This is a genomic window from Mesorhizobium sp. P2_E10 (assembly GCF_056404235.1).
Window position 1 is genome coordinate 167,488 of the sequence record NZ_JBFUEK010000005.1, and the last position, 55,096, is coordinate 222,583.

Here is a 55,096-nt window from a genome sequence, read left to right on the forward strand (position 1 = left end):
AAAAATGCACGATGATGACGAGATCGACCTGCGCTGCCCGCAGATCGTTGCCGACAACGCTGCCAAGGGTTTGCGGCTGCGCGAAAAATTCGGCCGCGGCGGCACCGAGATCGGCGTGGCGCGGGCCACCGAACTGATGAACCGCGAAAAGCTCGCCCCCTCCACCATCCGCCGCATGGTCAGTTATTTCGCCCGCCACGAGGTCGACAAGCGCGGCAAGAATTACGGCAATGAGGCGAACCCGTCGGCAGGCCACATCGCCTGGCTGCTATGGGGCGGCGACGAAGGCCGCGCCTGGGCGCTCGAGCTCAAACGAAAGATCGGCAACGCACCTGACATCTGAGCGGGCGTCAGACACACCGATACCGAGCTGAAGAAGCAAGCTTGCGAGCGAACCGCCAAGAACAGGCGGGTCCCAAACCCCCGCCTGAGACCCGCCCGGGAGGGACCGACACATGCCGGCGCAGCCCACTCCGATATCTTGCCTCTCGCAGATCCCTGATCGGCCGAGCGGCGTGGATATGTGGTTAACATTTGCCTGCAGCGGCCTATGTGAAGCAGTTCACAAACCCAACGCATTCCTCGGGCGCGTGGCTTCGCGGCAGCAGAAACCGCCCTACCCTTCCCAGGCGACAGGCGTCATACCCAGCCGCTCGTAGAGCCGGACAGCCGCAGCGTTCTCGACGGTGTTGGTCTTCAGGTCGACATAAGCGGCGCCGCGCGCATGAAAGACGGCGAAGGCGTGCCACATCAGCGCCTCGGCAATACCCCTGCCGCGCGCCTCGGGGTGGACGGCAAGGTCCTTGACGAAGGCCCGCGTCCAGCAGAGCGCCGCCCCCGCCAGCCGGCCCTTGTCGTCGATGACCAGGAAGCACAAGGCCGGATCGAATTCGGCGTCACCTGCAATGCGTGGCCACCATTCGTCGAACGGACCGTCGCTGCCGTCGTCGAACACTTCTGTCAGCAGCGCATGCAAGGCGAGCGCATCAGAAGTCGCAAAGCCGCGCATGACAAAGCCTTCGGGCCAGCGCGGCATAACGAGCGTGTCGTCGAGGATCTTGCGCAGCCGGATGTCGTTGAGCGCCGGCGGACGCGGCTCAGGCATCGGGCTGCAGGCGCCGCCGTGAACGGTCGCGGCCAAGGCCGGTTTCTTCCAGCAGGCCCTTGCGCTTGGCGTCGTAGTAATAGCCGGTCTGGTAGAGCCGGTCGGCGCGCTTGGCATTGCCGTCGGAGACCAGCCAGGCGCCGCGCAGATACTTCACCGCATATTTGAGATTGGTCTCGGCATCGAACAGGCCGCTTGCCGGTCCGAGATACCCCATGCCGCGCGCCGTCGCGTGCTTGATCTGCATCAGCCCCCAATGGCCGTGATTGTAGGCCTTCGGGTTGAAGGTGCTCTCGCGGTTGACGACATGGCGCACCAGATCCACCGGCACCTGATAGAGCGCGGCATATTTCTCGATCAGCCGCTCGATTTCGCCGCGCGGTCCGGCTGCATGCTCCTCGGGCTGGCCGGGAGGCGCGAGCAGCGCCGGATTCTCAGGCACCACATAGGCGACTTGTTGAACGCCAGGCATCGGTGCTGCCTTCATCGTCTGCCCGGTGATCGGCATGGCGACGGCCGCGGTGGCATAGACGGCCTTGATGGAGCCGGGGCTTGTCGGCGATGTGCCGGCCATCACGGCCGGCGGTGGCGGAAACTGTCCGGCGATGGGTGTCGAGCCGGCAAAGGCGGCCGGCTGGGCCAGCGCCGCGCCAGGCTGCGCGGGCGGCGGCAGCGCCGCGCCAGGTGTCGCCGGCGCGCCTAGCGTCGCCGCGGCGACCGTCTCGCCGCCGGCTAGCGCCGCCGTCTGAACCTGGGCAAGACCGGACGGTTCCGGCAGCACGGCCACGGTTTCAGGCAGCGCAACCGTCGGCGTGTCGTCCACGACGGCAGGCGTGGCGGCCGCGGCAAGCGCCGGCATAGGCTTGGTCTGCGATGTCGAGGTGCAGCCGCTGAGGCCGGCCGCGGCAGCGAGCACGCCGATTGCGGTGATGATGATTTTCGCTGGCAAGCCGCGGGGGTCCAGTTTGTCGGGTTGTTAAGAAGTCCTTACACCAGCGCTTTTCCTGCGGCAATCAGGGCCATCAGGTGGTTTTCGGTTGGCGAGGTCGGGTGCAAGCTGCGATATTGTTCCCTATCTGTACCAGACATCTACCCGTTTCTTGGCCTTTTGCGAAAAGGAGCCACCATGGAAAACGCACCCGCGATCACAGCCGGCCACGCAGTGTTAGAAACAGTGATCGGCTTCATGGGCATCGCCTGGAGCGAGACAGGCCTGATCCGGCTTTGCCTGCCCGAGCGCAGTCGCGAGGCGGTTGAGCGCCGGCTGTTTCGCCATGCCGGTGTTTCCACCTCCACCGACCAGCCGCAATGGGTGGTCGAACTGATCGCCTCGATCAAGGCCTATGCGGCTGGCGAGGATATCGATTTCTCCGGCGTGCCGGTCGATCTCGCCGGCGTCGACGATTTCCGCCTTGCCATCTACGACGCGGCGCGAAAACTGAGCTATGGCGAAACCACCACCTATGGCGAACTGGCCAAGCGCGCCGGCCATGGCGGGCTCGCGCGGGAAACGGGATCTGCCCTCGGCGCCAACCCGGTGCCGCTGGTCATCCCGTGCCATCGCATTCTTGCCGCAGGCGGCAAGATCGGCGGATTTTCGGCACCGGGCGGCTCGGCCACCAAGGAAAAGATGCTGGCGATGGAAGGCGTGCGCGTCGGCCCGCCGCCGCCGGCACAGGTATCGTTCGGATTCTAAGGCCGGCACGTGAGCCCGACCCTGTTTCGGGATAACGCCTGGAAAACTCTAGTCCGGGAGAAGTCGCCGGCGGAAACGCCTCTCCGAATCCACCCGCTTGCAGATGTAGACCGGGCAGGATTTCGTGTCGGCGCTTGGCACATAGACGCGCTTCCTGACCTCGCCAATGTTGCAGAATTGTTCGCTCTGCACATAGCGATCGTAGAGCGGCAGCCCAGGCACGCGCGTCGACTGGTAGCGCAGGATGACCGCGCCTTGCCTGGCGATCGTCGCCTGCACCTCGCCGCAGCTCATATGGGTGGGGTCATAGCGCGAGATCGCCTGCGCCTCGGCGGCAACCAGCGTCAGGCATGCGGCAAGCAGAATGGTTTTCATGGTCTTCTCCCAAAACCGGACGAACGCCAGAAGGCGCTACGATCTTCCCGCCGCGCAGACCTCGAAACGCACAATCGGTTTTTCAGCAAGGAACATGCACACAATCAAGGCCATAGCGTACAATGAGTGCCAAAAAAGAGCGCGCGCCGTGGCCTTATTTTGCAACGCTTTCACGCGATTGGGGCGGTCGTTGGGCAGCGCCGCGGTGGCGCCTTTTTCCGCACCATCTTGTTTTTGGTGCAAAACCAGACTATATGCGTCCCATTGATATTTCGGCCGATCGATCCGGGCCTCGCGATCTTCGCGTTTGCTGACGTCTATCTCCAAAATCTCGATGCACACCGGCTGGACTTCGGTTCGGTCAAACTAAAGCAAATGTTGAAGGACTATCTAAATGGCAACTGGTACGGTCAAGTGGTTTAACTCCACCAAGGGCTTCGGCTTCATCCAGCCTGACAATGGCGGCGCGGACGTTTTCGTTCACATCTCCGCTGTCGAGCGCGCTGGGCTGTCGACCCTGGTCGAAGGCCAGAAGATCAACTTCGAGATCGAGCAGGACCGCCGCACTGGCAAGTCGTCCGCTGGTTCTCTGAGCAAGGCGGCCTGATTTGCGAATGGCGCGCGCCGGGCGGTAGCTCGGGGCGCGCGGCAAGTCACGGATGTACTGACGGTCGCGCGAGAAGCGCACCGGAGCGAAAAGACCCGACAAGCTGGATCAGCAGATAGCTGCCAGCCCGGACCAAACGCTCCCGATCAGGCTACCGGAAATGGGAAGGCGGGATTTATCCCGCCTTTTTATTTGCCTGGAGTTCAGCCTCCTTCTCCCCGTTTACGGGGAGTTGAGGAGTGGTCCGCGAAGCGGACGAAAAGCCAATTGCTTGGCTTTTCGAATGACGAACGCCCGGCAGGGCGATGAGGGGCAGCGCCCACACATCAGAACTTCCCATCACCAGACCAATCTTTGAGAAGCTGGCGCCGCCCCTCATCTGGCTGCCGCCACCTTCTCCCCGTGAACGGGGAGAAGGACGCTCTCATCGCCGACATCGCTTATCCCAACCATTCCATCGGCACATGCCCTGGATCCGCCTCGACCCGCTTCAGCCAGGCCGCCACCGCCGGATAGGCGTCGAGCTGGAAGCCGCCCTGCTCTGCCGTGTGCGTATAGGCATAGAGCGCGATGTCGGCGACGCTGAGGGCAGCGCCGGCGAAGAACGCGCTGCTTTCCAGATGCCTGTTCATCACGCCGAGCGCCTTGTTGCCGCGCTCCAGCGTCACCGCCAGCCGCTCCGGCGTCGCATCCCTGGCCCTTTCCGGAAAGGTCAGCAGCGCCTTGCGCACCGCGATATAGGGCTCGTGGCTGTACTGCTCGAAGAACAGCCACTGATAGGCCAGCCCCCGCTCGTACCGGTCGGTCGGCAGGAAGCGCGTGCCTTCGGCGAGATAGAGCAGGATGGCATTGGATTCGGCCAACCGCCGACCATCGTCGAATTCCAGCAGCGGCACCATGGCATTGGGGTTCTTGGCGACATAGTCGGCCTTGCGCGTCTCGCCGGTGTGCGAACTCACCTCGATGTTGGTGAAGGCGATGCCGAGCTTGGCCATCAACAGGCGCGGCTTGTAGCAATTGCCGCTGTCGATCATCCCGTAAAGTATGGTCATTGCCGCTCCCTTGGGGCTGCGCTCCCCGGCTGAGGCAATTATCGCGACGGGAACAGCGTCAACCAGTGATTTGTTTTGGCGCGTCCATCAGCGGCGTTGATGCAACGGGATGACCTTGTTGTCGGTGCCGAGCAGCGTGTCGATGCGCAGCGGTTCTTCATTGAAGATCGTGCCGGCGAGCGCCGGCCGCGCCAAGAGAAAGCCCTGCAGCAGGTCGACACCTCCCTCCAGTGCAACGCGAAGGTGCACGGACTGCTCGATCCCCTCGACCAGCACCTTGGCGCCGCGGTCATGCAGCATGGAGACGAGCGGCCGAAAAAACCGCTCGGCGGCGGCATGGCGGCAGAATTCCGCAAACCAGGCGCCGTCGATCTTGACGATGTCGGGATGCAGAAGGCTTATCCGCTCTTCCGTCGAGTGGCCGGTGCCAAAATCGTCGATGGCGATGCGGAAGCCGCTACGCCGCATCTCGCGCACCAGGCTGATGAGCACCTTGTCATCGGCCGCCTGCTCGGTGATCTCGCAGACCAGCATCGCCGGATGCAGGCCGAGATCGCCGAGATGCCTGGCCATCAGCCGGATTTCGGCCAGCGCCCGTCCGGGATGATCGTTGATCAGCGGGTTGTAGTTGAAGAACAGGTTAAGCCCATCGACACCGATATTGCGGAAATTCCTGAGATGCAGCATCCGGCACATGGTTTCGACAAACAGGCGATCCTCTACTGGCACGCCGCCGAAAAACACCGATGGCGCAACCGGCATGCCTGCGCGGTGCGGCTCGACCAGCGCTTCGACCGCGACCGCCGTCAGTGACCGGCCGCGCGGCATGAAGATCGGCTGATAGGCGCTCTTCAGCCGGAACTCGCCATAGATGCCATATTCGATCCCGATCTCGTCGGCAAAGATCGCCTCGCTGGCGTTGCGCCGCCTGTCGCCGGGGCGGATCATGGCGTCTTCCTGCGCCCGAATGCTTTCACCGGGCGTGCCGACGGCGCCGCGGTTGGCTTGGAAGTCCCAGCATCGGCTGCCGCGGCCGATGGCTGCGTGTCCTTGCCGAAGGCACGAAAACTGGTCGGTGCCAGTTCCGGTCGCCCCACCGCGAAACCCTGCACCATGGAGGCTCCCGATTTTTCGGCCAGCTCAAGCTGCCAGCCTTCCTCGATGCCCTCGAACACGGTGCGGATGCCTTGCTGTTCGAAGCTCGTCACCATGGCGGTCAACAAGGCAAAGCCGGCGCCGGACTCCATCAGCTGTGTGATCCAGTGCGCATCGAACTTGACGATGTCCGGCTTGAGGTCCTTGACGCGGTTGATGTCGGACTCGTCGGCGCCGTAATCGTCGACGGCGATGCGAAAACCATTGGCCTTGAGCGCCGCGACGAAACTGTACAGCGTTTCCTGCGATGCCGATTTCTGCTCGGTCACCTCGCAGACGACACGGCGCGGATCGATGCCGGCCTCCTGCAGAACAAGCCGCATGTCGCGCAGCGCATGGTCGGAGATGGCGCGATCGGTGAACACCGAGGGGTCGAAATTGATGAAGATGGACGCCTCTTCCGGCAGGCATGCGCCGGCATTCAAAAGGTGAAGTGTCCGTGTCAGCGCCTCGATATGCAGGCGGTCGCCAGCCGGACAGCTCCTGAAAAAACTCATCGGCGATTGCGGCTCGCCGTCGCGAAACGGCCGGATAAGCCCCTCGAACGCGACAACCGACAGCTTGCCATTCCTGAAGGCGAAGATCGGCTGGAAGGCGCTCTGCAGCGTATAGATGCCCCAGACACCGGTGGAGGTGCCGTCATTCTGGCGGACGATGTGGTGGGCAAGCCCGATGCTCGACACGGTTCCTCGCTCCGCAAGACGGGCGGAATTGGACCGCGATCCTGCCATGCAAAGGGTCTACCCCTCGTTAATGAATTTAGTGTTGCCGAGGATTTGAGCCCTGGCTCACCCGACAGTGCTTGCGCTTGGCTAAATGATGCGACATGAGAAGCGCCGCGGCCGCTGGTGGCCGCGCCGATCCTCTCTGGAGACATTTGGTCATGGCCTTTCTTGCCGACGCCCTTTCCCGCGTAAAGCCTTCCGCGACCATCGCGGTGACGCAGAAAGCGCGCGAGCTGAAAAACGCCGGCCGTGACATTATCGGCCTGGGTGCCGGCGAGCCGGATTTCGACACGCCTGACAACATCAAGAATGCGGCGATCGAGGCCATTCGCCGCGGCGAGACCAAGTACCCGCCGGTTTCAGGCATCGCGCCGCTGCGCGAAGCGATCGCGAAAAAGTTCAAGCGCGAGAACAATCTCGACTACCGACCGGAGCAGACCATTGTCGGCACCGGCGGCAAGCAGATCCTGTTCAACGCCTTCATGGCGACGCTTAACCCCGGTGACGAGGTCATCATCCCGCGTCCCTACTGGGTGAGCTATCCCGAAATGGTGGCGATCTGCGGCGGCACCTCGACCTTTGCCGACACCTCCATCGACAATGGCTTCAAGCTGACGGCGCAGGTGCTGGAAAAGGCAATCACGCCGAAGACCAAATGGCTGCTGATGAACTCGCCGTCGAACCCGTCGGGCGCTGCCTACACGGAAGCCGAATTGCGCGCGCTGGCCGATGTGCTGTTGAAGCATCCGCATGTCTGGGTGCTGACCGACGACATGTACGAGCATCTGACCTATGGCGACTTCGTCTTCAAGACCATCGCCGAGGTCGAGCCGAAGCTTTATGAGCGCACGCTGACCATGAACGGCGTGTCGAAGGCCTATGCCATGACCGGCTGGCGCATCGGCTATGCGGCGGGTCCGGTGGCGCTGATCAAGGCGATGGACATGATCCAGGGCCAGCAGACCTCCGGCGCCTGCGCCATCGCGCAATGGGCCTCGGTCGAGGCGCTGAACGGCCCGCAGGATTTCATCGCCAGGAACAAGGCGATCTTTCAAGGCAGGCGCGACCTCGTCGTCTCGATGCTCAACCAGGCGCGTGGCATCACCTGTCCGTCGCCAGAAGGCGCCTTCTACGTCTATCCGTCCTGCGCCCAGCTGATCGGCAAGAAGACCAAAGCCGGCAAGGTGATCGACACCGACGAGACTTTCTGCTCGGAACTGCTCGAGGCCGAAGGCGTCGCGGTCGTGTTCGGTTCGGCCTTTGGCCTTGGGCCCAACTTCCGCATCTCCTACGCCACGTCGGAGACGCTGCTCGAGGAAGCCTGCACGCGCATCCAGCGCTTTACCGCATCGCTGACCTGATCGGCACATCGACGAGAACCATGAAAAACCCGGCCGCGCGGCCGGGTTTTTTTACACCGGTTCCAACAGAGTCTTTGTGGCCTCAGCCGCCATACTGCTCGTCGGTCACCTGCTCCATCCAGTCGGCATGGGAGCCGTCCAGCGCCTCCTGCATGGCCATGTGCGTCATCGCCGATTTCGGACCGGCGCCATGCCAGTGCTTTTCGCCCGGTTCAAACGAAATGACGTCGCCGGCCTTGATGTCCTGGATCGGCCCACCCCAGCTCTGCGCCCGACCGGCGCCCGCGGTGACATACAGCGTCTGGCCAAGCGGATGGGTGTGCCAGTGGGTGCGTGCGCCGGGTTCGAAGCTGACCATGGTGGCGCGTAGCCGCGCCGGCGCTTCCTTCTCGATGACCGGCGTCTGCAACACACGGCCGGTAAAGTACTTTTCCGGCGCGATGATGGTCGCGACGCTGCCGCAGGCAATGATCTTCATGACAGGCAATCCTCAATCTGGTGGCGTGGCCATGGCGGTGCCGCCCGCTCTTCCGCCGATGGCAGTGTCGTCCGATCTCGCGGGCGGTGCAACCACCTGGGCGAGCCAACAGTGCCGGCTTCCTATTTTCCTTGCCCCGCCGGCAAACCCGTGGGACGATGGTCTTGGGCAGGTGGCGAACGAAAAGAACCCCGCCCGCGACGGTCGACAGGCCGGCCGCCGCTCCCAGGGAAACGCCTGAGTGGAGGTCAGTCATGGGTACTCGCGCCGGAGGACGACGCACGGGACCGAAATGCATTGCCATAGTCGGTCCCTTCGCAAGCGGTAAGACGACACTTCTCGAAGCCATACTCGCCCGTACGGGCGCCATTCCCCGCCAGAACCCCGTTTCATCAGGAAACACCGTTTCCGATCATTCGCCCGAGGCGCGCGCCCACGCCATGAGCGTCGAGGCGACCGTCGCCACCACCGAATTCATGGGCGAGCAGATCACCTTCGTCGACTGCCCCGGCTCGATCGAATTCTCCTTCGAGGCCGAGCCGGTGCTGGCCGCTTGCGACCTCGCCGTGGTCGTCGCCGAAGCCGACGAGAAGAAGATCCCCGCCTTGCAGCTGATCATGCGCAAGCTCGACGATCTCGGCGTGCCGCGCATCCTGTTCCTGAACAAGGTCGACAAGGCAATCGCCGGCGTGCGCGACACGCTGAAGATGCTGCAGCCGGCAAGCTCGGTGCCGCTGCTGCTGCGCCAGATTCCGCTGCGCAAGGATGGCGTCGTCGTCGGCTCGATCGATCTCGCGCTGGAGCGCGCCTACATCTATCGCGAATATGCCGAAAGCGAGGTTGCCCAGATTCCCGGCGACGATAAGGCGCGCGAACTCGAGGCGCGTTTCTCCATGCTGGAGACGCTCGCCGACCACGACGACCAGTTGATGGAGCAGTTGCTGGAGGAGATCGAGCCGCCCAAGGACGAGATCTTCGATGACCTCGCCGCCGACCTGCGCGCCGGCATCGTGACGCCGGTGCTGATCGGCACCGCCGAAAAGGGCAATGGCGTGCTGCGCCTCTTGAAGGCAATCCGCCACGATGCGCCCGATATCGAGGCGACCCGCAAGCGCCTCGGCGCACCCGACGGCAATGCGACCGTGGTCCAGGTGATGAAGACCATTCACACCGCGCATGGCGGCAAGCTTTCGGTGTCGCGCATCCTGTCCGGCCAGCTTGCCGATGCCTCGGAGCTCTATCTCTCGACGGGCGAGACGGCAAAAGTCTCTGGCATCTACAGAATGCTCGGCAAGGACCAGTCGAAACTGACCTCCGCCAAGGCCGGCGATACGGTGGCGCTGGGCAAGCTCGACGACGTCAAGACCGGCCAGACGCTTGCCACAACCAAGGGCGGCATCAAGCCGCTGGTCACCCTGGCGCCGCCGCAACCGGTCTTCGCCTTCGCGCTGCGGCCGAAGGAACGCAAGGACGAGGTCAAGATGTCGGCCGCCATCCAGCGCCTCGCCGAGGAGGATCCCTCGCTCAGCCTGCGCCACAATCAGGATTCGGCAGAAACCGTTCTGTCGGGACATGGCGAGATGCATCTGCGCGTCGTGCGCGAGCGGCTGGAGGGCAAGAACCAGATTCCGGTCGAGGGCCACGCTCCGGCGGTCCCCTACCGTGAGACGATCCGCAAGTCTGTCCAGCAGCGCGGCCGCCACAAGAAGCAGTCGGGCGGCCACGGCCAGTTCGGCGACGTGGTGATCGAGATCAAGCCGCTGCCGCGCGGCTCCGGTTTCCAGTTCTCAGACACCATCACCGGTGGCGTTGTGCCGAAAACCTATATCCAGTCGGTCGAGACCGGCGTGCGCGACTATCTGAAATCCGGCCCTCTTGGCTTTGCGGTGGTCGATGTCGCCGTCAACCTTTCCGACGGCTCCTACCATGCCGTCGATTCCTCGGACATGGCCTTCCAGATGGCGGCCAAGCTGGCGATGAAGGAAGGCATGGCCGCCTGCTCGCCGGTGCTGCTTGAACCGGTGATGAAGGTCGAGATCGTCACGCCGTCCGACGCCACCTCGAAGATCATTGCCCTGATCCCACAGCGGCGCGGCCAGATCCTCGGCTACGACGCGCGGCCCGATTGGCCGGGATGGGATGTCGTCGAGGCGACCATGCCACAAGCGGAGATCGGCGACCTGATCATCGAATTACGCTCGGCGACCGCAGGCGTCGCCACCTATCGCAGCGTTTTCGATCACATGGCCGAGCTCACCGGGCGTCTCGCCGACGAGGCGATGAACGCCAACGGCAAGGCTGCCTGAAACAGGCGCTGGCGGTGGCGGCTTGCCTTCGCCATCAGCACCGACATGAAAACGGCGCCCGGATAATCCGGGCGCCGTTTTGCGGACCGTCTTTGTGGGAGGTAAAAACGGCAGGCCCGCCGCACGATTTCCGCCGTGTTGGCCGGCAGAGAAAAAGGTTCGGACGCGGTAGCCGCCTGAGCCCGGATCGTTCGAGTGATGCCCCCATCTCCCGAACGAACCACACCGCGTCCTATGGTCTGCTTAATCCATAGAGTGCATCCGCGACATGTTACCTGGGGTTACATGTCACTGTTACGCGGCAATGCTGGTCAATTTTCCGCTGGCCCTAACAGGGTTCGGGCAACAAAAAAGCCGGATCAATAAAGATCCGGCTGAGTTTGATTGGAAGTGCCTGTTAAGGCTAACCTCCAGAGGGGAACACTCGCGGGCGCTAATGGGAGGAGAACGCGCCCAGGAGATGAACTATATATGTGCTCATCATGCCCAAGAAACAAGCATCTATTTTGCAACACACGCATGCAAAAAGACGCAGTCTGTGGTCCAACCCATTCCCGGACCCGATAGGACCAGAAAAAACCACCAAAATGGGCGCGCCCGGCACCAAAGCCATTGCGGAACCGCCAATCCGAACCGATTCTGTTGCCGAAATTCGCAAAACGCCGAATGATGCTGAATCGGGCAGCCGGCGTTTATTTTTACGGCACCAGGCCGTGAACCGGCGGGGAGACCTCGATGCGAACACCTCAGGCAATTGCCGGTAGCGCGCTGTTCTTCATCGCCGCACCATGCGTCGTCGCCGGACTGGTGCCCTGGCTGTTGACGGATCGCTACCATCTGGCGCTGTCGGCCGTGCCGGGCTTTGCCGCGGTCGGCGCGATCCTCATTGTCGCGGCCGCGGCCTTGCTGCTGCATTCCTTCACCCGCTTTGCCCTCGAAGGCCTGGGCACGCCCGCCCCGGTGGCGCCGACTGAAAGACTGGTCGTCGGCGGCATCTACCGCCATGTACGCAACCCGATGTATGTCGCCGTGCTGTCGATCATCCTTGGCCAGGCGCTGCTGTTTTCGAGCTGGGCGGTCGTGGTCTACGCCGTCATCGCCGCCACCACGATGATCTCGTTTGTGAAGCTCTATGAGGAGCCGACGCTGGCCCGCCGCTACGGCGCCGAATACGAAACCTACCGCAGCAACGTTCCCGGCTGGCTGCCACGGCTGACACCGTGGCGCGGATAAATCCGTTGGGAATTGGTCAGGTTTAGAAAGACCAGCTGCGCGCCTTGGCGATAATGAAATCGCGAAACACATGCAGCTTCGCCTGGTTCTTCATCGCGTCCGGATAGGCGAAATAGGTGTCGAAAGACGGCACTTCGGTCTCCGGCAGCAACTGCACCAGACCTGACTCCTTGCTGATCACATAGTCGGGCAGCATGGCGATGCCGGCGCCGCCCTGCACGGCGCGCTTGATCGACAGGATGTCGTTGATCTGCAGCGTCGGCACCCTTTGCCCGCCTTCGAAATCGCCGACTGTTTCCAGCCAGTTCAACTCCGACAGATGCGAGGGCACCGGCACGCCGAAGGTGACGATGCGATGGTTTTTCAGCTCGGCCACCGAAGCCGGCTTGCCGTGTTTGTTGACATAGGCCGGCGAGGCATAGAGGTGGAAATGCACGGTGAACAGGCGGCGCTGGATAAGGTCCGGCTGCTGCGGCTGGCGCAGCCTGATCGCGCAATCCGCCTGGCGCATGGTGAGGTCGAGTTCCTCATTGGCCAGGATCAGCTGCAGGCTGATTTCCGGATAGAGTTCGATGAATTCCTGGACCCGCTCGGTCAGCCAGCCGGCGCCGAGGCCCACCGTCGTCGTCACCCGCAGCACGCCGGAAGGCCGGTCCTTGGCCTCGGTCAGCCGCGACTTGATCGTCTCCAGCTTCATCAGCACGTCATGCGCCGTGCGAAACAGCATCTCGCCTTGCTCGGTCAGCACCAGACCGCGGGCGTGGCGATTGAACAGCGGCACGCCGACGTCGTGCTCAAGCGCGCTGACCTGGCGTGAGATCGCCGACTGCGACAGATGCAGCGTCTCGGCGGCATGGGTGAACGACCCAGCCTCCGCCGCTGCGTGAAACACGCGTAGCTTGTCCCAGTCCAACGCCATGAGTTCCCCTCGTTCTGGTTTGGCGTCTGAATGAAAAATCAGGCTTTTGAACGGCTTGTCCCGCCGCTTTGATTAGATTTATTCCGCCGCTTCGCGGTGCACCTCAATGCCGGCCAGATACTTTTCCGCCTCGAGTGCGGCCATGCAGCCGAGCCCCGCCGCCGTCACCGCCTGGCGGTAGATGTCGTCGGTCACGTCGCCTGCGGCGAACACGCCCGGCACGTCGGTGCGGGTCGAATCCGGCGCCGTCCACAGATAGCCGTTGGGCTTCTGCTTCAGCTTGCCGGCGAACAGCTCGACCGCCGGCGCATGGCCGATCGCCACGAACACGCCGTCGACCTTGAGATGCGTTTCCTCGCCGGTCACCGCGTTGCGCAGCTTCAGCCCTTCCACCGAGGGCGGCAGCGGTGTTTTGCCGGGCCGGCCGGTGATCTCGTCGACGATCGTGTCCCAGATGACGCGGACATTTTCCTTCTTGAACAGCCGCTCGCGCAGGATGCGCTCGGCACGGAAATCGTTGCGCCGGTGAATGACCGTCACGCTCTTGGCGAGGTTGGAGAGGTAGAGCGCCTCCTCGACCGCCGAATTGCCGCCGCCGATCACCGCGACATCCTTGCCGCGATAGAAGAAGCCGTCGCAGGTGGCGCAGGCCGACACGCCAAACCCCATGAAGGTCTGTTCGGTCGGGATGCCCAGCCATTTCGCCTGCGCGCCGGTGGCGATGATCAGCGCGTCGGCAGTGTAGGTGGTGCCGGAATCGCCCTTGGCGCGGAACGGCCGCACATTGAGATCGACCTCGGTGATGATGTCGTTGATGATATCGGTGCCGACATGCTCGGCCTGCTTGAGCATCTGTTCCATCAGCCACGGACCCTGGATCGGATCGGCGAAGCCGGGATAGTTTTCGACATCGGTGGTGATCATCAGCTGGCCGCCCTGCTGCAGGCCGGCGACCAGCATCGGCTTCAGCATGGCGCGGGCAGCGTAGACCGCCGCCGTATAGCCGGCAGGGCCGGAACCGATGATAAGAACAGGCGCGTGCTTGGTGGTCATCTAGAGCCTCTGCGGAGAGCAGCCAGCGATTGTGGCATGGAAATCTCGTTGATATCGCGCGTAATGTAAGTGCTGCCCGCCACGCCAGCAAGGCGAGTTGGCATTCGTCCCCGGAAAGCTTCCGCGCCAAGGGCTGTCGCCGTGTCGACAGCCCGAGAAATCCTTCAAAGGCCCAGGAAATCCTTCAAAGGGAGGGATGGAATGGACAGTGAACTCGTTTAATTACAAAATCACGAAAGATTCTTTCGCGCCGCACGAAAGCCGCCCATGCCGCTCAAAGCCGACCTCGATGCCATCGACTGGAAGATCCTGCGCGAACTCCAGGGTGACGGGCGCATGACCAATGTCGAACTGTCGAGCCGCGTCGGCATTTCGGCGCCGCCTTGCCTGCGCCGCGTTCGGCGGCTGGAGGAAACCGGGATCATCCGTGGCTATCGCGCGCTGCTCAATGCACCGGCGCTCGGCATGGACGTCGTCGCCTTTTGCCTGATCGGCCTGCATCATCAGGCCGATGCAGAGCTCAAAACCTTCGCCGAACGCACGCGCGGCTGGCCGATCGTGCGCGATGCCTGGATGGTGTCGGGCGAATCCGACTTTTTGCTGCATTGCGTGGCGAGCGACCTCGGCACGTTCCAGACCTTCGTCATCGAGCAACTGGCTTCGGCGCCGAATGTCGACACCGTGCGCACCGCGCTCACCATCCGCCGCGTCAAGGACGAAGGGCTGGTGGCGTTCTAAGCCACGCCTAACCCGGCAATTGAGTCGCACAGTCTGCGGTAGTCATTGCCCGTCATCAGCTTGCGCGTCGAAAAACTGCCGTCCGGGGCCTTTTTGTTGAACCGGCCGCCGACCAGCCAGCCTTCCACCAGCCCAGCCCTTCGACCGGCTTCCATGTCGTCAGCCTTGTCGCCGACGATGATCGATCGACCGATGTCCACACCCAACAGATCACGAGCACGCAAAATCATGCCCGGATTGGGCTTGCGCATCGGATGATCACCTATCGCCAGTTCACCCGTGCCGCTCGAATGGTAGGCGCAGGCAAGCACCATATCGATATGGCATTGCTCGGCTTCGAGAAGTGCCAGCAGTCTGGCATTCACGGCGGCGAATTCCGGCCAGCCGAAATAGCCACGGCCTATACCTGACTGATTGGACACTATGACCGTAGGAAGGCCGACGATATTGGCAGCTCGGATTACTGGCAGCATTTCTGGCCGCAGGACGATGTCGGCCGGATCACTGGGATAACCCGTATCGACATTGATGGTGCCATCGCGATCAAGAAACAGCGCCGGTGTCTCCGGGGCGAAAACCCTGGTGCCGATCCGCTCGACCCATAGTCCCGCCTCTTCGAGTGGATATGGGTCCGGCTTCACAGGCAGCGTCCCGTCAGCCATTGCTCAGGCGCGCTTCGACCACCTCGCACAGATGATGGTAGAGGCACAGATGCCCCTGCTGGATGATCGGCGTCGAGGTCGAGGGCACGTTGAGCAGGATGTCCGACAGCGGTTTCAGCTTGCCGCCTGTGTCGCCGGTCAGGCTGATCACTGTCATGCCCATCATGCGCGCCTGTTCGGCGGCGGCGAGGATACTCGGCGAATTGCCGCTGGTCGAGATGGCGAGCAACACGCCGCCGGCCGAACCATGCGCCTCGACCTGGCGCGAGAACACCGTGTCAAAGCCGTAATCATTGCCCCAGGCGGTCAGCACCGCGGCATTGGCCGGCAGCGCGATGACATTGTAGGCCTTGCGCTCCCTAAGGAAGCGGCCGACCAGTTCGCCGGCGATATGGATGGCGTCGCTGGCCGAACCGCCATTGCCGGCGATCAGCAGCGCCTTGCCCGAGGAAAGCGCCGACACGACAGCGCTGACCGCGCGTTCCATCTCGGCCGTGAGGTCGCGCTCGACCATTGCGTTGATCGCGGCCGCCGAGCGGACCAGATAGTCATTCAGTTCGGACATCAAATCCTCAGTTCGTGTTGCCGCCGGCCCGCAATTTTCCGATGGTGCCGGTCGTGCTTTTGCCGGCGACGAGATCGACCAGCACGACGCGCCCGCCCGCCTTCTGCACCACGTCGGCGCCGACCACGGTCTCGACCGTGTAGTCGGCGCCCTTGACCAGTATGTCGGGCAGCAAGGCTTCGATCAGCGCCAGCGGCGTGTCTTCCTCGAAGACAACGACTGCGTCGACCGAGGCAAGCGCTGCCAGCACGCAGGCGCGGTCATGCTGGTCGTTGACCGGGCGCCCCGCGCCCTTCAGCCTGCGCACCGAGGCGTCGCTGTTGAGGCCGAGAACCAGGCGGTCGCACTGGCTGCGCGCGGCGTGCAAGAGGCTGACATGGCCGGCATGCAGGATGTCGAAGCAGCCATTGGTGAAGCCGACGCTCAGGCCCTCGTCCTTCCACGCCGCGACCATGCGCGCGGCTGATGTGGCGTCGAGGATCGCATCCTTGTGGGCGGTTGGCCCGTGCGAGCGAAACAGCGCGCCGGTGAGTTCCTCGACCGTCAGCCGCGCGGTGCCGCGTTTGCCCACCACCACGCCGCCGGCGGCATTGGCGATGGAGGCGGCCATGACGCGGTCGGCGCCGGCGGCAAGAGCCAGCGCAAACGTTGCGATCACCGTGTCGCCGGCGCCTGAGACGTCAAACACTTCGCGCGCCTGGGTGGAAATATGCCGGGCATCGTCCGGGCCGATGACGCTCATGCCTTTCTCGCTGCGCGTCGCAACGACGAAATCGAAGCCATGGGCTGCAATCAACGCGCGCGCGGCCGCCACGATCTCCTCATCGGCAAACACCGCGCGGCCGACGGCCTCGCCGAGTTCCTTGCGGTTGGGCGTGATCGCGGTCGCCCCGGCATAGCGCGCATAGTCGCGCCCCTTCGGGTCGACCAGCACCGGCTTTCCCGCCTCGCGGCAGATCGAGATCAGCTCGCCGGCAACGCCGTCGAGCAAGATGCCCTTGCCGTAGTCGGACAGGATGACGATGTCGGCCTGTTTGAGCGCTGCGCGGAAATGCCGGATCAGCGTCGCCCGCTCCGCTTCGCCTAGCGGCTTGATCTCCTCCTCGTCAAAGCGCAGCACCTGCTGGTTGAGCGCACTGAAGCGGCTTTTCGACGAGGTCATGCGATCGCCGTCTTGCGCCAGACCGCTTGTGTCGACGCCCAGTTCCCCGAGCATGCGCACCAGTGTGTTACCAGCCGTGTCGGCGCCGATTGCCGACACCGGTATGGCGGACGCGCCCAGCGAAACGATGTTGGCGATGACATTGCCGGCGCCGCCCATCGCAGCCGTTTCGCCGCGCCCGTGCAGCACCGGGATCGGCGCTTCCGGCGAAATCCGCTCGATGACGCCATTGACGAAACGGTCGAGGATGAAGTCCCCGACCACCAGCACGGTAGCACTGCCAAAACGCGCAATGGCGCGGTGTAAGGGTTCGGAAGAAGAGGGATTGTGCTTGATCATGTCATCTGCAACGCGCGGGAAAAGGGCTCGGCGAAGCCGATATACCGCAATTCCGCGCAGCGCAACGGCAGGAGACGACCGCAACGGTTCAACCGGTCAAGCCTTCTGCAAGGCGACATGCACGCCCAGCCCGACCAGCACCGTGCCGCCGGCGCGCTGCATCAGCCGCTGCGCGCGGCTCGAGCGCCGCAGCCTGCCGATCACCGCACCTGCCAGGAACACGCACATGATGTCGGCCGAGGAGAACATCAGATTGACGATGGTGCCCAGCACGACGAACTGCAGCCAGACCGGAAACGCCGCCGACGCATCGATGAACTGCGGCAGGAACGCCATGAAGAAGATCGCCGTCTTGGGATTGAGCACCTCGACGGTGATGCTCTCGAAAAACGCACGACGGGCGGATTTCGGCTCGATGCCGGGTAGAACCGCATCGCCTTGCGCCTTTGCGCGAAACAGCGAGACGCCGAGCCAGATCAGATACAGCGCACCGCCCAGCTTGACCGCCATGTACAGCGTCGGCACGGCGTGAAAAAGCACCGACAGCCCCGTTGCGGCGGCAATTACATGCACATAGCCGCCAAGATGAATGCCCAACGACGCCGTCAGGCCGGACCAGCGACCGCGCGCCATGGTCTGCGCCGCCGCATAGAGCATGGCCGGGCCTGGGATATAGGCGAAGATCGCCGTGGTGGCGAAAAAGGCAATCAGCAATTCGGTCGACGGCATGTTGTCCCTCATGATCCAGTTATAGGCGGTTCAATCCGCACGCGGGATGGCTTTGGATTGGCCTGTGCGGACAGCCGCCATGAAGGCGGCCATAACTTTCTTGTGGAATGACGGGCTGAATGCGCCGATGCGCGCACCCGGTTCGAAATAAGCTGAAGATTCCAGCAGATCGTGGTTGTACTCGTCGACTATGACCCAAAGAGGGATAGGGTCAAGGCCAGCGCGATGACGTTCAATTTCCGGAACGACAACGGCGACGCGATCGCGGCCTGGCGGCGTGGACGTGATTGCAAGAATGAAGAGGTTCGTGCCGCCAGCTTTTCCAGGAAGCACAGCCACAAAGGCGACAGGTCGCGTCTTCCGGCCTTCGGTCTCGCCGTCTTCATGTTGCCGATACCACAGATATGGATATCGCCAGACGTCGGCGGCAATAGGTCTAATCACGATCCAGCTCTGCAGAGTACTCCTCAAGCATCTCGACATGTTCGGACGGGGCGTCCTTGGCCGCGTAAGCGCGACGGCTGTTGCTGACGAAGCGGGCCTCGTAAGTCTCGATGCTCATCAGGACGTATCTCGGCTTGTTGTGACGAGTGATGGAGACCGGCTGCTGGCTAGCGGCCGCAAGCACGTCTCCGAGATTCTGTTTCAGATCTGTCGATGGATAGTGTTTCATGGGGCACTCCATTTTGTACATAATAGACAAAACAGACAAAATAGACAAGAATGAAGACGGCGCGATCAGGCGAACGCCTGCTTTATCGACAGGCCAGCCAGCCTCCCCTATAAGGGCCGGAATCGGCAAGGCAAACCAGAGGCTTCCATGATCATCGTCACGGGCGGCGCCGGCATGATCGGCTCCAACATAGTCGCCGCTCTCAACGCCGAAGGTCACAGCGACATCGTCGTCGTCGACGACCTCACCAACGGCCACAAGATCGCCAATCTCGCTGACCTGCAAATCGCCGATTATCTCGACAAGGACGAATTCCTGACACAGCTCGAAGCAGGCGCGCTCGGCCGCGTCGAGGCCGTGTTCCACCAGGGCGCCTGCTCGACCACCACCGAGTGGAACGGCAAGTTCATGATGGAGGTGAATTACGCCTATTCGAAGCGTCTGCTGCATGCCTGCCAGGCGTTGCGCGTGCCCTTCCTCTATGCCTCCTCGGCCTCGGTTTATGGTGGCGGCGCCGAGTTTCGCGAGGAGCCGCAATGCGAGCGGCCGCTCAACGTCTATGCCTATTCCAAGAAACTGTTCGACGACTATATCAGGCGCACCGTCTTCGACACCGATCACTCGCAGGTGGCGGGCCTGCGCTACTTCAACGTCTATGGACCACGCGAGGCGCACAAGGGCGCCATGGCCTCGGTCGCCTTCCATCTGTTCAACCAGGTCGAGCAAGGCCAGAACCCAAAACTGTTCGGCGCTTATGACGGTTTCGGGCCTGGCGAGCAAAGCCGTGACTTCATCCATGTCGGCGATGTCGCCGACGTCAATCTGTGGCTGTGGAAGCGCGGTTCGAGCGGTATCTTCAACTGCGGCACCGGCCGCGCCCAGCCCTTTCGCGCCATAGCCGAAACGGTGATCGACACGCTGGGCAAAGGCGAGATCGAATTCATCGAATTCCCCGACCACCTCAAGGGCAGCTACCAGAGCTTTACGCAAGCTGATATGTCCCGTTTGCGCGCGGCCGGTTACAATGGCCAATTCCGGACAGTGGAAACCGGTGTCAGAGACTATGTCGAATGGCTGAAAGCCCAACGATCCTCGTGATCGGCCCACGCTGGGTGGGCGACATGGTCATGGCGCAGTGCCTGTTCTCGGCGCTGAAAGAGCTGCATCCCAACGCCGCGATCGACGTGCTGGCCCCGGCCTGGGCCGCACCTCTGGTCAAGCGCATGCCCGAGTTGCGCCAGCAGATCGACTTTCCGCTGAAACCCGGCGCGCTCGAATTCACCATTCGCCGCCGCTTCGGACGTCTGCTGCGCGGCCGCTACGACATGGCCTATATCCTGCCGGGCAGCTGGAAATCGGCGTTGATCCCGTTCTTTGCCCGCATTCCGCGCCGCGTCGGCAATTTGCGCGAAATGCGCTATGGCCTGCTGACCGACATTGTGCCGTTGCCCGACGCGGTGAAACGGCGCACCGCGCAAGCCTATTTCGGCCTCGCGCAAGGAGGGGCATTCCGCGCTCCGAAGCTGACCGTCGATGCAGCCAACCAGGCGGCGTTGCTCGGTCGATTTGGGTTGCGAGCGGAAAAATTCGTGGCCCTTATGCCTGGTGCCGAGTTCGGGCCGGCCAAACGCTGGCCGAGCGAGAGCTATGCCGGCCTTGCGCGCGACATGATGGCCAAAGGTTTTCAGGTCGCGCTGTTCGGGTCGAAAAACGATGCCGGCGTGACGGCGGAAATCGCAGCACTTGCGCCTGGCGTCGTCGACCTCGCCGGCAAGACGCGGCTTGAGGATGCTATCGACCTGATATCAGCGGCCAGGCTGGCGGTGTCGAACGACAGCGGGCTGATGCATGTCGCCGCCGCGGTCGGCACGCCGATCGTCGCCGTCTACGGCTCGACATCGCCACGAAACACGCCGCCGCTTGCCGAACACCGCGAGTTGGTCTGGCTCGGCCTGTCATGTTCGCCCTGCCACCAGAAGATCTGTCCGCTCGGCCACCTCAACTGCCTGAAGACGCTGGACGTCGCACGGGTTGCGGCGGCAGCCGACCGGTTGCTGGAAATTCCGGCCGCCGTATGAAGGTGCTGATTGTCAAAACCTCCTCGATGGGCGACGTCATCCACACATTTCCCGCCGTCGAGGACGCGCGCCGCAACCGTCCGGATGTGTCGTTCGACTGGTGCGTTGAAGAAGCTTTTGCCGGCATTGTCGCCTTGCACCCGGCGATCGGCACCATCCACACCGTGGCCATAAGACGCTGGCGCAAGGCGCTGCTCGACCGCCGCACCTGGCACGAGGCCTTGGGATTGCGCCACGCGCTGCGGTCCTGCCGCTACGACCTCGTCATCGATGCGCAAGGGTTGCTGAAGTCGGCCCTGGTGGCAAAACAGGCGAAAGCACCGATCGCCGGCTTCGACCGGTCGAGCGCGCGCGAGCCATCGGCGAGCCTGTTCTACGACCGCCGCTACGCCGTGCCCTGCAATCTCCATGCTATCGAGCGGACGAGACGGCTGTTCGGGCTGGTGCTCGGCTACACCCCTGATTTTTCGACGTTGGTATCAGGCATTCAGCCGCCGCCTGGCGGTCTGACCGGAATTGCAGGAAAAACCGCCTTCCTGCTGCACGGCACCAGCCGCGAGGACAAGAAATGGCCGGTCGGCGACTGGATCGAAACCGCCCGCCTTCTCGTTGAGCGTAAGATGACGCCGGTCACCACCTGGTCCAACGCCAGTGAAAAAACGGTCGCCGAAGCCATCGCAAAGGCCGTTCCACAAACTGTTGTGGTGCCCAAATCGCCGCTTGCCGAAATCGCCGCAATCATCGGCCGCGCGATCCTGATCATCGGCGCCGACACCGGGCTTACCCATCTCGCCAGCGCCTTCGGCCTGCCGACCGTCGCGATATTTCTGGCGACCGAGCCCGGTCTCACCGGCCCGCGCGGGCCGTATTCGTCGACGCTGCTGGCCACGCCGGGCGGCCGCGTTGCGGCGGATGAGGTGATAGCGGAAGCCGAGAGGTTGCTGGCTGCCAGAGCAGAATTATCGAAAGATCCTAGATAAACTGCACCTGGACGATCTCATAGCCCCGCGCGCCGCCGGGGGCGTTGACCTCGATGGCGTCGCCGACTTCCTTGCCGATGAGCGCGCGCGCGATTGGCGAGGAGATGGAGATGCGGCCCGATTTCACGTCCGCTTCCTGGTCGCCGACGATCCGGTAGGTCTTCTTTTCCTCGGTGTCCTCATCGACCAGCACCACGGTGGCGCCGAACTTGACCTTGTCGCCGCTGAGCTTGCTGACGTCGATGACCTCGGCCCGCGCGATGTAGTCTTCAAGCTCGTTGACCCGGCCCTCATTGAGGCTCTGTGCCTCTTTCGCGGCATGGTATTCGGCATTTTCGGACAGGTCGCCGTGCGAGCGCGCTTCGGAGATCGCCTCGATGATGCGCGGCCGCTCTTCCTGCTGACGCCAGCGCAGCTCTTCCTTCAATGACGCGAACCCCTCGCCTGTCATCGGGACCTTGTTCATGATGCCTGACCTTTCCTGCCGCCACCCCCGCGTTTCGGGGAAAGCCTTGTCGATGGGTACAAAAAGAAAACGGTCCGCCAGCCTCGGGCTAACGGAACCGTTTCACCGCAATTTCGCTGAATATAGCAATCTTCGCGGGTTTTTCACGCCAAAAAATCAGATTCTGAAAATTCATCTGCCAGTGGCGCGATTGCCGTGGCGGCAGATGCGGCTTTGCCAACAAAAAACCGGCCGCGATTGCTCGCAGCCGGCCCGAGAAGCGTTGGGGTAAATCAGCTTCTCATGAAATGGTCGATCTGTTCCGACAGCATGCCGTATTCGCGCGAACCCTTGCCCGTGCGCTTTTCGATCTCGCTGAGCTGTTCGCGGGCGCCGGCGAGATCGCCGATCTGCAGATGCGCCTCGCCAAGATATTCGCGCACCAGCGTGTAGTTGGGATCGATGCGCAGTGCTTCCTCGTAGTAACCGAGGCCGACAGTGACGCGGCCGGAATGGCGATGCGAATAGCCGAGATAGTTGAGGATCCGGGGATCCTGCTTGTTGGCGGCAAGGCTGAGCACGGCGATCGCCTCGTCATAGCGACCCGCCATCGCCAGCGAATGACCTGCATCATAGATGTTGTCGTCGTCGAGCATTCCATATTTCGGCGTGACACACTTCTTCAGCTTCTTGTCCCAAACCTCGCCCTTCTTGCACTTGGGGGTCTGGTCATCGCTGCCGCCACTACCGGCTGCAAACACCGGAACCGCAAAGAACTGCAGCGCGACAAGCGCCGCGGCCACCTGGATCAGCACTCTTTTATGCATCGAAGCCTCCTTGAGGATGATAATGCAACAATAACGCAGGGCGAAGTCCGTTTCATCCCGGAAAAAGTGCGTCCGCCAAAAACTATTGGCAACGAGCCACTATTCCTCAGGAGTCGCTCAAGACTGACATCCGGCCAGGTCCGTTTTTGCGGGATTCTGCCAAGGTGAAGACCGTAAGCCGAACGTGACGTGACGAGCGCTCTAAATCCGCTATCATCTGGAGAACGGAGGAGAAGGCCAGTGCAGCGGCGCCTTGAAAAGGAATGGGAGCTTTCGATCGGTCCCGACACCGTGCGCCTGTTCATTCTCAAGGCCAAGGCGCTGAGCGCCGCCGTCAACGAAGACTATGCCGATGGCGCGGAGCACGAGATAGAGCTCGACGGCGAGGCGCACGACAATCACCATCATGACGGCCTGGCCGAGGAGAGTTCTGAAAACCTCACGGAGGAAGAACTGCGCGAACTGATCAACGACCTGAATGTCGATGAAGCGGCCGAACTGATCGCGCTGGCCTGGGTCGGCCGCGGCGACTACGACGCCTCGGAATGGACGGACGCGCTGGCCGCCGCACGAGAGCGTGCCAACAAGCGCACGGCCAAATATCTGCTCGGCATGCCGCTGCTGGCCGACTGGCTGGAGGAAGGGCTGGAAGCGATTGGTGCATGACAGCGCCGTTACCGATCGTGATCGCCTGAGCGGCCGACCAAAGGCAACCTCCAGGCCTTGCCGCCGTTGAGGGCCATGGGGTCGACTAATTTTTCCCGAACAGTCAGGGTTTTGCTAGTCATCGGCCTCACGGCCTTGCTGACAATGCCGGCTGACGCCAGACATCGCCACAAACAGCACAAGCCGACATGGGTGGAGCAACTGCTGACACCGAGGGCCGAGCAACCCCCGAAGCGGCGAGCAGCGAAGCCGATGAAACGGCGCAGCAACCGACAGGTCACACCGGAGCCGACGCATCGGAGAACCCCGGATCCGGTGGCATCGCCCGATATGCCCGTGCCCGAACCGCGGCCGGCGGATGCTGCAAAGGTCGATTCATCAGAGATGGATGAGCAGAAGACGGACGCTCCAAAGGCCGGCGGGGCGTCCGACCGCTTCAATGAAGAAAAGTCCCATGAGAGAAAGCAGGCCCGCCCCGAACCGTCGGCGGATACGGAAAGCGAGCCGGAGCCACCGGCGGAAGTGCCGACACCGACGCCAAAACCCGATACCGCCATGCCGCCGGAACCAGGGCCGCCGGCCGTTGCCCCACAGCCATTTGAAAAACCAGCGGATGCAGGCGACAAGAAGATGCTTCCCGACCCGCGTTCGGCTGACCTGCCGGATGAAAAAATGCCTGCGGCGGAACTTGCGTGCCGGGAGCGGCTGAAGACACTCGGCGTCGAGTTCGAGGAGCACAAGGCGGAAAGCAATCCCGAAATCGGCTGCTCGATCCCCTATCCCCTGGTGCTGAAGACGCTTGGCAAGTCCGTCGCCATCGGCCCCGGCACCGAGCTCAATTGCCAGATGGCCGAGGCCGCCGCGCGTTTTGCCATCGATGTCATCCAGCCGGCCGCGAAAGCCGAATTTGGCGCTGATCTGAAGTCGATCGGCCAGGCATCAGCCTTTGTCTGCCGGCCGCGCCACGGCACCCGAAAACTGTCGGAACACGCTTTTGGCAACGCGCTCGACATCGCCAGCTTCACGCTGTCGGATGGCCGGAAGATCGAAGTCGGCCCGACGCCACCGGAGGAGGACGGCAAATTCCTCAACGCTGTTCGCAAGGCGGCCTGCGGGCCGTTCAAGACCGTGCTCGGACCAGGTTCTGACCCCGATCATTCCCTGCATTTCCATCTCGATTTGGAACCGCGCCGGCATGGCGGCACATTCTGCCAGTAGGCGTAAGGCTGCTTGCCGCAATTCAGCCGCAGGCGTGAACGCAACCGCTGAGTTTTCCTTTACCCTTGATCGTTAAAATGCCGGACATCTAGGGACAGGGATTCCGCCCATGGCCGGAATATTTCGCGCCGCTGCGATGGTCGCACGCCAATCGAAACGTGCAGCGATGGTGGCCACCGGCCTTGCCCTCGCCGCCGTTTCGGCCTGCAACACCGGCAGCGTATTCTCGTTGCAGCCGGCGGTCGACGTCGGCGCGCAAACGTCGGCCGTTCCGCAATACGGCGGCATGCAGAGCCTAGTGCCCTCCAACCCCTACATCACCGCCGCCTATCCGCGCATGGACGAGCCAATGTCTGAGCCCGAGCAGATGCCGGCCAGCGAGATCGACTGCCGCAGCGAACTGAGGCGCCTCGGCGTCGTCTACACTGACGTCCAGCCGATCCACGAAGGCCAGTGCGGCATCGACTATCCGGTCAAGGTCTCGGCCATTGGCAGCATCCAGATGAAGCCTGCCGCCACCCTGACCTGCGACATGGCCGCCACCTTCGCCGGCTGGACGAAGAACGAACTGGTTCCGTCCGCCCGCTGGCGCTATTTCTCCGGCGTCAAGACCATCCATCAGGGTTCGAGCTATTCCTGCCGCAACATTGCCGGCGAAGGTGTCCTGTCGGAGCATGGCAAGGGCAACGCGCTCGACGTCATGAGCATCGAGCTCAACAATGGCGACGACATCGATGTGCGCAAGCCCGGCCTGTTTGCCTTCCGCACCCGTGGCTTCCTCAACACAGTGCGCGCCGATGGCTGCCAGTATTTCACCACCGTGCTTGGCCCCGGCTACAATTACGACCACCGCAACCATTTCCATTTCGACATCAAGAACCGCAAGAGCGGCTATCGCGCCTGCCGCTAGGGTGAAGATCGGGCGTGCTGGGCGCCGCCCGTGGACGCGATGATTTGCCGAGCCACCAGATCCTGGATGCGCCAAAGGTTCCAGTCGCGAATCCCGCTCTCCTCCAGTTTGCTGACGGTTCGGAACAGATACTGCGCCGACGAGCCCCAATGCCCGGCAGCCCGCGCCAGCGTGTCGGCAACCTGCTCCAATGGCAACCGGCCGGCATAGGCCCTGCCGTCCGGCGCGGCGACGAAGGCGAGGGCACGCAGCGGCCCGTCCTTGGTCTTGACCTTGATCCAGCACGGCACGTTGGTTGGTGGGTTGGCATCGATCTCCCGGCGCATCAATTGGCCAAGTTGCCCAATATGGTCTTGCGCAGGCAGCCGATAAACGATGCCGTTGCAGCTGCCGCCTCGATCGAGAGCCAGCATCAAGGCCGGCAAATCGCGGGTTCCGCGCCAGCGGGTCAGCTTCAGGCAGAACGAGCGGTGCCATCCTGGCGCCGTGGCCGGGCGCTGCTCGACATGGTCGAATTCGGGATTCCAGATCAGCGACCCATAGGCAAAGACCCACAGCACTTCGGGCCGGTGCTGTGAAAGCAACCGCTCGACCAGGCCGTCGAACTCCGCGTCGGTATGCTCGGTTGTTCCAGGCTCGGGACCGGGATCCGGTTCGATACGTTCGACCCTCGCGACGAGGTCGGCCGTCAGTGCCATTGAACCGCGACCTACCGGCTTCCGCTTCATCCCTGCCCACCCAGCCAAAAAGCGATGGCCGACGATAGAACAGCTGCGCGCCGCTGGCTATTGATTTCCAGGGTCTGTCAGGCAACAGATACCGCACGGATCGAGCCGCATTCATGAGCCGACGAAGCCTGCGACGACGCGCATTGACCTGGCTGGTGGCGCTTTGCCCAGCCTATCTGGCGCTGGCCTATGTCGCCGCGCCGGAATTCTGGACGTTTCACGATCGCGGCTTTCGTACGCAGCGCTTCGAAATGCTGACGCACACGCCGCAAGGCATTCCCGGCGATCCGATCAATGTCGGCCTTGTCGGCACGCAGAAGGAACTGGTTCACGCCTTCGCTGTGGCAGGATGGGATACGGCCGACGCCGTCACGCTGAAGACCGCCATCGAGATCGGCGAAAGTGTTTTGTTCGGCCGCCCCTATCCCGACGCGCCGGTCAGCCGGCTGCTGTTCGAAGGCCGGTCCCAAGACCTCGCCTTCGAAAAACCGGTCGGCGACAGCGCCGACCAACGTCACCACGTCCGCTTCTGGCAGACCGACGCCACCAGCGACGATGGCCGCCCACTCTGGCTGGGCTCGGCCAGCTTCGATCGCGGCGTCGGCCTCAGCCATGAGACCGGTGCCGTCACCCATCATATCGGCCCCGACATCGACGCCGAGCGCGACGCTCTGATCCGCGACCTGACCGCCGCCGGCACGCTTGTCTCGACGAGCGACATCCCTGGAATCGGCGCCACCAAAGCCGGGCGCAATGGCGGTGGTGATCCCTATTTCACCGACGGCAAGGCCGTGGTCGGGGTGTTGAAGCAGCTGCCATGAGACCACCGAAAGGTCAGCTCGTGGTGATGACAATCTTGCCGAACGGTCCTTTCTCCAGATGCTGCATGGCTTTCGGCACCTCGTCGAAGCCGAAGACCTTGTCGATGACCGGCTTGATCGCCAGCGCCTCGATCGCCTGATTCATCCGCTCGAAGGCGCGCCTGTGGCCAACCGACATGCCCTGCACGGTGATGCGGTTGCGCATGAACGGGATGATCGGAAAGCTGAGCTCTGTACTGCCCAGCAGGCCGATAATCGACAGCCGGCCGTCGGCGGCGAGCGCGTTGAGCGATCGCCGCGCATTGTCGCCACCGACCATTTCCAGCACGTGGTTCACACCCACGCCGTTTGTCAGCTCGCGCGCGGCCTCGTCCCATGCCGGCTGGGTGCGGCAGTTGATCACTTGCCAGGCGCCGAGTTTTCTTGCCCGCTCCAGCTTGTCGTCGTTGCTTGAGGTGACGATGGCGCGCAGACCGAAGGCGGTGGCGAACTGCAGCGCAAACAGCGATACGCCACCTGTGCCCTGGATGAGAATGCTCTGGCCTGGCACCGGCTTGGTCGCCTCTGCCATGGCAAACCAGGCGGTCAGCGCCGCGATCGGCAGGGTCGCCGCCTCGATATCGCTGAGCGACGGCGGCGCCAGCACAGCGGCGTCCTCGCCGAAGATGACATGGTCGGAAAGCATGCCCGACAGCGACGACCCCAGTGTGCGCTTGTGCAGCACCGGCGGCGCATCGCCATCCGGCCAGTCGGCGATCACCTGCCCGAGCACCCGCTGGCCGACCTGGAAGCGGCTGACGGCACTGCCGACAGCCATCACCTCGCCCACCGCATCGGATGTCGGCACGAAGGGAAAGGCAAGGTCGGGGATGAGCACGCCATCGACGATCATCTTGTCCTTGTAGTTCAGCGATACGGCCTTGGTCCGCACCAGCAAATCGTGCGGCCCCGGCTCAGGCAACTTGCCCCTCACCTGGCCCAGCTTCGACAGGCCGAAGCCGCTCATCTGCCAGGATCTGTTGATGTCAGTGCTCATGTCGTTTCGCGCTCCGTGTTTGGTGGCCACGCGAGACATCTATGCGTTCTGACTATAGAAAATAGAGCTTCTATGTGGCATAATTTTCGACTGATTGCGGACTATAAATTGACAATAGGAAATCTTCATGGAACCGGCCGACCTGCAGGGCATCGTCGCATTCGTTCAGACAGTTGAGGCCGGCAGCTTCACCGGCGCCGGCGAACGGCTGCATGTGACGAAATCGGCGATCGGCAAGTCGATCGCCCAATTGGAGCAGCGGCTTGGTGTCCGCTTGCTGAACCGCACCACCCGCCGCCTCGGTCCGACCAGTGAGGGCGTCAGCTACTACGAAGCTTGTGTCAGGGCGCTGGCTGAGATCGAAGCCGCACAGTCGCTGCTCGCCTCACGCCGGCAGGTCCCGTCCGGGCGGCTTCGGATCGATGTGCCGCTCGCCTTCGGCCGCCGATGCGTCGCGCCTGTCCTGTTCGACATTTCCAACCAATTCCCTGATTTGACGATGGAAATTTCCTTCAACGACCGGCGCGTCGACCTGGTCGAGGAAGGCATAGACCTTGCGGTTCGCATGGGCGAGCTCGATGACAGCCTGTCGCTCGCCGCGCGTCGCATATATGCCCAGCGCTCGGCGATCTGTGCCGCGCCTGCCTATCTCGAAAAACACGGCAGGCCACAATCGCTCGAGGATCTCGCCTCTCACAGTGTCATCGGCTATGGCCGCGACGGCGTCGTTCGTCCCTGGGTCATAAGGCAGGCCGACGGCCATCTCGCGACTTTCGTGCCCAAGGCACGGCTCGTCCTTGGTCACGGCGAACCGATGCTCGATGCGGCCCTTGCTGGTTGCGGCATCGCCTTCCTGCCGACCTGGCTGGCAGCCGACAGTTTCAAAAGCGGCGAACTCACGATGGTCCTGTCGGATTGTCTGGTCGAAAACGTCGTCGTCAATGCCATCTGGCCAGTCACGCGCAACCTGACGCCGAAGGTCCGTGTCGTCGTCGACGCGCTGGTCGAGCGCTTTTCGTCGCCGCCCTGGGATGCCACCTGACGGACGGCCCTGAAAAATGGCGGCCGTCTATTTTCGATCGCCCCGCCGCAATGCTATTGACCCCTCATGCTTTATGTTGAAATCGCCATCGTGGTCGTCCTCATCTGCGTGAACGGCCTTCTGTCGATGTCCGAACTTGCCATCGTCTCGTCACGGCCGGCCCGCCTCAAGGCGATGATCGACCGTGGCGTCAAAGGCGCCGGCCGCGCATTGGCGCTCGGCTCCAATCCCGGAAAATTCCTGTCCTCGGTGCAGATCGGCATTACCCTGGTCGGCGTGCTGTCGGGCGCATTTTCGGGTGCTACGCTGGGGCAACGGCTTGCCCAGTTCCTGGCCTCGACCGGCATCCGTGAAACCATCGCCGATCCGCTCGGCGTCGGCATCGTCGTCGCCATCATCACCTATTTCTCGCTGATCGTCGGCGAACTGGTGCCCAAGCAGATCGCGTTGCGCGATCCCGAGCGCGTCGCCGCCCGCGCTGCCCCGGCGATGACCATCCTGGCCACCGTCTCGGCGCCCCTTGTCTTTCTCCTCGACATTTCCGGCCGCGCCATCCTGTGGCTGCTCGGCCAGCGCGGCGAAAGCGAAGAGAAGGTCACCGACGAGGAGATCAAGATGCTGGTCGCCGAGGCCGAGCATCACGGCACCATCGAATCCGACGAGCGGCGGATGATCGCAGGTGTCATGCGCCTCGGCGACCGCGCCGTGCGCGCCGTGATGACGCCGCGCACCGAAGTCGACTGGATCAATCTGCAGTCCGACGAAACGGCGATCCGAAAATTGCTGATGGAGACCCAGCATTCGCGTCTGCCCGCCGGTGACGGCGGCGTCGATGTCATGGTCGGCGTCGTCCAGACCCGCGATGTGCTGGCGGCCATGCTTGCCGGCCGCGCGCTCGATCCGCGCAAGCATGTGCGCGCGGCACCCATCGTCTACGATCAGGCCGACGCACTGGACGTGTTGTCCAAGCTCAAGGAATCGGACGTGCCGATGGCGCTCGTCCATGACGAATACGGCCACTTCGAAGGCATCGTCACCCCCGCCGACATTCTGGAAGCCATCACCGGCGTCTTCCGCGCCGATACCGACGCCGGCGACGAGGAAAACGCCGTCAGGCGCGAGGACGGCTCATGGCTGCTGGCCGGCTATATGCAGGCCGACGAGATGGCCGACGTTCTCGGCATCGACCTGCCGGAAAACCGCGACTACGAGACCGTCGCCGGCTATGTGCTGGCGCATATGCACCATCTGCCGGCGACTGGCGAATGCGTGGACGCGCAAGGCTGGCGCTTCGAGGTGGTCGACCTCGACGGCCGCCGCATCGACAAACTGATCGCCACCCGCCTGCCCGGCGGCCACCGCGAAGTGGTGCGCTGACTCGTCGAATGTAGGCTTTTGACCCTGAGGGGACATCCCTCCACCACGTTCGGCTAGAATCGTTTGCCGATATCTGCTCGTGATGCCGAGCCCGCGATTGCGGCAAGGCGGGCGGCAAGGCAGGCGAGGCCACGTCGTGATCGGCTTGCCGTCGGACCTACCCTGTCGGCTGGCCTTATATTCAAGGCAATGCTAATGTTAATCGGCGAATGCCATTCCAGCTTCGCGCGACCAATGGCGGCAGCTGACGTCGAGGGGACGGATGCGGATCGCAATGATAGGGGCGGGCGGCATCGGCGGCTACCTCGGCGCAAGGCTCGTCGAGGCGGGAGGCGACGTCAGCTTCATTGCTCGCGGTGCCCACTTGCAGGCAATGCGGCGGGACGGCCTGCGAATTCAAAGCGATGTCGGCAACATCTTCCTCCCCACCGTGTCCGCGAGCGACGCGCCGGCCGATATCGGTCCCGTCGATCTCGCGATTTTTGCGGTCAAGCTCTACGACAGTGAGAAGGCCGCCGCGGCCCTTGGACCACTTATCAGCAGGGATACGCGTGTCGTTACGTTGCAAAATGGCATCGACAGTGTCGATACCCTCGGTCGTCATGTTCCTGGCGACCAGGTGATTGGCGGAGTCACCTACCTGTCCGCATTCATCAAACAGCCGGGAGAAGTCGTCCACGCTGGCGGGCTGCCCCACGTCCTCGTCGGCGGGCACCGCGACCCTCTCATCAAGGACCTTCAGGCGCTCTGCGATCGTGCTATCGGGATCGAGCTGAAGCCGGTTGCCGACATCGACAATGTGCTGTGGGAGAAGTTCGTGACGCTCGCGGCCTTTTCCGGAGGGACGTCGCTCATGCGCTCCGGGATCGGCCCGATCCTCGACGACCCCGAGGCACGTATCTTCATCGAGCAACTGCGTGACGAGGGAATGGCGGTCGCGGCGGCGGCCGGCCATCCTATGGCCGAAGGGTTCGAAGGGCGCGTCACGACCAGATGGACCGCATTCCCCCCGCACGTAAAATCGTCGATGGCCAACGACCTCGAAAGGGGCAAACCGATTGAGGTCGCCTGGCTTTCCGGACGCATACACGAGTTGGGCATCAAGTTCGGTGTTGCGACCCCCGGCCACACGGCGGTCTTCCGCGCCCTGCATCTCTACGCAGCGGGTGCCGCCCCGTAGCGGTGTCTGTCCCGTCAATGTTCCTTGGGAGGATATCATAGAAAGTGCTGATCCAGCAGCTTCGCGAAATGGAGGAACACGGTCTCGTCAGCCGTGATCTTTGCCGAAGTGCCTTCGCGCATCGCATATTCGGCGACGCGTCTCGGCCTCAGCCTCGAGCCCATCCTGCTGGCACTTTGTCAGTGTGGACAGCACCATGCCGATGAGTTGAACGACATGGATCGCCTTGCCGGACTGCATCATCCGGCAAAGGCAGGCGCGGCACGAGCACACCGCAGCAATAGAAAGGGCGGCGCAAGCGCCGCCCTATATCCTTGGGAGGATAATCTCTGGCTCGACGGCTCAGGCCGCCTTGGCTTCCTCGGCGACGGCGTCTGCCGCGCGGGCTGCCTTCAGGACCTTTGCCCACCAGGCAACGTCGTTGACGAGCGCGGTTGCTGCCTGGTTCAGGTGCTCGAGCTCATCGAGCTTCTTTTCGCCCTGCTTGACCGCGAGGAAATCGGCCCAGGCGATGTGAACTGCCGACTTGACCGGCGCCATCTGCAACTCGACGGCATGAAGACGGAGCTGCTCGACAGCGCGAGCGCCACCGACGCTGCCATAGCCGACGAAGCCGGCCGGCTTCTTGTTCCATTCATTGGCGGCGTAGTCGATCGCGTTCTTCAGCACGGCGGTCGGGCCATGGTTGTATTCGGCGGCGGTGAAGATGAAGCCGTCGAAGCCGGCGACCTTCTTCTGCCAGCGCTGTGCCACTTCGTTCTGCGACGGCGCCCAGGCGGAGGAGGCAACCTCGTCGAAGAAGGGTAGCGGGAAGTCCCTGAGATCGACGACTTCCACGTCAATGTCGGCGTGCGACTTGGCGATCTTGGCGATCCACTGGGTGGGCACATCGGCGAAGCGTGCGGCGCGCGTCGAACCGACGACGATGGCGATTTTGGGTTTGGACATAAGGGGGCTCTCCTAGTAGGTATTTCTGGTATCATTTAGATACCTGAGCTATATGAGATACTGCCAAGACGACGCGCAAGGAGGCACCTTTTTGTTACCTAGGCACCCGCACCGCACCGAGGACTGTCGCGCCATCTCGGAAATCCTGCAGCGCGTCGGCGACAAATGGACCGTCCTAGTCGTCGGAAAACTGGGCAACGGACCGCTGCGATTCAACGAACTACGGGCCGCCGTCGGCGGCATTTCGCAGAAGATGCTGACCACCACTTTGCGCGGTCTGGAGCGCGACGGTTTCGTCACCCGCACCGTGTTTCCGACCATCCCGCCGCGGGTCGATTACGAGCTGACACAGCTTGGATGTGACTTGCTGGTGCCGGTCGGCGCACTCGGCGAATGGGCTCGCAACAACACCGATCGCGTCAGGGCGGCACGCGCGAAGTTCGATGGGATTCATGCCTGAAACCCTTGCATTGCAAGGGTTTTCGCGCGGAGCATGATTTAGGCCAATCCTACGGCTGCATCTGCAGTCCGGTCCGCAGACGGCTTTCGATCCGCTTCGATTTCGGGTCCCGGCTGACCACCTTCCCGCCGATGATGCAGGTCGCCCCACCAGCGCAATGGCTAGCGGTCGTCGCACCGCTGTCGCATGGCGGCACCACGCAGATTTCGCACCTGGCCGTCTGCCGATCGAGGGTGTGATTTTCGGAGGCGCAACCGGCCTCGACGTCGTCCTGTTTCACTCAGTATAGGCGGTGGCGGCGAGCAGGCAGAACAGAGCTGCAAGCGCGCCGGCCAATGCGCCGTTCAGCAATCGTTGACGCATTGTCTTTCTCCCGGGTCCGCACGGGCACGGTCACGGAAGTTTGCGAACGCAACTATGAAAAGCATCACACAGCATCGCCGTTCGCGTCGCCCGGCGGGACGCTGGCAGCGACCTTGCTGTTTGATCAGGCTGACAGGATCGAGCCGATCAGCTCTCGGCCGGAACCGCCTTCGGCTTGCCCTCACCGTCGAGCGCCACCATGACGAAATCGGCATGGGTCACTTTCTCCATCAGATCGGAGAGATAGCGTTGCGCCCAGGCTTCGACCTTGAGTGTCATCGAGGTGCGACCGACGCGTTCGACATGCGTATAGATGCACAGCGTGTCGCCGATCTTCATCGCCTTGGCGAACGACATTTCCTTCACCGCCGCTGTGACCACGCGGCCCTTGGCGCGCTCGGCGGCGCGGATGCCGCAGGCCAGGTCCATCTGCGCCATCACCCAGCCGCCGAAAATGTCGCCCGCAGCATTGGCGTCTGAAGGCATGGCCAGCGTGCGCAGCGTCAGATCGCCGATCGGCCGTCCCTCAGCGTACTGCACCATGCGGAAATCCCCTTGCGTTCGACAGTTCCAAGTCACGTATCGGCATGCCGTCGACGCGTCAACGCGCTCGAAATGCCGGAAGTACCGGTTAAGGCGAAGAGCGCGTCCCCGAAGCGGTCGCTTTTTTCACAGCCGATGCCGGATGGCACGGCGACTTTCGGAGCCTGCGGCGTCTAGGCTGCAGCCTGAAATTCCGGAGCCGCCCGCAGCCACCATGCAGAGTTTTGATTTCATCGTCGTCGGCTCCGGCTCGGCCGGCTCGGTTCTGGCGGAAAAACTGTCGGCTTCCGGCCGTTTCTCGGTGCTGGTGCTGGAAGCCGGCAGCACCGACCGCCGCTTCTACGTGCAGATGCCGCTCGGCTACGGCAAGACTTTTTTCGATCCAGCGGTCAACTGGAACTACAAGACCGAGCCGGATCCCGGCCTTGGCGGCAATATCGACCACTGGCCGCGCGGCAAATTGCTCGGCGGTTCGAGTTCGATCAACGCCATGGTCTGGATCCGCGGCGCACGCGAGGATTTCGATGCCTGGGCAGCCGCCGGCAATCCCGGCTGGGGTTTTGACGACCTCCTGCCCGCCTTCAAGGCGCTGGAGGACAATCAGGCCGGCGCCGACGCATGGCGCGGTGTCGGCGGGCCACTGCACATCACCGATTGCTCGAAGTCAGTCCATCCGCTGACCAGCCGTTATCTCGCAGCGGGCCAACAGGCCGGGCTGCCGCTCAACCCGGATTTCAACGGCGCAGCGCAGGAGGGTGTCGGCGTCTATCAGATCACCACCAGGAACGGCCGCCGCATGTCGGCGGCGCGGGCTTTTCTGCATCCGGCGATGAAACGAGAAAACGTCCGCGTCGAGATGAATGCGCTGGCGACCAGAATTCTGCTTGAGGGCAAACGCGCCGTCGGCATCGAATATCTGCAGAACGGCGAGACAAAGACCGCCCGCGCCGGTCGTGAAGTGATCCTTTCAGGTGGCTCGATCAATTCACCGCAGCTGCTGCAACTGTCCGGCATTGGCCCCCAGGCGCTGCTTGGCATCCTCGGCATACCCGTCATCCATGCCAACGAGAATGTCGGCGCCAACCTGCAGGACCATGTCGGCATCAACTATACTTTCAAGGGTAGGCTGCCGACGCTCAACCAGATCCTGCGCCCGTGGTGGGGCAAGCTGCTGGTCGGCATGCAATACATCCTGACCCGTTCCGGCCCGCTGTCGCTGTCGATGAACCATGCCGGCGGCTTCTTCCGTACCGATCCGGCGGCGACGCGGCCCAACATGCAGCTCTATTTCCAGGCCTTCTCGACGCTCATTCCGAAAAGCGGCGAGCGCCCGATCCTGACCCCCGATCCGTGGCCGGGCTTTTCCATCGGCCTGTCCAATTGCCGCCCATCGAGCCGCGGCGAGATCATGATCCGCTCCAGCAATCCGCGCGACTATCCCAAGATCGTCGCCAACGCCTATTCCACCAATGCGGATGTCGAAGAGATGCTGGCAGCGGTGAAGTTCGTTCGCAATATCGCTTCGATGCCTGCAATGGCCGAAATCATCGAGGAAGAGGTTCTGCCGGGTCCATCGATCAATTCGGACGCGGACTTGATCACGGATTTTCGGAAGCGCTCGGGCACCGTCTACCACCCGGTGTCGACCTGCCGCATGGGACCTGATCCCGCGCGCGCCGTCGTCGACCCGCGCTTGAAAGTGCACGGTCTCGAAGGCCTGCGCGTCATTGACGCCTCGATTTTTCCCGACAACATCACCGGCAACACCAACGCCGCCTCTATCCTCACCGGATGGAAGGGCGCCGAACTGGTCCTGGAGGATCAAAAATGAAGATCACCGACGTCAAGACCTGGGTTGTCGGCAATCCGCCGCCCGGCATCGGCGGCAAGTATTTCATCTTCGTCAAGCTCACCACCGATGGCGGCGTCGTCGGCTATGGCGAGGCCTACAACGCCACCTTCTCCGCCCATGTCACGGCGAAGATGGTCGAGGACATGGCCGAGCGCTATCTCCTGGGACGCGACCCGCACGACATCGAAAACTTCTTTCGTCGCGCCTATTCCTCCGGCTTCACCCAGCGCCCGGATGTTTCCGGCATGGGCTGTTTTTCCGCACTCGAAATGGCCTGCTGGGACATTATCGGCAAGGAAGCCAACAAACCGGTCTACAAACTGCTTGGCGGCCAGGTGCACGAGACGCTGCGCTCCTACACCTACCTCTATCCGCATACGGGCAGCGTCCATTCCGAGGATGCGCACGGCAAGAACGTCTACAACGACCCCGATCTGGCCGCAGCCTGCGCGCTCGAATATGTCGAACAGGGCTTTACCGCGGTCAAGCTCGATCCGGCCGGCCCCTACACCGCCTTCGACGGCCACCAGCCGCGCCTCGTCGACATCGACCTCTCCACGCGCATGATCAAGGCGATCCGCGAAGCGGTCGGCACAAGAGCCGACATCCTGTTCGGCACGCACGGCCAGTTCACCGCCTCTGGCGCGTTGCGCATGGCACGCGCCATCGAGCCCTATGACCCGCTGTGGTTCGAGGAGCCGGTTCCGCCTGATATGCCCGAAGTGATGGCGCAGGTTGCGCGGGGCACGTCGATACCGATCGCCACCGGCGAAAGGCTGACGACCAAGTTCGAGTTTGCCCGCGTTATCGAGAACCGCGCCGCGACCATCCTGCAGCCCGATCTCGGCCGCTCCGGCGGCATTCTCGAGACCAAGAAGATCGCCGCCATGGCCGAGGCCTACCACATCCAGGTCGCTCCGCATTGCTATTGCGGACCGATCGTCGGCGCGGCCAACATCCAGCTGGCGGTGACGCTGCCCAACTTCCTCATCCTAGAATCGTTGAAGCAGTGGGACGGTTTTCACGCGACGCTGCTGAAGACAAAGATCGAATGGCAGGACGGCAATGTCATTCCGTCGGGGGAACCCGGCCTCGGCGTCGAGCTCAACGAAGCCGTCTGCGACGCGCATCCCTTCACCGGCAAGGAACTGCATTTGCAGATGATGCAGACGCCGTTGATGCCGTGAGCACGCGCGAAAACTACGCCTTCATCGGTCTTGGCCATCTCGGCGGTAACCTTGCCGCCAGCCTGATCCGCAATGGCTTTGCCGTCACCGTCTATGACCGCGACCCCACTGCCGTCGAACGCCTGGTGGCGCTCGGTGCTACGGCTGCCAAAAGTCCGGCCGAAGCCGCCGCCCGTGCCGGTAACGCCATCACGTGCCTGCCCTCGCCCAAGATCAGCGAAGCGGTGCTGGCCGGCCCGGACGGGTTGCTCGAAGGTCTGCCCAAGGGCGGCACCTGGATCGAGATGTCGACCAACGGCCGCGACGAAATCCTGCGGCTGGCAGCCCTCGCCTCGGCCAGCGGCATCGAGACGCTAGAATGCCCGGTCACCGGTGGCGTGCATCTGGCGGCGGTCGGCAAGATCACCGCGCTGGTCGGCGGCGATGCGGCGCTCTATGCGCGCCATCGCCCGGCCATCGAGGCGATGTGCGCAAAATCGTTCCTGATGGGGTCCGTTGGCTCAGCGGCGGTGATCAAGGTCATCACCAACATGCTGGCCTTCATCCATCTCGTCGCCGCCGGCGAAGCGCTGATGCTGGCCAAACAGGGCGGGCTCGACCTCGCCCAGTCCTACCACGCCATTGTTGCTTCCTCCGGCAACAGCTTCGTCCACGAGACCGAAAGCCAACTGGTGCTGAACGGCTCCTACGACATCGGCTTCACCATGGACCTGGCGCTGAAGGACCTCGGCTTTGCGCTCGGCATGGGCAAGGATTTCAGTGTGCCGCTCGACCTGGCATCATGCGTCAACGCGATTTTTGAGCAGGGCAAGGAAGCCTATGGCGGCGGTGCCTGGTCGACCCAGATCGTCAAGCTGCTCGAAGATGCAGTTGGAACCGACCTGCGCGCGCCGGGCTTCCCGGCCAAGCTGGAAATCTGAGGCGGCTAAATTTTACCAGCGATTTCAGCGAATTGGGCAGCCGGGCGGAATCAAGCCCGCAGCTGCCTGAATCAATCTCTCAACGTCTTGAATCAATATCTGAGCGTCAGCGCCCCAGGCAGGATCTCAAAGGTGGCCGGTATCCGCCCTGGCGACTCACCGTCTATGTCGACCAGCGCGCCGTTCTTTTCCACATCGCCCAGCGGTTCGACAACCACTTTCTTGCCGCGCAGGATGGTGATCGCCGGATGGTTGCGGTGTCGGCCGCCATAGAGCAGGCGGATGTCCCAGATCAGCTTCAGCTTGCCCGCCGCGCGCAGGATGACGATGTCGAACTGGCCGTCGTCCAGCTCGGCGTCGGGCGCGATCATCATGCCGCCACCGAAGAATTTTCCGTTGGCCACCGCCACCAGCGCCATGCGCGCTTCGACCGGGACGCCGTCATCGACGGTGATCCTCACATCCTGGAAGCGGTAGCGGGCGAACTCGACCACGGTGCGCCACAGGAACAGCGCCTTGGCCGACATCTTGCCCTTGCGCTTGTCGGCGTTGACCGCGCGATCGGTGGCGCCGGACAGGCCGAGACTGGCGATGTTGATGAAGTGCCGACTGGCCAGCGCGCCATGATCGTCGATGTAGCAGATGCGCCCGGCATCGACCGTGCGAGCCTTGGCCTCGGCGATCCGCTTCAGCGTATCGTCCACCTCTTTCGGCAGGCCGAGCCCGCGGGCAAAGTCGATGCCGGTGCCGCAAGGCAAAAGGCCAAGCTCGGTCGTCCGGCCGCTTTCCTGGGAGGCCTGCAACAGCCCATCGGCCACTTCGCTGGCGGTGCCATCGCCACCCGCCGCGATCACCAGGTCGAAGCCGGTTGCCGCCAGGTCGAGCGCCAGCCGTTCGGCATCGCCCTCGGCTTGCGTCTCGCGCAGTTCGAAATCGCCAAAGTGCTTTTTCAGCGAGGCGGCGACCTCCGGCCAATGCCGTTTCAGCCGGCCGCCGCCGGCAATCGGATTGAGAATGACCCCGACCTTCAAGCACACCCTCCCCAGGGAGATCGAAGACGCTTGCGCCTCGAATCCTTTGCCGGCATTGAAGACCGCGCCGGACTGCAGAGCAAGGTCGAATGTCCCGAGCATACCACAAATGACTGGACCCGCCTGTCGGTCAGGTGCGGCCGAAAAAATCCCTTCGCTGCCGAACGTAGTCCCCGATAATCCCGCTATCCACAGGCTCGCAGCAGTATCGCAAACCACTTCCCCGGCGTACGTTGAACCCATCTCAGGCGGCTACCGATCGCCACGCCGAAAGGCAAAGCGAAAAGGCGGATTTCCTGAGGCCCGTACGGCCCGGAACGAGAGCAGGCTTGCCTGTTGGAGGGATGGATGCCGAGACCTACGGGGCCGCGGAAAGCGTGCGAACGCCAACGGCGGACCGATGCTGCCATGAAGGACGGCAAAAACCTTCGATGGCGCGCTGGGCGAAGCTCGCAAGGGTGGAGATCGGCGTGGTCTGGAACGGGCACTGCCCTCGGGTGGTGACTGGCAGGACCGTCAAAATCAAGGCCGGCAAGGCGCGATGACTTTACGGAAGTTGCTGCCGCGACCGTGTCCTGATCTGACAGGGAGGCGCTGGGAGAAATCCCGGCGCCGACTGTCTTTTGGCCATCCCCCACAACCTGTCGTGGTGCCGCTTCACCCTGCGGCAGAATCGGCTACTATCGTCGCGTCGCTTGAAGGGGGATACTTCATGACGCTGATCCAGAAGCTTGCCGATGACCTGCTGCACGCCTTCTCCGGCGTCTGGGCGGAGGCGGCGGCCTTCATGTCTCATCGCCAGGCGGTGTCCTATTTCAAGCTCGGCTCGGTCTGTCTGTTCGACGGTTTGCTCGGCCTGATCACCGGTTCGGGCTGCCTCGACGCCGGCACCGACCACTTCGCCACGGCCTGACCGGAATGTTCCTGTTCCGCTGGCTGAAGCGCATCATCAAGACGATCCTCTGGCTGATCGTCATTGTCATCCTCATCCCGATCGTCGGGTTGAGCTACGGCTTCCTGACCACGCCGTCGCTGGACACCGCACCTCTGGCGGGCATTGCCGATGGCGCGCCGCCGAAGGCGCTGGCCGACAAGGTCCGGGCCGAGCTTCCCGGCTACCAGCGGCCGGAGGAATCGACCTACCTCACCTACCCCGAATGGTCGATCGTCTACGCCGCCCGCGACTATGCCGGCTTCGTCGACAAGAACCAGCCGAGCGGCTTCCCCTACTTCGCCTATGTCGGCCGCTTCTGGCAGGACTACGCGATGATGATCCGGGCCAGCGCGAGCGACAAATTCAACTTCGACAAACATCAGATGCTGGTCGTCATCGGCACCAGCCACACGATCGAGCATGCCCTGCAATGGGCCTATGAGAACACGGTCGGCCGCATCACCGAGGCAACCGCCGGCAAGCGTACCGCCGCCGACATCTACCAGGCCAAGGTGGCGGGCGAATATGCGAGCTTTCTCGATCAGGTGCCATGGTATCAGTTTCCCTATGCCGACAAGCGTGCCGGACTGTTTGCCGTGCAGCCGGCGCCGGGCGACAGCGGCGTACGCACCAGCGAACGCAAGCTCGCCTTCGGCCTCGCCGACACGATCAAGCAAGCCTGCGCCGACCTGATCACCAAGGCACTCGCCGCCACCTCTGGCCCGGCCCTGCGCGACATCCATGTCTGGGCCAAAGGGCCGGTCGGCGAAGCGACGCACGATGAGGCCGACACCTTGCTCGAGCGCGATTTCGGCGCTGACGGCACGATCTTCGTCACCAAACGCTACCAGGTGTTCACCGAGATGATCCCGCGGCTGATCGACAAGGGCGTTTCCTTCGTCGAAATCGGCGGCAATGACGAGATCATGATCAGCGTTCTATCCGCCAGCGAGGTCGCCCCGCCGGAGGGTGCCCGCATCTTGTTCAGCTACCCGCTTCCGGCCCAACCGGAGATGCACCGCACCGGCCTGACCGTTGCCGTGCGCAAGCTGCATCTGGTGCTGCCGGCGCTGATCAAGGCCGGCGCCAAGCTCGAACACGTCTACGATTACTGAGGTTTTTCGGTCACAGCTGGCACCCTTGGGCGTCATGTCGCGCTTCGCCGCGCTCATTCCTTGATCGTGGCCAAAATCCCGCCTTGTTCCGCAGCGATGGAGAGGCTGCCGTGGGGCAATTCGAAGGGACAAGACCGTGATCAAGACCGCCCTTGTCGCCATGACCATCGTCGGCTGCGACTGCGACGCCAAGCTCTGCGAGTATATCGGCGAAACGCCGGCCAAATGGGCGACCATCGCCGACTGCCAGGCGGCGATGAAAAGCCAGATGTTGCACCAGAAAAATTTCAACTACCCGCTGGTCTCCGGCATCTGCCGCACGAAGGGCTCGTCGTCCTCCTCGCAACTGGCCGCGACCGCGTCCCGCCCGGAGTTGAAGCCTGTCAGCAAGGTCGTCAGGGTTGAAAGCCCGCTGCCGCCGGAACTGAGCCATCGGCCGAGCGTCCCCGTCGGCTCGCCGACGACGGCCATGGACGCGGCCGCTGCCCGGCCCGTCGCCTATGAACAAGTGGTCAATGGCGGAACCGGCGTGCTCTATCGCACGAAAAACGGTTACGCCGTGGTCAAGACCGACCTCGGCCGCGCCGCGTCCGCGACTGTCGGCATCGCCAAGCGGTCGGCGAACTGGCTGACGGGGCTGATGCCGGACGGGCTGTAAGCCCGACTGGACAACAGGCTCTAAAGCTTAATTTCAAGGCTCTGCCAGAATCTGTCGATCAGCGGCCCTTCGGTCTTGGCGTTTTCCTCGCCAAGGCGCGTGACCATGATGACGCCCTGATCCGACGCGCCGAAGCTGAGCACCTCATAGTCGGCGCTTTCGGTTCGCGTTTTGACCGTGGCACGGATGCCGGTCAGTTCCCTGCCATCGGCAAGCTTGCGCGTTGTCGGCTCCTGGGTGAGCGTCGCGCCCGCTTGCACCGATTCCTTAGTCATCTCCTGCAGCATCAGCTGGTTGAGCGCCACCGGGTTCATTGCCGAATATTCTTGCAGGATGACGATCGTTCCGAGCGCCGACGCCATCAGATACTGGCTGGTGTGCTCATCCAGATCGGTCTTGGTGACCTGGACGTCGCTTGGATGGACGAAGGAGAAATGGTCACCAGAAAAGGTGGCGAAGTCGTTGCGCTGGAGCGTCGCCTTGGCCTTCTTCCCATCCGGCAAGGTGACGTCGACGCTCTCGCCGGCATCGATATCGACGGCGACGCCGTCGATCGTCAGCTTGAACGCCTTGAGGTCTTCCGATCCTGCCGGGCCGCAGCAAAGCGCCACAACAGCCAGTGCCATCGCCGCTGATCTCGTTCGCATCGCCGCTCCTGTCGTCTGCTATGCCACGCCGCTCAGCGCTTTGATCGCACGGCAGAAGGTCGAGGAAAACAGCGCCATCGGATCAAATTGCCGTTTGCTGGCGAGGAACGCCGGCAATTCCGGATAGGACGCCAGCAATTCCGTGGCCGCAGAATGCAGCCGGTGGGGTTGATGAGCGTCATCCTGGTCGCCTGGCGCTGACTGGCAACATCGGCATGAAAGCGGCCGGCCCCGGACGGGACCGACCACTCCTGGGACAGGGGGCATTGTTGAAAAAGGTTCCGACAGCAGGCTGCTGCCGGCAATATCTCTACGAAGCTTTTTCGATCGACGTGACCAGCCCGGTCTTGTCGTCGACGGTCACCGCCACCTTGGCGCCGATCTTCAGTTTTTCGATCGCCGCTTCCGGCGGCAGCTGGTAGATCTTGCCGTCGTCCAGCGTGATCGACTTGGTTGTCGGATCGACCGCCTGGATGGTGCCTTGAACGGTCGCGGCATAGGCGGTGCCAACTAAGGCGAGCATGGCGGCGGTGGTCACAAGGATTTTCTTCATCGGTAGGTACTCCGTTTCAGTTTGCCGGGACCGCTGCCTCGTGGAAGCGGCAGCCACCGAACGCCCCGAAGCTGGTACGGAAAGCTACCGGCCGCAAATCACGTTGAATGAATTTTGCAAACAGAATCAGCTACTTAATTCTGACACATTGTCAGACGGTCCCGCTGATCCGGCCAATCGGGCGGTCGCCTGCTACAGCGCTTTTCCCACGAAAAGAGTCGGTTAGTCGCCCGAAACAACCGTCTTGTGACCATCACGCGCCTGCCGCATTTCGCGGCCGGCGGCATCGCGAAATGGTTCTCATAACATCGCCGAGGACACATTTTGTTTCCTGATCCGGCTAGCCCGCGTCGTCTTTCGCGCCGATCTTGCGCACCAGCGCCGCCGTCGCCAGCATAGCGCCCATGTCGGCGATCATCGGCGCGATGTGGCTGGTGTAGTCGAGCGGCACGGAAATAGCGGGCAGTTCGAAAAAATTCTTCGGCTGCGGCAAAAGCAGGAAACCGTCGCTGCCGTTGAGCGCCACCCGTGCCTGGTCCTCGGGCCATGTTTCATGCAGCCATTTCAGCGCCTGCGCCAGCCGGCCGGTCACCAGCGGCTGGGCGGCCGCGATATTGTCGGTGCGAAATTCGTAGGCAGCATCGAGCGCCGCGTCGCCGGATGACAATTCCTGCATCTTTGCTGTGAATATGCTGCGGAAGAAACCGACGACCGCATTGGCCCGCCGCGCCGCCACCAATATGCCGGGGAACGGCGCAATCGTCTCGAAGGCAACGATGACGCCTTTGAATACCGTCGACGAGCTTTTGGCCGTCCCTACGCGCAACTCTGCCTCGTAGAGTTCGAACGGAAAGTCCTCGTAGCGGCCGGACACGATGTCGTCGAAGGCCTGCCGGTTGAAGGAGCCGACCACGGCGCGCGGCAGCCGGTCGAAGGAATTCGGCGTCACGCCATGCTGATAGCGCATATCTCTGATGAAACCGAAGATGATCGGAAGCAGCGTGTCGCGAAACGATTGCTGCAGCCGCGTCGCCGGTGTGATCGCCAGGAAATAGAGCAGCAGCGCTGTGAAGAAGCAGCCGACATAGAGGAACACATGCGGTGTCGAGAACCACTGCTCGTTGGCGTCGGCGACCTTGTTGAACAGCCAGGCCACCAGCACGACAAAGACCAGCAGCGGCCCCAAAAACACCGGCACCCGCCAGCGCACCTGGCGGTAGGCCGACGCCCGTCCGGCCTCATAAGCTTCGATATTTTTCCTGATGCCAGCGATCACCGCTTCGCTCGGCATGAAATCTGCTGTTTCCATCGCCCCCTCGCAAGCCTTTGAGCAATTCCAGGAAAAGTGTGAGCGGTTTTCCGTCCGGAATCGCGTAAAAACAGAGATAGAGCGGATCGCCGTTTCCGCGAAACGGTGAAACGCTCTAGTGGCCCATGATAGCCGCTTTCGCGGGAAAGTCGTCAGCCGCCAAAGATCGTCTTCAACCGACCCTCGACCTTGCCGCGTAGCCGGCCCTGCAGCGCCGCCACCGGCACCAGCCGCTCATGATTGCCGGCGCGCAGCCGCATGAAAGGGTGCAGCCCGTAGGCGGCGATCGCGCCGCGCTTGCCGAGATCGGCACTAACGTCGACGACGAAAATGCAACCGATGCGGCCGGGCCATGGCTGGCGGGCAAAGGCGGTGCCAAGAAAATCGCCGAGCCCATAGGCGACAAGCGCTTTGCCGAGCCGCTCAACCGGCTGCACGACATGGGCGTGGTGGCCGGCGACCAGGCCAACGCCGTGGCCGGCCAGCTGCCTGGCCAGCGCCCGCGTTTCGCTGCGCGGAAAATGCCGGAACTCCCAGTCCCAATGCGGCACCGCGCAGAGCAGATCGACACCCTTTGCAGCATCGCGCTGCCATCGCGCCGGATCGCTCTGCATGGACACGCGGCCGGCAAACAAAGCCGCATCGGCATTGCGCCACAGGGTGAGGGCGGCAAAGCCGATGGTCAGCGGCCCAACCGCAAGCCGCGCGACCGGACCTTTGGCAGTGGTGCCTATGCTGCGGATGCCGAGGCGCTTGAGCGCCGCAACCGTCTCCTCGAAGCCCGCCACGCCCTGGTCGAACACATGGTTGTTGGCCAGCGACAGCACGAGTTTTTCACGCTGTATGCCGACAGCCGCCAGTGCGTCTGCAAGAAACCGCTCGGTCATCGCATGGTGCGTGCCGAGCCGCGTGCCGACTACGTCGCTTGGTCGCTCCACGACCGGACTTTCGCAATTGCCGATCACCAGATCGGCGGTACCAAGCAGCGCCACGATGGCCGGATCGCATTCGGGCACGGCACGATTGGCAACCGCCGAGATGTCGCCAACGAAGGCCAGCCGCACCGTCCGCGCCGGCGGCGGTTCGATCATGGTTGCGGCTGCCGGCGCAAAGCCACTGATATCGCCACTGAGCGAAGGCTTCAGGAAGCGCGGCAGCCACGACAGTTTATAGGAGAGCGGATAGTTCGACACGCAATGCCCAATCGTTTGCCTTGTGTAGACTGTCTGCTGGGATGGTTGAAGTGTCGACTCTTGGCCAATTGAAATACAGGCTCGCACCGCATCAGGACCGACAGGCGCAGCGCAGCAGATGCGTGTATGGTTGCTGCGGAACGGCACATCGGAGGATCAACATGAAGCGACTTTCGAGCCTGCTGGCATCAGCGTTCATTCTGCTGCTGCCGCTGTCTTCCGCCAGCGCCGCGGCGCCCGAAGCAGCGAGCGCGCTGTTCGAAGCGAAAACCGTGGCCGAGCGAAACGCCGCGCTCGCCACGCTCGAAGCCGCGGCCCCAACCGATCCAGCCTCAGCCTATGCCGCCGGCGCCGGCGAATTCTTCACCGCGCTGGAGATCCTCGCCGGTGGCCTGCACCGCCACGGTTTCGAAAGTCCGCAATCCTTCATGCTGCCGCTGATGCGGCTGCCGGTGCCGGACAATCCCAATCCCGAGCCGCTGACCTACGAGCAGTTTCGCGCCATCCTTGTCGCTTTCCGCGACCGGCTTGAAAAATCCACGGCAACGCTGGGCTCAGTGCCGGCCGATGCCGATATAGGCATGGAGATCGATCTCGCCCATGTCGGCGTAGACCTTGACGAGGATGGCAACATCACGCCGCAGGAAAGTCTCGCGGCAATCATGGCGGCACTGTCCAACAAAAGCGGCGATGCGCCCGACGCCACCCCGCTCATCTTCCGCTTCGACCGCGCCGACGGTTTCTGGCTGCAGGGCTATGCCGATTTCCTGATGGCGCAGGCGGATTTTTGGCTGGCGCATGACTTCAGGAACATGTTCGACGGCTCGTTTCACATGCTGTTTCCGCGCGCAAAACTGCCGCTGCAGGACATTCTCGTCCCGCCGGACGGCGGCATGGGCGGCAGCATCTTCTCGTCCGAATGGCGCTTCGCCGATTTCATCTCCCTGGTGCATCTGGTCAACTGGCCGGTTGTCGAGCCCGAACGCCGGCAAGCGGCGCGGCGTCATCTGCTGGAAATGATCCGGCTGTCGCGCGAAGACTGGAAATCGATCCGCGCCGAGACCGACAATGACCGCGAATGGCTGCCCGGCCCGCAGCAGAAAGGCACCAACCGGCTCACCGGCCTCGAAGTCGGCGAGGAGCAGGTCCAGGCCTGGCTCGCCACCTTGACCATGGCCGAGGATCTGCTCGAAGGCCGCACCTTGCTGCCGCATTTCCGCATCACCGGCAAAGGCATCAACATGAAGCGGTTCTTCGACGAACCGAAAACCTTCGATCTGGTGCTGTCGATCACCGGCCCGGCCATCGCCCCCTATCTCGAAAGCGGAAAGATCCTGACCAGCGAGGAATTCAACCAGATCCAGCGCCAGTTCGGCGGCAGCGGGTTTCTGACGTTTGCGCTGTGGTTCAATTGAGCGCACCGAATTCTTTTGCGATCACGAGTTTAGTGTGGCCATCCGCCAGTTGAGCGGTGACAGGATGCGGACAATGATCTTAACTTATTGAATCGATGAAATAAGGTTTTAAAACTCGCTTCTCGATCCAAAAATACGCAGTTTTGCCGCGTGGCAATGCCCTGTTGATATCGGGGATAAACTCACGAAAGTGTTCCGTTTCACAGTATCGGCGCGCCTTTTCGATTAAATGATCGTCCCAGGACGGGGACGATCCATCATGCTGTTGAACTTTGCGTTGCTTTTCGGGAAGCTTTTCCGGATCCGTACCGACAAACGCATCGTTCTGCTCGCAGTTCTGTCCTCGGTCCTGGCCGCCTGCCAGGGACCGAACGGCAGCTATCTGAGCAACGGCATCGGCTCGGAGCTGGCTTATAGCGACGGGGCGGCCGCCACCAAACTGCAGACCCAGTACTTCCGTCTCCTTTGCGAGCAGGCGGGCTACTCCGGCTGTGTCCTGCCGCTATCCGATCGCGCCGTCTGGACGATGATAGTGCGCCAGGGCATGAATGACATCGACCGGCGATGCGATGGCTATCTCGAATGGCTCGATGACAGGAAGCGCTCCAAGGCTCCGTTTCTGTCGGAGGTCAATGATCTAAGGGGCGCGACCGCCAGCGTGCTTGCCATCGTCAGCCCCGGGAGCAAGGCGATAAGCCTCGTCGGCTATGCCTTCGGACTGCTGACCGAAAGCGTCGAGAACTATCATTCCCGGCTGCTGCTCGAGGTCGAATCCTCGACGATCAACTCGATCGTGCTGCGCGCGCGCCATGATTTCAGAGAGAACACCGCCGGCACACGCTATGAAAGCCGCCCCGAAGCCGAATATGCGCTGCGCTCCTATCTGCGCCTTTGCCTGCCTTTCGCGATCGAGACCAACATCAACGACTACTCGACGCTGGGTAGCCGCGGCATCCCGGTGGATGAGGACAACACGATCAACCAGACGCCGGTCGGCTCCAGACAGGTGATCGGCGATTCCGCGGCCGGACCCGAGCGCGGATTCAACTCCGGGTCACGCGAAAAGGGCGGCGACACAACGATCAAGAACCCGATCACTGGAGCCATAACACCTTGGGAAAAGCAGCTCCAGCCCTCTGATCTCACCATGATCCAGGACTATTTGTGCGTCGAGGCCTCGAACGCCTTCGGTCCGAAGACCCGTGCCGGCATCCTGATGCTGGCGTTGAAGAAGGGCCAGCCGAGTGCCGACAATCTGCTGGACCAGAAAGAAGGTGGCAAGCTCCTCTCCGATGCAAGGCAGCAGGGCGCCTGCGCCAAATCGAAGTTCAGCAACGTATTCGAACGGCTCGTCTTCGTGACGCCCGCTGACGAAACCTCCTTTTACAAGGATCTCGTTGCCGCCCTTGGCGAAAACGATGCCGTCACCGGAAATGAAACCTTGGTGGAGGCCCGCCCTCTTCTGGTCAGGTACTATGAGAAGAACAAGAACTACATAATGGAGGGTGTCTCCACATCCGAAGTCACCCCCAGAATGTACAAGCGCATCATCAGCCAAAGGGTAGTCCAGTAACAGATCGCGGGCACGAGGGGGTTGAGGACATGTTTTTTACGACGCGACCGGGCGGCAACACGCTGCTTTTCGTCAACATTCCATCATCGCCGCCGACTGACGCGGAACTGGATACCGCCGCGATCCTGACCTCGGCTAGCCGGATCGAGGCCGAGGATCAGAACGAGCACGTCGACCCGAACGGAACCTGGTTCTTCGTCAAGGCCCGTGTCGACGGTAGCACCGTCCGGGGATGGGTGCCGGCCAAGGACCTAGATTCGGCCAGCCCGCCGACGCCCGAACCTCTGGACCCTTGGTCCTTTGTCAAGAACTGCACGCTCGCAGCCCGCGTCACCAATGCCGGACAGCTGAATACCGGCCTCGGCATCAACCGCGATTTCATGATCGCCTATGCGCTGCAGGAAACGGGAACGGCAACGGCTTCAGTGCCACAGAACATCAGCGCAAACGGGCGTTTCGGCCCCTTCGCGCTGACTGCTGAGCAATGGAAGACTTTTACCGACAGCGCTGCCAACGACAGCGGCTTCCAGGCCGACGATATCGAGACACCCGTATTCCAGTGTTACGGCTTCGCATTCCTGGTTCTGGAAGCGACGCGCGGCATAAGCACGAAATTCAGCGTCAATGACCAGGCGGCCGGCAGCGGACCTTATATACCCTCTTCGATGGAACTCTTTATCCATATCGCCATGGGCGAAGCCGTGGCATTTCAATTCATTGGCAAGATGGCTGCTGCCGCCGGCGGCGAGACCGCCCACTCCCTGCTGACCGGTGTCGCCAACAGGGACGCCATACTGGCGCGATATGGCGCCTTTTTCGGCGCCGAAGCGGACGGCGTGACCATTACCGCCCTGGAGCAGAAACTCGCCGATGCCCTCGACAAGGCCCTGAAGCGGTCCTTCACACTGGTCCGCGAACTGACTCCCGAGGACGTCATCTATTTCGTGTCGGGGACGCTGCCATGGCTGGTGACGGCGCGCGAAGAGAAGACCAAGGGGGTTGCCGAAAAAGGTATCCCGCCCAACCCGGAGGTGATGAAGTATTTCACCGCGACCGCGCTCGCACCGGCCAAGGAGATCCCCTGGTGCGGAGCCTTTGTCGCCTGGTGCCTGCGAAACTGCGGTTCCGAAGCCGCCAAGGATTCGGTTTCCATCGCCACCGCCGGCACGGCCGCCAGTTGGAAGACATGGGGCGACGTCGAAGTGCCGATCGGCGCCCATGAAGCCGATGCGGTCGCTCCGGGTACCATCGTCATCCTGCGTCCGCAGACCAGCGATGCCAGCGGTCACGTCGGCTTCTTTGTCAACCAGACGGCGATCGACATCACCTTGCTCGGCGGCAATCAGCACAACGAAGTGCGAGAAACCTCATACGGCCGCAAGGAGGTTGTGGCCATGCGCATGCTCAAGGGTTTCGATTCGGTGCCCACCTCGAACGCGGGACCCGGCACTCCCGATCCGAACTTCGGCAGCGGCACGCTAGGCCCGTTCACGAACGATGACTGGGTGCTGTATATACAGACGCTCGGCACCCGCGAATCCAACAACAACTATGGCGCCTTCAACCGCTACGGCTATATCGGCCGCTGGCAGTTCGGCGCCGGTGCCTTGATCGATGGCGGTTACGTCAAGACGGGTGCGGTCACCAGGCTGCTCAAGCAGAACCGCTGGTGGACAGGCAAGAACGGCGTCAACGGCCGCGACGACTGGCTGGCAAACAAGGGCAATTGCCAAGACTTGGAAATGATCGCCTATACGCGGCGGAACTACAAAAGCATCCTGAACGTCAAGGCGAGCCGGCCCTTTGTCGAAAACGCGTCAAAAGCGCAGTTGGCCGGTCTTCTGGCGACCACGCATCTGCTGGGTCCGGGCGGAACGCGAAAGTTCGTGCTGGGCCAGAACACCGCCGATGCCAATGGCACGACAGCGGAAAAATACTACCGCATTCTGTCCGACGCATTCGGCGGCGCGCCAAACCCGCCGAAGTCGGCGTGAGGAGCCGCGACACGTTTGCAGAGCGACACCGCTCCTGACACCCTTGTGTCAGCAGCCTGGTTTCGTCCCGAGCGGCTCGCCACTCGGCTCTTTCCATTTTGGCTGACTCTGCCCATATTCGGAACATGGCCAAATCTCCCGATAAAAAGACGCCGCCGCCGGCGGGTGACGATCGCGCTTCGCCACCCAAGCGGCGCAGCCCGCTGACCGATTTCCTCGATGCCTCTGAGCCCCTACACAAGGGCGGCTTTGCCGAGGCGCCGCAAGCCGAATTCAGCGGTGCGCCGCTGACCGGCTCGATCGCCGATTGGGCCGAGCAGATCGAACAGGACGCCGAGAAGGAGGGGCGCGCCTCCAGCAAGTCGCCGAAGGCCGCAAAAAAGATCCCTGAACGCTCCGCCGCGCCCGGCCGCTCGGCGCGCGGCACGTCCATGGGCGGTGCTGCGTCGGCCCGAGAGCGGACCGCGGCTGGCCTCAATCCGGTCGCCGGCCTCGACATTTCGCTGGAAGATGCCGAGACCATGGCCTCCGGCGGCGTCACCGCCACAGTCGCCGCGCTGTCGGCGCTGATCGAATCCGGCAATCCCCTGCACAAGGACGGCGTGCTGTGGACGCCGCATCGCCCTGCCCGTCCGGAAAAATCCGAGGGCGGCATCGCCATCAAGATGGTGTCGGATTTCGAGCCGGCCGGCGACCAGCCGACGGCGATCAAGGACCTTGTCGGGGGCGTCAACGACAACGACCGCACCCAGGTGCTGCTCGGCGTCACCGGCTCGGGCAAAACCTTCACCATGGCCAAGGTGATCGAGGAGACGCAGCGCCCTGCCCTGATCCTGGCGCCCAACAAGACGCTGGCGGCGCAGCTTTATTCCGAGTTCAAGAAATTCTTCCCGGAAAACGCCGTCGAGTATTTCGTCTCCTACTACGACTATTACCAGCCGGAAGCCTACGTCCCGCGCACCGACACCTTCATCGAGAAGGAATCCTCGATCAACGAACAGATCGATCGCATGCGCCATTCCGCGACGCGCTCGCTGCTCGAGCGCGACGACGTCATCATCGTCGCCTCGGTGTCCTGCATCTACGGTATCGGCTCGGTCGAGACCTACACGGCGATGACCTTCCAGATGCAGATCGGCGACCGGCTCGACCAGCGCGCGTTGCTCGCCGATCTCGTCGCCCAGCAATACAAGCGGCAGGACATCAATTTCGTCCGCGGCTCGTTTCGCGTGCGCGGCGACACGATCGAGATCTTTCCGGCCCACCTTGAGGATCGCGCCTGGCGCATCTCGATGTTCGGCGACGAGATCGAGCAGATCACCGAGTTCGATCCGCTGACCGGCCAGAAGACCGGCGAGCTGAAGAGCGTCAAGATCTACGCCAACTCGCACTATGTGACGCCGCGTCCGACCCTGAACCAGGCCATCAAGTCGATCAAGGAAGAGCTCAAGCACCGGCTGGTGGAGCTTGAGCGCGCCGGCCGCCTGCTGGAGGCGCAGCGGCTGGAGCAGCGCACACGCTTCGATCTGGAAATGCTGGAAGCCACCGGCTCCTGCGCCGGCATCGAGAACTATTCGCGCTATCTCACCGGCCGCCAGCCCGGCGATCCGCCGCCGACCTTGTTCGAATACATCCCCGACAATGCGCTGGTCTTCATCGACGAAAGTCACGTCACCGTGCCGCAGATCGGCGGCATGTATCGCGGCGACTTCAGGCGCAAGGCGACGCTGGCCGAATACGGCTTCCGTCTGCCGTCGTGCATGGACAACCGGCCGCTGCGCTTCGAGGAATGGGACGCCATGCGGCCGCTCTCCGTCGCCGTGTCGGCGACGCCCGGCGGCTGGGAAATGGAACAGTCCGGCGGCGTCTTTGCCGAGCAGGTCATCCGTCCCACCGGCCTGATCGACCCGCCGGTCGAGGTGCGTCCGGCCAAGAGCCAGGTCGACGACGTCGTCGGCGAAATCCGCGACACCACCAAGGCAGGCTACCGCACGCTGGTGACGGTGCTGACCAAGCGCATGGCCGAAGACCTGACCGAATATCTGCACGAGCAAGGCATTCGCGTGCGCTACATGCACTCCGACATCGACACGCTGGAGCGCATCGAGATCCTGCGCGATTTGCGCCTCGGCGCCTTCGATGTGCTGGTCGGCATCAACCTGTTGCGCGAAGGCCTCGACATTCCCGAATGCGGCTTCGTCGCCATTCTCGATGCCGACAAGGAAGGTTTCTTGCGCTCGGAGACGTCGCTGATCCAGACCATCGGCCGCGCCGCCCGCAACGTCGACGGCAAGGTCATCCTCTATGCCGACCAGATCACCGGCTCGATGGAGCGGGCGATGGCCGAAACCGGTCGCCGCCGCGAGAAGCAAATGGAATGGAACGAAGCCAACGGCATCACGCCGGAATCGGTCAAATCGCGCATCTCCGACATTTTGGATTCGGTCTACGAGAAGGACCACGTCCGCGCCGATATCTCCCAGTTCACCGACGGCGCCGGCGCCATGATGGGCAACAATCTGAAGGCCCATCTCGACGCCATGGACAAGCAGATGCGCGAGGCCGCCACCAATCTCGATTTCGAGAAGGCCGCCCGCATCCGCGACGAGATCAAGCGGTTGCGCGAGATGGAGCTGTCCATCTCCGAGGACCCGCTCGCCAAATATGCCGACATGGAAAGCCCAGTCTCGGGCCGCGAGAAGGGCAAGCACAACAAGGGCGTGGCCAAGCATCGTACATCAGAGGAGCAGGAGCGTTTCCGCAAGCTCGACGCGGCACGTGCCTCTGAAAACGCAGCCCGGCCCAATCTCTTCCGCAAGCCTGATCTCGACGAGATGGGCGCCGATGGCGCCGTGCCGGTGAAGAAGCCGCTGTTCGCCAAGCCGTCGCTCGACGCCATGGGTCCGGGCACCGACATGCCGACACCGGCCGGTGCGGTGTCGCGCTCGCTGTTCAAGAAACAGTCGGCTGAAGAGGCGCATGGCTCCGACTTCGGCATTCCGGGTGACACCACCAAGCCGCTGTTCAAGAAGAATTCTCTCGACGAGATGACCGTGCGGCGGACCGAAACGCCGATCGAAGGCGACAAGCCGGTCAAGCGCGAACGCGCCGGCATCGGCTCTTATGAAGATCCGGCCGATGCTCACCGCGAAAAGCGCCGGCCGGGCAAGACCGGGCGGCCGGGACGGTAGCGCCTCTTCCCTTCTCCCCTTGTGGGAGAAGGTGGATCGGCGCGCAGCGCCGAGACGGATGAGCAACCGTGTTTCAGATTGAAACTGGGCTCCAGGGTTTGTTGTCTCGGACCATGGCGTTGAGGGTTGTGATGAGCTTTCGCATGACGGCGACGATTGCGACCTTCGACAGCTTGCCGTTTTCGCGCAGGCGGCGGGGGAAAGTGGCAAAGACGGGATTGTGCACTCCAGCGCTGAGCGCGGCCATATAGAGGACGTTGCGGACAGGCTCTCGGCCTCCCCAGATACACCGCCTTCCCTTGAGCTTGCCGCTGTCATGGTCATAGGGAGCAAGCCCGACCAAAGCGGCGATCTGCCGGTTGGACAAGCGGCCCAGTTCGGGCAGCAGCGCAATCAGAGTGGCACTTAAGACCGGGCCGACGCTGGGCGTGGAGCGCAGCAGGCGGTCGCGATGCGCCAGGCCGTGATCGGCTGCGATCGCCTGGGCGATACGTTTGTCGAGCAGCAGGATGTCGGCATGGAGCCGGGTCGTACGCCGCTTGGCCAGGCGCTTGAGAGCAGTATCGCGTACGTGCTCAAGCTGGTTGTTGACGCGGCCGAGTTCAGCGTGGAGCTGGCGCCGTGCCGTGACCAATTCGGTCACCAGTTCCAGGCGAGGGTCGAGATCGGTCGGGTGGACCGGCAGGGTCGCCAGGAAGCGGGCGATCAGACGTGCATCGATGCGATCATTCTTGGCGTTGATGCCGGCTGCCCGTGCGAACTGGCGCAGCCGATGCGGGTTGATGCGACGCACCGGAAGGCCTTCCTGCCATAGCGCCTTGAGCGCGGCCCGTTCATAGCCGCCGCTCGCTTCGAGACCGATCGTGCCGATCGCGCTGCCTGACAGCCGCTTGATCAAGGCCGCATAACCAGCTTCGTCATTGTCGAGCGTGAACAACTCTCCTGTTTCCAGAATGGCTACGTCCAGCC

58 protein-coding genes and 1 pseudogene (1 of these 59 cut by a window edge) are annotated in these 55,096 nt (G+C 62.8%); 31 read left to right on the forward strand and 28 right to left on the reverse strand.

Translation table 11 applies throughout. The features are described from left to right. Positions 1–4: 4 nt before the first annotated feature. Positions 5–343, forward strand: coding sequence for a hypothetical protein (locus AC1D0N_RS15545; RefSeq protein WP_477245319.1), 339 nt, complete (start codon positions 5–7; stop codon positions 341–343). Positions 344–616: 273 nt separating this feature from the next. Here AC1D0N_RS15545 and AC1D0N_RS15550 read toward each other — a convergent pair whose 3' ends face one another. Further along, on the reverse strand, positions 617–1,105 hold the full coding sequence (locus AC1D0N_RS15550; protein ID WP_477245321.1) for a GNAT family N-acetyltransferase: 489 nt from the start codon (positions 1,103–1,105) through the stop codon (positions 617–619). Continuing rightward, positions 1,098–2,054 carry a transglycosylase SLT domain-containing protein gene (locus AC1D0N_RS15555; RefSeq protein WP_477245322.1) on the reverse strand — a complete coding sequence of 319 codons (957 nt, stop codon included), beginning with the start codon at positions 2,052–2,054 and terminating at the stop codon, positions 1,098–1,100. Before AC1D0N_RS15555 ends, AC1D0N_RS15550 begins: the two co-directional genes overlap by 8 nt. 177 nt (positions 2,055–2,231) lie before the next feature. Between AC1D0N_RS15555 and AC1D0N_RS15560 the strand changes: the two genes are divergently transcribed. Beyond that, positions 2,232–2,801, forward strand: a complete 570-nt coding sequence (locus AC1D0N_RS15560) for a methylated-DNA--[protein]-cysteine S-methyltransferase (protein WP_477245324.1) — start codon at positions 2,232–2,234, stop codon at positions 2,799–2,801. Between the two features lie 48 nt (positions 2,802–2,849). Here the strand turns inward: AC1D0N_RS15560 and AC1D0N_RS15565 are convergent, their stop codons facing one another. Beyond that, a complete protein-coding gene (locus AC1D0N_RS15565; protein WP_477245326.1) occupies positions 2,850–3,176 on the reverse strand; it encodes a hypothetical protein in 327 nt (108 codons plus the stop codon). Positions 3,177–3,212: 36 nt separating this feature from the next. Next, positions 3,213–3,518 (reverse strand): hypothetical protein, encoded by a 306-nt coding sequence (locus tag AC1D0N_RS15570; protein ID WP_477245328.1) that lies wholly within the window; start codon positions 3,516–3,518, stop codon positions 3,213–3,215. A gap of 52 nt (positions 3,519–3,570) precedes the next feature. Here AC1D0N_RS15570 and AC1D0N_RS15575 point away from each other — a divergent pair, with 52 nt between their 5' ends. After that, on the forward strand, positions 3,571–3,783 hold the full coding sequence (locus AC1D0N_RS15575) for a cold-shock protein (protein ID WP_112396569.1): 213 nt from the start codon (positions 3,571–3,573) through the stop codon (positions 3,781–3,783). A 440-nt stretch (positions 3,784–4,223) separates the two neighbouring features. On the opposite strand, the gene AC1D0N_RS15580 is transcribed toward AC1D0N_RS15575, so the two are convergent. From AC1D0N_RS15580 to AC1D0N_RS15590, 3 genes are all read right to left on the reverse strand, one after another. Continuing rightward, positions 4,224–4,835 carry a glutathione S-transferase family protein gene (locus AC1D0N_RS15580; RefSeq protein ID WP_477245331.1) on the reverse strand — a complete coding sequence of 204 codons (612 nt, stop codon included), beginning with the start codon at positions 4,833–4,835 and terminating at the stop codon, positions 4,224–4,226. Positions 4,836–4,922: 87 nt separating this feature from the next. After that, positions 4,923–5,783 (reverse strand): EAL domain-containing protein, encoded by an 861-nt coding sequence (locus AC1D0N_RS15585; protein WP_477245332.1) that lies wholly within the window; start codon positions 5,781–5,783, stop codon positions 4,923–4,925. Continuing rightward, entirely contained in the window at positions 5,780–6,721 is a 942-nt protein-coding gene (locus tag AC1D0N_RS15590; RefSeq protein ID WP_477245334.1) for an EAL domain-containing protein, read from the reverse strand. The genes AC1D0N_RS15585 and AC1D0N_RS15590 overlap by 4 nt, the downstream gene beginning before the upstream one ends. A gap of 152 nt (positions 6,722–6,873) precedes the next feature. Here AC1D0N_RS15590 and AC1D0N_RS15595 point away from each other — a divergent pair, with 152 nt between their 5' ends. Further along, a complete protein-coding gene (locus AC1D0N_RS15595) occupies positions 6,874–8,076 on the forward strand; it encodes a pyridoxal phosphate-dependent aminotransferase (protein ID WP_477245336.1) in 1,203 nt (400 codons plus the stop codon). Between the two features lie 82 nt (positions 8,077–8,158). Here AC1D0N_RS15595 and AC1D0N_RS15600 read toward each other — a convergent pair whose 3' ends face one another. Beyond that, positions 8,159–8,554, reverse strand: coding sequence for a (R)-mandelonitrile lyase (locus AC1D0N_RS15600; protein WP_477245338.1), 396 nt, complete (start codon positions 8,552–8,554; stop codon positions 8,159–8,161). A gap of 254 nt (positions 8,555–8,808) precedes the next feature. On the opposite strand from AC1D0N_RS15600, the gene AC1D0N_RS15605 reads away from it, so the two are divergent. The 3 genes from AC1D0N_RS15605 to AC1D0N_RS15615 all read left to right on the forward strand — a co-directional run bounded on the left by AC1D0N_RS15605 (position 8,809) and on the right by AC1D0N_RS15615 (position 12,093). After that, positions 8,809–10,860, forward strand: a complete 2,052-nt coding sequence (locus AC1D0N_RS15605) for an elongation factor G (RefSeq protein ID WP_477245339.1) — start codon at positions 8,809–8,811, stop codon at positions 10,858–10,860. A 482-nt stretch (positions 10,861–11,342) separates the two neighbouring features. Continuing rightward, positions 11,343–11,624: a hypothetical protein gene (locus AC1D0N_RS15610; protein ID WP_477245341.1), complete on the forward strand. Its 282-nt coding sequence runs from the start codon at positions 11,343–11,345 to the stop codon at positions 11,622–11,624. Then, positions 11,596–12,093: a methyltransferase family protein gene (locus tag AC1D0N_RS15615; RefSeq protein WP_477245343.1), complete on the forward strand. Its 498-nt coding sequence runs from the start codon at positions 11,596–11,598 to the stop codon at positions 12,091–12,093. The genes AC1D0N_RS15610 and AC1D0N_RS15615 overlap by 29 nt, the downstream gene beginning before the upstream one ends. A 22-nt stretch (positions 12,094–12,115) precedes the next feature. Here the strand turns inward: AC1D0N_RS15615 and AC1D0N_RS15620 are convergent, their stop codons facing one another. Both AC1D0N_RS15620 and trxB read right to left on the reverse strand, forming a co-directional pair. Continuing rightward, on the reverse strand, positions 12,116–13,012 hold the full coding sequence (locus AC1D0N_RS15620) for a LysR family transcriptional regulator (protein WP_477245345.1): 897 nt from the start codon (positions 13,010–13,012) through the stop codon (positions 12,116–12,118). A 78-nt stretch (positions 13,013–13,090) separates the two neighbouring features. Continuing rightward, positions 13,091–14,065 carry a thioredoxin-disulfide reductase gene (gene trxB, locus AC1D0N_RS15625; RefSeq protein ID WP_477245347.1) on the reverse strand — a complete coding sequence of 325 codons (975 nt, stop codon included), beginning with the start codon at positions 14,063–14,065 and terminating at the stop codon, positions 13,091–13,093. Positions 14,066–14,332: 267 nt separating this feature from the next. On the opposite strand from trxB, the gene AC1D0N_RS15630 reads away from it, so the two are divergent. After that, complete coding sequence (locus AC1D0N_RS15630; RefSeq protein ID WP_112560993.1) at positions 14,333–14,803, forward strand: Lrp/AsnC family transcriptional regulator; 471 nt, start codon at positions 14,333–14,335, stop codon at positions 14,801–14,803. Here AC1D0N_RS15630 and AC1D0N_RS15635 read toward each other — a convergent pair. From AC1D0N_RS15635 to AC1D0N_RS15660, 6 genes are all read right to left on the reverse strand, one after another. Continuing rightward, positions 14,800–15,465 (reverse strand): D-glycero-alpha-D-manno-heptose-1,7-bisphosphate 7-phosphatase, encoded by a 666-nt coding sequence (locus AC1D0N_RS15635; protein ID WP_477245349.1) that lies wholly within the window; start codon positions 15,463–15,465, stop codon positions 14,800–14,802. The genes AC1D0N_RS15630 and AC1D0N_RS15635 overlap by 4 nt on opposite strands. Beyond that, positions 15,458–16,030, reverse strand: coding sequence for a D-sedoheptulose-7-phosphate isomerase (locus AC1D0N_RS15640; RefSeq protein ID WP_477245351.1), 573 nt, complete (start codon positions 16,028–16,030; stop codon positions 15,458–15,460). Before AC1D0N_RS15640 ends, AC1D0N_RS15635 begins: the two co-directional genes overlap by 8 nt. A gap of 7 nt (positions 16,031–16,037) precedes the next feature. Beyond that, a complete protein-coding gene (rfaE1, locus tag AC1D0N_RS15645) occupies positions 16,038–17,531 on the reverse strand; it encodes a D-glycero-beta-D-manno-heptose-7-phosphate kinase (RefSeq protein WP_477245353.1) in 1,494 nt (497 codons plus the stop codon). A 96-nt stretch (positions 17,532–17,627) separates the two neighbouring features. Beyond that, positions 17,628–18,260, reverse strand: coding sequence for a LysE family translocator (locus AC1D0N_RS15650; RefSeq protein ID WP_477245354.1), 633 nt, complete (start codon positions 18,258–18,260; stop codon positions 17,628–17,630). Between the two features lie 30 nt (positions 18,261–18,290). Beyond that, positions 18,291–18,704, reverse strand: a complete 414-nt coding sequence (locus AC1D0N_RS15655; protein ID WP_477245355.1) for a hypothetical protein — start codon at positions 18,702–18,704, stop codon at positions 18,291–18,293. Then, positions 18,697–18,933, reverse strand: a complete 237-nt coding sequence (locus AC1D0N_RS15660; RefSeq protein ID WP_477245357.1) for a type II toxin-antitoxin system Phd/YefM family antitoxin — start codon at positions 18,931–18,933, stop codon at positions 18,697–18,699. Before AC1D0N_RS15660 ends, AC1D0N_RS15655 begins: the two co-directional genes overlap by 8 nt. A gap of 147 nt (positions 18,934–19,080) precedes the next feature. Here AC1D0N_RS15660 and rfaD point away from each other — a divergent pair, with 147 nt between their 5' ends. The 3 genes from rfaD to waaC are packed head-to-tail and all read left to right on the forward strand — an operon-like array spanning position 19,081 to position 21,991. Continuing rightward, positions 19,081–20,031 (forward strand): ADP-glyceromanno-heptose 6-epimerase, encoded by a 951-nt coding sequence (rfaD, locus tag AC1D0N_RS15665; protein ID WP_477245359.1) that lies wholly within the window; start codon positions 19,081–19,083, stop codon positions 20,029–20,031. Continuing rightward, complete coding sequence (gene waaF / locus AC1D0N_RS15670; RefSeq protein ID WP_477245361.1) at positions 20,004–21,011, forward strand: lipopolysaccharide heptosyltransferase II; 1,008 nt, start codon at positions 20,004–20,006, stop codon at positions 21,009–21,011. Before rfaD ends, waaF begins: the two co-directional genes overlap by 28 nt. Next, complete coding sequence (gene waaC, locus AC1D0N_RS15675; protein WP_477245363.1) at positions 21,008–21,991, forward strand: lipopolysaccharide heptosyltransferase I; 984 nt, start codon at positions 21,008–21,010, stop codon at positions 21,989–21,991. Before waaF ends, waaC begins: the two co-directional genes overlap by 4 nt. Here waaC and greA read toward each other — a convergent pair. Next, entirely contained in the window at positions 21,984–22,457 is a 474-nt protein-coding gene (gene greA, locus AC1D0N_RS15680) for a transcription elongation factor GreA (RefSeq protein ID WP_095090920.1), read from the reverse strand. The genes waaC and greA overlap by 8 nt on opposite strands. Here greA and AC1D0N_RS15685 point away from each other — a divergent pair. Then, positions 22,456–22,728 carry a hypothetical protein gene (locus AC1D0N_RS15685; protein ID WP_477245365.1) on the forward strand — a complete coding sequence of 91 codons (273 nt, stop codon included), beginning with the start codon at positions 22,456–22,458 and terminating at the stop codon, positions 22,726–22,728. The genes greA and AC1D0N_RS15685 overlap by 2 nt on opposite strands. A gap of 1 nt (position 22,729) precedes the next feature. On the opposite strand, the gene AC1D0N_RS15690 is transcribed toward AC1D0N_RS15685, so the two are convergent. Next, positions 22,730–23,263 carry a tetratricopeptide repeat protein gene (locus tag AC1D0N_RS15690; RefSeq protein WP_477245367.1) on the reverse strand — a complete coding sequence of 178 codons (534 nt, stop codon included), beginning with the start codon at positions 23,261–23,263 and terminating at the stop codon, positions 22,730–22,732. Positions 23,264–23,503: 240 nt separating this feature from the next. Between AC1D0N_RS15690 and AC1D0N_RS15695 the strand changes: the two genes are divergently transcribed. The 3 genes from AC1D0N_RS15695 (at position 23,504) to AC1D0N_RS15705 (ending at position 26,057) form a co-directional block, all read left to right on the forward strand. Then, positions 23,504–23,929: a DUF3775 domain-containing protein gene (locus tag AC1D0N_RS15695; protein ID WP_477245369.1), complete on the forward strand. Its 426-nt coding sequence runs from the start codon at positions 23,504–23,506 to the stop codon at positions 23,927–23,929. A 252-nt stretch (positions 23,930–24,181) separates the two neighbouring features. After that, a complete protein-coding gene (locus AC1D0N_RS15700; RefSeq protein ID WP_477245371.1) occupies positions 24,182–25,147 on the forward strand; it encodes an extensin-like domain-containing protein in 966 nt (321 codons plus the stop codon). Positions 25,148–25,256: 109 nt separating this feature from the next. Further along, positions 25,257–26,057 carry an extensin-like domain-containing protein gene (locus AC1D0N_RS15705; RefSeq protein WP_477245373.1) on the forward strand — a complete coding sequence of 267 codons (801 nt, stop codon included), beginning with the start codon at positions 25,257–25,259 and terminating at the stop codon, positions 26,055–26,057. On the opposite strand, the gene AC1D0N_RS15710 is transcribed toward AC1D0N_RS15705, so the two are convergent. Next, complete coding sequence (locus tag AC1D0N_RS15710; protein ID WP_477245375.1) at positions 26,054–26,785, reverse strand: gamma-glutamylcyclotransferase; 732 nt, start codon at positions 26,783–26,785, stop codon at positions 26,054–26,056. The two genes, AC1D0N_RS15705 and AC1D0N_RS15710, sit on opposite strands and share 4 nt — an antisense overlap. 113 nt (positions 26,786–26,898) lie before the next feature. Here AC1D0N_RS15710 and AC1D0N_RS15715 point away from each other — a divergent pair, with 113 nt between their 5' ends. Then, complete coding sequence (locus AC1D0N_RS15715; protein ID WP_477245377.1) at positions 26,899–27,606, forward strand: LssY C-terminal domain-containing protein; 708 nt, start codon at positions 26,899–26,901, stop codon at positions 27,604–27,606. A gap of 13 nt (positions 27,607–27,619) precedes the next feature. Here the strand turns inward: AC1D0N_RS15715 and AC1D0N_RS15720 are convergent, their stop codons facing one another. After that, positions 27,620–28,642: a zinc-dependent alcohol dehydrogenase family protein gene (locus tag AC1D0N_RS15720; protein WP_477245379.1), complete on the reverse strand. Its 1,023-nt coding sequence runs from the start codon at positions 28,640–28,642 to the stop codon at positions 27,620–27,622. Positions 28,643–28,769: 127 nt separating this feature from the next. On the opposite strand from AC1D0N_RS15720, the gene AC1D0N_RS15725 reads away from it, so the two are divergent. From AC1D0N_RS15725 to AC1D0N_RS15740, 4 genes and pseudogenes are all read left to right on the forward strand, one after another. Continuing rightward, positions 28,770–29,684, forward strand: a complete 915-nt coding sequence (locus AC1D0N_RS15725; RefSeq protein WP_477245381.1) for a LysR family transcriptional regulator — start codon at positions 28,770–28,772, stop codon at positions 29,682–29,684. A gap of 66 nt (positions 29,685–29,750) precedes the next feature. After that, positions 29,751–31,061, forward strand: a complete 1,311-nt coding sequence (locus tag AC1D0N_RS15730; protein WP_477245383.1) for a hemolysin family protein — start codon at positions 29,751–29,753, stop codon at positions 31,059–31,061. Positions 31,062–31,323: 262 nt separating this feature from the next. After that, the gene (locus AC1D0N_RS15735; protein ID WP_477245385.1) at positions 31,324–32,241 is read left to right on the forward strand and encodes a ketopantoate reductase family protein; all 918 of its coding nucleotides are present in this window, start codon (positions 31,324–31,326) and stop codon (positions 32,239–32,241) included. Between the two features lie 41 nt (positions 32,242–32,282). Continuing rightward, positions 32,283–32,497 (forward strand): annotated as a pseudogene (locus AC1D0N_RS15740) (winged helix-turn-helix transcriptional regulator); the annotation flags it as partial. Between the two features lie 86 nt (positions 32,498–32,583). Here AC1D0N_RS15740 and AC1D0N_RS15745 read toward each other — a convergent pair. Beyond that, on the reverse strand, positions 32,584–33,189 hold the full coding sequence (locus AC1D0N_RS15745) for an NADPH-dependent FMN reductase (RefSeq protein WP_477245387.1): 606 nt from the start codon (positions 33,187–33,189) through the stop codon (positions 32,584–32,586). A 91-nt stretch (positions 33,190–33,280) separates the two neighbouring features. Here AC1D0N_RS15745 and AC1D0N_RS15750 point away from each other — a divergent pair, with 91 nt between their 5' ends. After that, complete coding sequence (locus tag AC1D0N_RS15750; protein WP_477245389.1) at positions 33,281–33,649, forward strand: winged helix-turn-helix transcriptional regulator; 369 nt, start codon at positions 33,281–33,283, stop codon at positions 33,647–33,649. Between the two features lie 510 nt (positions 33,650–34,159). Here AC1D0N_RS15750 and AC1D0N_RS15755 read toward each other — a convergent pair. Then, entirely contained in the window at positions 34,160–34,555 is a 396-nt protein-coding gene (locus AC1D0N_RS15755; protein ID WP_477245391.1) for an acyl-CoA thioesterase, read from the reverse strand. Between the two features lie 214 nt (positions 34,556–34,769). On the opposite strand from AC1D0N_RS15755, the gene AC1D0N_RS15760 reads away from it, so the two are divergent. From AC1D0N_RS15760 to AC1D0N_RS15770, 3 genes are read left to right on the forward strand one after another with little or no spacing between them, the layout of a single operon-like run. After that, positions 34,770–36,386 (forward strand): GMC family oxidoreductase, encoded by a 1,617-nt coding sequence (locus AC1D0N_RS15760; protein ID WP_477245393.1) that lies wholly within the window; start codon positions 34,770–34,772, stop codon positions 36,384–36,386. Next, positions 36,383–37,594 (forward strand): mandelate racemase/muconate lactonizing enzyme family protein, encoded by a 1,212-nt coding sequence (locus tag AC1D0N_RS15765; RefSeq protein ID WP_477245395.1) that lies wholly within the window; start codon positions 36,383–36,385, stop codon positions 37,592–37,594. Before AC1D0N_RS15760 ends, AC1D0N_RS15765 begins: the two co-directional genes overlap by 4 nt. Continuing rightward, positions 37,591–38,514, forward strand: coding sequence for an NAD(P)-dependent oxidoreductase (locus tag AC1D0N_RS15770; RefSeq protein WP_477245397.1), 924 nt, complete (start codon positions 37,591–37,593; stop codon positions 38,512–38,514). The genes AC1D0N_RS15765 and AC1D0N_RS15770 overlap by 4 nt, the downstream gene beginning before the upstream one ends. Before the next feature lie 92 nt (positions 38,515–38,606). Here the strand turns inward: AC1D0N_RS15770 and AC1D0N_RS15775 are convergent, their stop codons facing one another. After that, positions 38,607–39,545: a diacylglycerol/lipid kinase family protein gene (locus AC1D0N_RS15775; protein ID WP_477245399.1), complete on the reverse strand. Its 939-nt coding sequence runs from the start codon at positions 39,543–39,545 to the stop codon at positions 38,607–38,609. 712 nt (positions 39,546–40,257) lie between these two features. On the opposite strand from AC1D0N_RS15775, the gene AC1D0N_RS15780 reads away from it, so the two are divergent. The 3 genes from AC1D0N_RS15780 to AC1D0N_RS15790 all read left to right on the forward strand — a co-directional run bounded on the left by AC1D0N_RS15780 (position 40,258) and on the right by AC1D0N_RS15790 (position 42,252). Beyond that, positions 40,258–40,458 (forward strand): hypothetical protein, encoded by a 201-nt coding sequence (locus tag AC1D0N_RS15780; protein ID WP_477245401.1) that lies wholly within the window; start codon positions 40,258–40,260, stop codon positions 40,456–40,458. Positions 40,459–40,463: 5 nt separating this feature from the next. After that, entirely contained in the window at positions 40,464–41,594 is a 1,131-nt protein-coding gene (locus tag AC1D0N_RS15785) for a hypothetical protein (RefSeq protein ID WP_477245403.1), read from the forward strand. Between the two features lie 136 nt (positions 41,595–41,730). Further along, positions 41,731–42,252, forward strand: a complete 522-nt coding sequence (locus AC1D0N_RS15790) for a hypothetical protein (protein WP_477245405.1) — start codon at positions 41,731–41,733, stop codon at positions 42,250–42,252. A gap of 20 nt (positions 42,253–42,272) precedes the next feature. On the opposite strand, the gene AC1D0N_RS15795 is transcribed toward AC1D0N_RS15790, so the two are convergent. From AC1D0N_RS15795 to AC1D0N_RS15810, 4 genes are all read right to left on the reverse strand, one after another. Continuing rightward, positions 42,273–42,899 carry a hypothetical protein gene (locus AC1D0N_RS15795; RefSeq protein WP_477245407.1) on the reverse strand — a complete coding sequence of 209 codons (627 nt, stop codon included), beginning with the start codon at positions 42,897–42,899 and terminating at the stop codon, positions 42,273–42,275. 310 nt (positions 42,900–43,209) lie between these two features. After that, positions 43,210–43,452, reverse strand: coding sequence for a DUF1344 domain-containing protein (locus AC1D0N_RS15800; RefSeq protein ID WP_477245409.1), 243 nt, complete (start codon positions 43,450–43,452; stop codon positions 43,210–43,212). A gap of 340 nt (positions 43,453–43,792) precedes the next feature. After that, complete coding sequence (locus AC1D0N_RS15805; RefSeq protein WP_477245411.1) at positions 43,793–44,761, reverse strand: hypothetical protein; 969 nt, start codon at positions 44,759–44,761, stop codon at positions 43,793–43,795. Positions 44,762–44,913: 152 nt separating this feature from the next. Further along, positions 44,914–45,954 carry a CapA family protein gene (locus AC1D0N_RS15810; protein ID WP_477245413.1) on the reverse strand — a complete coding sequence of 347 codons (1,041 nt, stop codon included), beginning with the start codon at positions 45,952–45,954 and terminating at the stop codon, positions 44,914–44,916. A 161-nt stretch (positions 45,955–46,115) separates the two neighbouring features. On the opposite strand from AC1D0N_RS15810, the gene AC1D0N_RS15815 reads away from it, so the two are divergent. The 4 genes from AC1D0N_RS15815 (at position 46,116) to uvrB (ending at position 54,127) form a co-directional block, all read left to right on the forward strand. Beyond that, entirely contained in the window at positions 46,116–47,369 is a 1,254-nt protein-coding gene (locus AC1D0N_RS15815) for a hypothetical protein (RefSeq protein ID WP_477245415.1), read from the forward strand. Positions 47,370–47,628: 259 nt separating this feature from the next. Continuing rightward, entirely contained in the window at positions 47,629–48,942 is a 1,314-nt protein-coding gene (locus tag AC1D0N_RS15820) for a hypothetical protein (protein ID WP_477245417.1), read from the forward strand. Between the two features lie 29 nt (positions 48,943–48,971). Beyond that, on the forward strand, positions 48,972–50,936 hold the full coding sequence (locus AC1D0N_RS15825) for a TIGR02594 family protein (protein ID WP_477245419.1): 1,965 nt from the start codon (positions 48,972–48,974) through the stop codon (positions 50,934–50,936). 125 nt (positions 50,937–51,061) lie between these two features. After that, entirely contained in the window at positions 51,062–54,127 is a 3,066-nt protein-coding gene (gene uvrB, locus AC1D0N_RS15830; RefSeq protein ID WP_477245421.1) for an excinuclease ABC subunit UvrB, read from the forward strand. 73 nt (positions 54,128–54,200) lie between these two features. Here the strand turns inward: uvrB and AC1D0N_RS15835 are convergent, their stop codons facing one another. Further along, positions 54,201–55,096: the 3' portion of an IS110 family RNA-guided transposase gene (locus AC1D0N_RS15835; RefSeq protein ID WP_477245423.1), read on the reverse strand. Its footprint extends 46 nt past the window's final position; only the last 896 of its 942 coding nucleotides appear in the window; its start codon lies beyond the right edge, outside the window; the stop codon is at positions 54,201–54,203.

Coding starts and splice junctions, on each gene's coding strand:
- AC1D0N_RS15545 (WP_477245319.1), top strand. CDS start 5: ATGCACGATGATGACGAGATCGACCTGCGCTGCCCGCAGATCGTTGCC.
- AC1D0N_RS15550 (WP_477245321.1), bottom strand. CDS start 1,105: ATGCCTGAGCCGCGTCCGCCGGCGCTCAACGACATCCGGCTGCGCAAG.
- AC1D0N_RS15560 (WP_477245324.1), top strand. CDS start 2,232: ATGGAAAACGCACCCGCGATCACAGCCGGCCACGCAGTGTTAGAAACA.
- AC1D0N_RS15565 (WP_477245326.1), bottom strand. CDS start 3,176: ATGAAAACCATTCTGCTTGCCGCATGCCTGACGCTGGTTGCCGCCGAG.
- AC1D0N_RS15575 (WP_112396569.1), top strand. CDS start 3,571: ATGGCAACTGGTACGGTCAAGTGGTTTAACTCCACCAAGGGCTTCGGC.
- AC1D0N_RS15580 (WP_477245331.1), bottom strand. CDS start 4,835: ATGACCATACTTTACGGGATGATCGACAGCGGCAATTGCTACAAGCCG.
- AC1D0N_RS15585 (WP_477245332.1), bottom strand. CDS start 5,783: ATGATCCGCCCCGGCGACAGGCGGCGCAACGCCAGCGAGGCGATCTTT.
- AC1D0N_RS15590 (WP_477245334.1), bottom strand. CDS start 6,721: ATGGCAGGATCGCGGTCCAATTCCGCCCGTCTTGCGGAGCGAGGAACC.
- AC1D0N_RS15595 (WP_477245336.1), top strand. CDS start 6,874: ATGGCCTTTCTTGCCGACGCCCTTTCCCGCGTAAAGCCTTCCGCGACC.
- AC1D0N_RS15600 (WP_477245338.1), bottom strand. CDS start 8,554: ATGAAGATCATTGCCTGCGGCAGCGTCGCGACCATCATCGCGCCGGAA.
- AC1D0N_RS15605 (WP_477245339.1), top strand. CDS start 8,809: ATGGGTACTCGCGCCGGAGGACGACGCACGGGACCGAAATGCATTGCC.
- AC1D0N_RS15610 (WP_477245341.1), top strand. CDS start 11,343: ATGCCCAAGAAACAAGCATCTATTTTGCAACACACGCATGCAAAAAGA.
- AC1D0N_RS15615 (WP_477245343.1), top strand. CDS start 11,596: ATGCGAACACCTCAGGCAATTGCCGGTAGCGCGCTGTTCTTCATCGCC.
- AC1D0N_RS15620 (WP_477245345.1), bottom strand. CDS start 13,012: ATGGCGTTGGACTGGGACAAGCTACGCGTGTTTCACGCAGCGGCGGAG.
- trxB (WP_477245347.1), bottom strand. CDS start 14,065: ATGACCACCAAGCACGCGCCTGTTCTTATCATCGGTTCCGGCCCTGCC.
- AC1D0N_RS15630 (WP_112560993.1), top strand. CDS start 14,333: ATGCCGCTCAAAGCCGACCTCGATGCCATCGACTGGAAGATCCTGCGC.
- AC1D0N_RS15635 (WP_477245349.1), bottom strand. CDS start 15,465: ATGGCTGACGGGACGCTGCCTGTGAAGCCGGACCCATATCCACTCGAA.
- AC1D0N_RS15640 (WP_477245351.1), bottom strand. CDS start 16,030: ATGTCCGAACTGAATGACTATCTGGTCCGCTCGGCGGCCGCGATCAAC.
- rfaE1 (WP_477245353.1), bottom strand. CDS start 17,531: ATGATCAAGCACAATCCCTCTTCTTCCGAACCCTTACACCGCGCCATT.
- AC1D0N_RS15650 (WP_477245354.1), bottom strand. CDS start 18,260: ATGCCGTCGACCGAATTGCTGATTGCCTTTTTCGCCACCACGGCGATC.
- AC1D0N_RS15660 (WP_477245357.1), bottom strand. CDS start 18,933: ATGAAACACTATCCATCGACAGATCTGAAACAGAATCTCGGAGACGTG.
- rfaD (WP_477245359.1), top strand. CDS start 19,081: ATGATCATCGTCACGGGCGGCGCCGGCATGATCGGCTCCAACATAGTC.
- waaF (WP_477245361.1), top strand. CDS start 20,004: ATGGCTGAAAGCCCAACGATCCTCGTGATCGGCCCACGCTGGGTGGGC.
- waaC (WP_477245363.1), top strand. CDS start 21,008: ATGAAGGTGCTGATTGTCAAAACCTCCTCGATGGGCGACGTCATCCAC.
- AC1D0N_RS15685 (WP_477245365.1), top strand. CDS start 22,456: ATGATGCCTGACCTTTCCTGCCGCCACCCCCGCGTTTCGGGGAAAGCC.
- greA (WP_095090920.1), bottom strand. CDS start 22,457: ATGAACAAGGTCCCGATGACAGGCGAGGGGTTCGCGTCATTGAAGGAA.
- AC1D0N_RS15690 (WP_477245367.1), bottom strand. CDS start 23,263: ATGCATAAAAGAGTGCTGATCCAGGTGGCCGCGGCGCTTGTCGCGCTG.
- AC1D0N_RS15700 (WP_477245371.1), top strand. CDS start 24,182: ATGAAACGGCGCAGCAACCGACAGGTCACACCGGAGCCGACGCATCGG.
- AC1D0N_RS15705 (WP_477245373.1), top strand. CDS start 25,257: ATGGCCGGAATATTTCGCGCCGCTGCGATGGTCGCACGCCAATCGAAA.
- AC1D0N_RS15710 (WP_477245375.1), bottom strand. CDS start 26,785: ATGAAGCGGAAGCCGGTAGGTCGCGGTTCAATGGCACTGACGGCCGAC.
- AC1D0N_RS15715 (WP_477245377.1), top strand. CDS start 26,899: ATGAGCCGACGAAGCCTGCGACGACGCGCATTGACCTGGCTGGTGGCG.
- AC1D0N_RS15720 (WP_477245379.1), bottom strand. CDS start 28,642: ATGAGCACTGACATCAACAGATCCTGGCAGATGAGCGGCTTCGGCCTG.
- AC1D0N_RS15725 (WP_477245381.1), top strand. CDS start 28,770: ATGGAACCGGCCGACCTGCAGGGCATCGTCGCATTCGTTCAGACAGTT.
- AC1D0N_RS15730 (WP_477245383.1), top strand. CDS start 29,751: ATGCTTTATGTTGAAATCGCCATCGTGGTCGTCCTCATCTGCGTGAAC.
- AC1D0N_RS15735 (WP_477245385.1), top strand. CDS start 31,324: ATGCGGATCGCAATGATAGGGGCGGGCGGCATCGGCGGCTACCTCGGC.
- AC1D0N_RS15745 (WP_477245387.1), bottom strand. CDS start 33,189: ATGTCCAAACCCAAAATCGCCATCGTCGTCGGTTCGACGCGCGCCGCA.
- AC1D0N_RS15755 (WP_477245391.1), bottom strand. CDS start 34,555: ATGGTGCAGTACGCTGAGGGACGGCCGATCGGCGATCTGACGCTGCGC.
- AC1D0N_RS15760 (WP_477245393.1), top strand. CDS start 34,770: ATGCAGAGTTTTGATTTCATCGTCGTCGGCTCCGGCTCGGCCGGCTCG.
- AC1D0N_RS15765 (WP_477245395.1), top strand. CDS start 36,383: ATGAAGATCACCGACGTCAAGACCTGGGTTGTCGGCAATCCGCCGCCC.
- AC1D0N_RS15780 (WP_477245401.1), top strand. CDS start 40,258: ATGACGCTGATCCAGAAGCTTGCCGATGACCTGCTGCACGCCTTCTCC.
- AC1D0N_RS15785 (WP_477245403.1), top strand. CDS start 40,464: ATGTTCCTGTTCCGCTGGCTGAAGCGCATCATCAAGACGATCCTCTGG.
- AC1D0N_RS15795 (WP_477245407.1), bottom strand. CDS start 42,899: ATGCGAACGAGATCAGCGGCGATGGCACTGGCTGTTGTGGCGCTTTGC.
- AC1D0N_RS15800 (WP_477245409.1), bottom strand. CDS start 43,452: ATGAAGAAAATCCTTGTGACCACCGCCGCCATGCTCGCCTTAGTTGGC.
- AC1D0N_RS15805 (WP_477245411.1), bottom strand. CDS start 44,761: ATGGAAACAGCAGATTTCATGCCGAGCGAAGCGGTGATCGCTGGCATC.
- AC1D0N_RS15815 (WP_477245415.1), top strand. CDS start 46,116: ATGAAGCGACTTTCGAGCCTGCTGGCATCAGCGTTCATTCTGCTGCTG.
- AC1D0N_RS15820 (WP_477245417.1), top strand. CDS start 47,629: ATGCTGTTGAACTTTGCGTTGCTTTTCGGGAAGCTTTTCCGGATCCGT.
- AC1D0N_RS15825 (WP_477245419.1), top strand. CDS start 48,972: ATGTTTTTTACGACGCGACCGGGCGGCAACACGCTGCTTTTCGTCAAC.
- uvrB (WP_477245421.1), top strand. CDS start 51,062: ATGGCCAAATCTCCCGATAAAAAGACGCCGCCGCCGGCGGGTGACGAT.